Origin of the sequence: Pseudomonas sp. REB1044 (assembly GCF_038813925.1) — a bacterium.
In the GTDB taxonomy this organism is placed as follows: Bacteria; Pseudomonadota; Gammaproteobacteria; order Pseudomonadales; family Pseudomonadaceae; genus Aquipseudomonas; species Aquipseudomonas boreofloridensis.
This window is the reverse complement of the sequence record NZ_CP046139.1, coordinates 1,433,081-1,490,151: the sequence shown is the minus strand read 5'-3', so window position 1 is coordinate 1,490,151 and position 57,071 is coordinate 1,433,081. Positions and strand designations below refer to the sequence as shown.

At 62.4% G+C, this 57,071-nt stretch carries 49 protein-coding genes, 2 tRNA genes and 2 pseudogenes (2 of these 53 running past the window's edge); 31 read left to right on the top strand and 22 right to left on the bottom strand.

Annotation, left to right across the window (positions count from 1 at the left end; translation table 11 throughout):
- Window positions 1–707: the 3' portion of a VacJ family lipoprotein gene (locus GKC70_RS06975; protein ID WP_029611966.1), read on the top strand. Its footprint begins 109 nt before the window's first position; the window shows 707 of its 816 coding nt (coding positions 110–816); the start codon falls outside the window, past its left edge; it ends in the stop codon at window positions 705–707.
- Between the two features lie 79 nt (window positions 708–786).
- Here GKC70_RS06975 and GKC70_RS06970 read toward each other — a convergent pair whose 3' ends face one another.
- Entirely contained in the window at window positions 787–1,941 is a 1,155-nt protein-coding gene (locus tag GKC70_RS06970) for a patatin-like phospholipase family protein (RefSeq protein ID WP_029611967.1), read from the bottom strand.
- Window positions 1,942–1,965: 24 nt separating this feature from the next.
- A complete protein-coding gene (locus GKC70_RS06965) occupies window positions 1,966–2,901 on the bottom strand; it encodes a lipid A biosynthesis lauroyl acyltransferase (protein ID WP_342650863.1) in 936 nt (311 codons plus the stop codon).
- A 111-nt stretch (window positions 2,902–3,012) separates the two neighbouring features.
- Between GKC70_RS06965 and minC the strand changes: the two genes are divergently transcribed.
- From minC to GKC70_RS06930, 7 genes and pseudogenes are all read left to right on the top strand, one after another.
- Window positions 3,013–3,768 (top strand): septum site-determining protein MinC, encoded by a 756-nt coding sequence (gene minC, locus GKC70_RS06960; protein ID WP_342650862.1) that lies wholly within the window; start codon window positions 3,013–3,015, stop codon window positions 3,766–3,768.
- Between the two features lie 93 nt (window positions 3,769–3,861).
- Window positions 3,862–4,673: pseudogene (minD, locus tag GKC70_RS06955) on the top strand (septum site-determining protein MinD).
- 3 nt (window positions 4,674–4,676) lie between these two features.
- Window positions 4,677–4,931 (top strand): cell division topological specificity factor MinE, encoded by a 255-nt coding sequence (gene minE, locus GKC70_RS06950; RefSeq protein WP_021782476.1) that lies wholly within the window; start codon window positions 4,677–4,679, stop codon window positions 4,929–4,931.
- Window positions 4,932–5,067: 136 nt separating this feature from the next.
- Entirely contained in the window at window positions 5,068–5,703 is a 636-nt protein-coding gene (locus GKC70_RS06945; RefSeq protein ID WP_342650861.1) for an RluA family pseudouridine synthase, read from the top strand.
- A 125-nt stretch (window positions 5,704–5,828) separates the two neighbouring features.
- Window positions 5,829–7,117, top strand: a pseudogene (locus GKC70_RS06940) (M18 family aminopeptidase).
- Window positions 7,118–7,234: 117 nt separating this feature from the next.
- On the top strand, window positions 7,235–7,402 hold the full coding sequence (locus tag GKC70_RS06935) for a hypothetical protein (protein WP_342650860.1): 168 nt from the start codon (window positions 7,235–7,237) through the stop codon (window positions 7,400–7,402).
- A 44-nt stretch (window positions 7,403–7,446) separates the two neighbouring features.
- Window positions 7,447–9,606: a mechanosensitive ion channel family protein gene (locus GKC70_RS06930; RefSeq protein WP_342650859.1), complete on the top strand. Its 2,160-nt coding sequence runs from the start codon at window positions 7,447–7,449 to the stop codon at window positions 9,604–9,606.
- A gap of 17 nt (window positions 9,607–9,623) precedes the next feature.
- Here the strand turns inward: GKC70_RS06930 and GKC70_RS06925 are convergent, their stop codons facing one another.
- Entirely contained in the window at window positions 9,624–10,337 is a 714-nt protein-coding gene (locus tag GKC70_RS06925; RefSeq protein WP_116888732.1) for a UTRA domain-containing protein, read from the bottom strand.
- Between the two features lie 348 nt (window positions 10,338–10,685).
- On the opposite strand from GKC70_RS06925, the gene GKC70_RS06920 reads away from it, so the two are divergent.
- From GKC70_RS06920 to GKC70_RS06895, 6 genes are read left to right on the top strand one after another with little or no spacing between them, the layout of a single operon-like run.
- Complete coding sequence (locus GKC70_RS06920; protein WP_342650858.1) at window positions 10,686–11,750, top strand: extracellular solute-binding protein; 1,065 nt, start codon at window positions 10,686–10,688, stop codon at window positions 11,748–11,750.
- Window positions 11,751–11,805: 55 nt separating this feature from the next.
- Entirely contained in the window at window positions 11,806–12,612 is an 807-nt protein-coding gene (locus GKC70_RS06915; protein WP_342650857.1) for an alkaline phosphatase family protein, read from the top strand.
- Window positions 12,609–13,448, top strand: coding sequence for an ABC transporter permease subunit (locus tag GKC70_RS06910; protein WP_342650856.1), 840 nt, complete (start codon window positions 12,609–12,611; stop codon window positions 13,446–13,448). The genes GKC70_RS06915 and GKC70_RS06910 overlap by 4 nt, the downstream gene beginning before the upstream one ends.
- Window positions 13,438–14,235 (top strand): ABC transporter permease, encoded by a 798-nt coding sequence (locus GKC70_RS06905; RefSeq protein ID WP_317872237.1) that lies wholly within the window; start codon window positions 13,438–13,440, stop codon window positions 14,233–14,235. Before GKC70_RS06910 ends, GKC70_RS06905 begins: the two co-directional genes overlap by 11 nt.
- The gene (locus GKC70_RS06900) at window positions 14,232–15,221 is read left to right on the top strand and encodes an ABC transporter ATP-binding protein (RefSeq protein ID WP_342650855.1); all 990 of its coding nucleotides are present in this window, start codon (window positions 14,232–14,234) and stop codon (window positions 15,219–15,221) included. The genes GKC70_RS06905 and GKC70_RS06900 overlap by 4 nt, the downstream gene beginning before the upstream one ends.
- 12 nt (window positions 15,222–15,233) lie before the next feature.
- Window positions 15,234–15,887: an HAD family hydrolase gene (locus tag GKC70_RS06895; RefSeq protein ID WP_342650854.1), complete on the top strand. Its 654-nt coding sequence runs from the start codon at window positions 15,234–15,236 to the stop codon at window positions 15,885–15,887.
- A gap of 56 nt (window positions 15,888–15,943) precedes the next feature.
- On the opposite strand, the gene GKC70_RS06890 is transcribed toward GKC70_RS06895, so the two are convergent.
- A complete protein-coding gene (locus GKC70_RS06890) occupies window positions 15,944–16,912 on the bottom strand; it encodes an NAD(P)H-quinone oxidoreductase (RefSeq protein WP_317872235.1) in 969 nt (322 codons plus the stop codon).
- Between the two features lie 141 nt (window positions 16,913–17,053).
- Between GKC70_RS06890 and GKC70_RS06885 the strand changes: the two genes are divergently transcribed.
- Both GKC70_RS06885 and GKC70_RS06880 read left to right on the top strand, forming a co-directional pair.
- Entirely contained in the window at window positions 17,054–19,135 is a 2,082-nt protein-coding gene (locus tag GKC70_RS06885; protein ID WP_295481089.1) for a carboxy terminal-processing peptidase, read from the top strand.
- A 117-nt stretch (window positions 19,136–19,252) separates the two neighbouring features.
- Window positions 19,253–21,004 (top strand): bifunctional diguanylate cyclase/phosphodiesterase, encoded by a 1,752-nt coding sequence (locus tag GKC70_RS06880; RefSeq protein WP_342650853.1) that lies wholly within the window; start codon window positions 19,253–19,255, stop codon window positions 21,002–21,004.
- Between the two features lie 18 nt (window positions 21,005–21,022).
- Here the strand turns inward: GKC70_RS06880 and GKC70_RS06875 are convergent, their stop codons facing one another.
- The 5 genes from GKC70_RS06875 to pcaQ form a co-directional block, all read right to left on the bottom strand.
- Entirely contained in the window at window positions 21,023–21,406 is a 384-nt protein-coding gene (locus GKC70_RS06875; RefSeq protein ID WP_342650852.1) for a hypothetical protein, read from the bottom strand.
- On the bottom strand, window positions 21,403–21,756 hold the full coding sequence (locus GKC70_RS06870; protein WP_342650851.1) for a helix-turn-helix transcriptional regulator: 354 nt from the start codon (window positions 21,754–21,756) through the stop codon (window positions 21,403–21,405). The genes GKC70_RS06875 and GKC70_RS06870 overlap by 4 nt, the downstream gene beginning before the upstream one ends.
- 96 nt (window positions 21,757–21,852) lie before the next feature.
- A complete protein-coding gene (locus tag GKC70_RS06865) occupies window positions 21,853–22,293 on the bottom strand; it encodes a DUF1232 domain-containing protein (protein WP_342650850.1) in 441 nt (146 codons plus the stop codon).
- A 284-nt stretch (window positions 22,294–22,577) separates the two neighbouring features.
- The gene (locus GKC70_RS06860; protein ID WP_029611980.1) at window positions 22,578–23,321 is read right to left on the bottom strand and encodes an FKBP-type peptidyl-prolyl cis-trans isomerase; all 744 of its coding nucleotides are present in this window, start codon (window positions 23,319–23,321) and stop codon (window positions 22,578–22,580) included.
- Window positions 23,322–23,499: 178 nt separating this feature from the next.
- On the bottom strand, window positions 23,500–24,432 hold the full coding sequence (gene pcaQ, locus GKC70_RS06855) for a pca operon transcription factor PcaQ (RefSeq protein ID WP_342651477.1): 933 nt from the start codon (window positions 24,430–24,432) through the stop codon (window positions 23,500–23,502).
- Between the two features lie 374 nt (window positions 24,433–24,806).
- Between pcaQ and GKC70_RS06850 the strand changes: the two genes are divergently transcribed.
- From GKC70_RS06850 to GKC70_RS06825, 6 genes are all read left to right on the top strand, one after another.
- Window positions 24,807–25,295, top strand: a complete 489-nt coding sequence (locus GKC70_RS06850; RefSeq protein WP_342650849.1) for a hypothetical protein — start codon at window positions 24,807–24,809, stop codon at window positions 25,293–25,295.
- A 171-nt stretch (window positions 25,296–25,466) separates the two neighbouring features.
- The gene (locus GKC70_RS06845; RefSeq protein WP_342650848.1) at window positions 25,467–25,907 is read left to right on the top strand and encodes a hypothetical protein; all 441 of its coding nucleotides are present in this window, start codon (window positions 25,467–25,469) and stop codon (window positions 25,905–25,907) included.
- 228 nt (window positions 25,908–26,135) lie between these two features.
- Window positions 26,136–26,339, top strand: a complete 204-nt coding sequence (locus tag GKC70_RS06840) for a ParD-like family protein (protein ID WP_029611984.1) — start codon at window positions 26,136–26,138, stop codon at window positions 26,337–26,339.
- Entirely contained in the window at window positions 26,336–27,112 is a 777-nt protein-coding gene (map, locus tag GKC70_RS06835; RefSeq protein ID WP_342650847.1) for a type I methionyl aminopeptidase, read from the top strand. Before GKC70_RS06840 ends, map begins: the two co-directional genes overlap by 4 nt.
- 73 nt (window positions 27,113–27,185) lie before the next feature.
- Complete coding sequence (locus GKC70_RS06830; protein ID WP_029611986.1) at window positions 27,186–27,878, top strand: DUF1266 domain-containing protein; 693 nt, start codon at window positions 27,186–27,188, stop codon at window positions 27,876–27,878.
- Window positions 27,875–30,541: a molecular chaperone DnaJ gene (locus GKC70_RS06825; protein ID WP_342650846.1), complete on the top strand. Its 2,667-nt coding sequence runs from the start codon at window positions 27,875–27,877 to the stop codon at window positions 30,539–30,541. Before GKC70_RS06830 ends, GKC70_RS06825 begins: the two co-directional genes overlap by 4 nt.
- On the opposite strand, the gene GKC70_RS06820 is transcribed toward GKC70_RS06825, so the two are convergent.
- The 3 genes from GKC70_RS06820 to GKC70_RS06810 form a co-directional block, all read right to left on the bottom strand.
- Window positions 30,535–32,205 (bottom strand): molecular chaperone HscC, encoded by a 1,671-nt coding sequence (locus GKC70_RS06820; RefSeq protein ID WP_342651476.1) that lies wholly within the window; start codon window positions 32,203–32,205, stop codon window positions 30,535–30,537. The two genes, GKC70_RS06825 and GKC70_RS06820, sit on opposite strands and share 7 nt — an antisense overlap.
- A 284-nt stretch (window positions 32,206–32,489) precedes the next feature.
- Window positions 32,490–32,566 (bottom strand) — tRNA-Asp (locus GKC70_RS06815).
- Window positions 32,567–32,579: 13 nt separating this feature from the next.
- Window positions 32,580–32,655, bottom strand: a tRNA-Val gene (locus tag GKC70_RS06810).
- Between the two features lie 185 nt (window positions 32,656–32,840).
- On the opposite strand from GKC70_RS06810, the gene rdgC reads away from it, so the two are divergent.
- The 3 genes from rdgC (at window position 32,841) to sugE (ending at window position 35,284) form a co-directional block, all read left to right on the top strand.
- The gene (gene rdgC, locus GKC70_RS06805; protein WP_200138536.1) at window positions 32,841–33,761 is read left to right on the top strand and encodes a recombination-associated protein RdgC; all 921 of its coding nucleotides are present in this window, start codon (window positions 32,841–32,843) and stop codon (window positions 33,759–33,761) included.
- A gap of 129 nt (window positions 33,762–33,890) precedes the next feature.
- Window positions 33,891–34,841 carry a bile acid:sodium symporter family protein gene (locus GKC70_RS06800; protein WP_342650845.1) on the top strand — a complete coding sequence of 317 codons (951 nt, stop codon included), beginning with the start codon at window positions 33,891–33,893 and terminating at the stop codon, window positions 34,839–34,841.
- A 125-nt stretch (window positions 34,842–34,966) separates the two neighbouring features.
- On the top strand, window positions 34,967–35,284 hold the full coding sequence (gene sugE / locus GKC70_RS06795) for a quaternary ammonium compound efflux SMR transporter SugE (protein WP_342650844.1): 318 nt from the start codon (window positions 34,967–34,969) through the stop codon (window positions 35,282–35,284).
- A 15-nt stretch (window positions 35,285–35,299) separates the two neighbouring features.
- Here sugE and GKC70_RS06790 read toward each other — a convergent pair whose 3' ends face one another.
- Window positions 35,300–37,174: an MFS transporter gene (locus tag GKC70_RS06790; protein ID WP_342650843.1), complete on the bottom strand. Its 1,875-nt coding sequence runs from the start codon at window positions 37,172–37,174 to the stop codon at window positions 35,300–35,302.
- Window positions 37,175–37,441: 267 nt separating this feature from the next.
- Here GKC70_RS06790 and GKC70_RS06785 point away from each other — a divergent pair, with 267 nt between their 5' ends.
- A complete protein-coding gene (locus GKC70_RS06785) occupies window positions 37,442–39,361 on the top strand; it encodes a methyl-accepting chemotaxis protein (RefSeq protein ID WP_342650842.1) in 1,920 nt (639 codons plus the stop codon).
- A 46-nt stretch (window positions 39,362–39,407) separates the two neighbouring features.
- On the opposite strand, the gene GKC70_RS06780 is transcribed toward GKC70_RS06785, so the two are convergent.
- The 4 genes from GKC70_RS06780 to GKC70_RS06765 all read right to left on the bottom strand — a co-directional run bounded on the left by GKC70_RS06780 (window position 39,408) and on the right by GKC70_RS06765 (window position 43,638).
- Window positions 39,408–40,241 carry an amidohydrolase family protein gene (locus GKC70_RS06780; protein ID WP_295487517.1) on the bottom strand — a complete coding sequence of 278 codons (834 nt, stop codon included), beginning with the start codon at window positions 40,239–40,241 and terminating at the stop codon, window positions 39,408–39,410.
- A 34-nt stretch (window positions 40,242–40,275) separates the two neighbouring features.
- Window positions 40,276–41,550, bottom strand: a complete 1,275-nt coding sequence (locus GKC70_RS06775) for an MFS transporter (RefSeq protein WP_342650841.1) — start codon at window positions 41,548–41,550, stop codon at window positions 40,276–40,278.
- Between the two features lie 117 nt (window positions 41,551–41,667).
- Complete coding sequence (locus GKC70_RS06770; RefSeq protein WP_029611991.1) at window positions 41,668–42,399, bottom strand: UTRA domain-containing protein; 732 nt, start codon at window positions 42,397–42,399, stop codon at window positions 41,668–41,670.
- 87 nt (window positions 42,400–42,486) lie between these two features.
- The gene (locus GKC70_RS06765; RefSeq protein WP_342650840.1) at window positions 42,487–43,638 is read right to left on the bottom strand and encodes a TDT family transporter; all 1,152 of its coding nucleotides are present in this window, start codon (window positions 43,636–43,638) and stop codon (window positions 42,487–42,489) included.
- 211 nt (window positions 43,639–43,849) lie between these two features.
- Here GKC70_RS06765 and GKC70_RS06760 point away from each other — a divergent pair, with 211 nt between their 5' ends.
- A complete protein-coding gene (locus GKC70_RS06760; protein WP_342650839.1) occupies window positions 43,850–47,326 on the top strand; it encodes a NahK/ErcS family hybrid sensor histidine kinase/response regulator in 3,477 nt (1,158 codons plus the stop codon).
- Here the strand turns inward: GKC70_RS06760 and rmuC are convergent.
- Together rmuC and GKC70_RS06750 are read right to left on the bottom strand one after the other, a co-directional pair.
- Window positions 47,298–48,770, bottom strand: a complete 1,473-nt coding sequence (rmuC, locus tag GKC70_RS06755) for a DNA recombination protein RmuC (RefSeq protein WP_342650838.1) — start codon at window positions 48,768–48,770, stop codon at window positions 47,298–47,300. The genes GKC70_RS06760 and rmuC overlap by 29 nt on opposite strands.
- Before the next feature lie 62 nt (window positions 48,771–48,832).
- Entirely contained in the window at window positions 48,833–49,249 is a 417-nt protein-coding gene (locus GKC70_RS06750; protein WP_080754750.1) for an SEL1-like repeat protein, read from the bottom strand.
- Window positions 49,250–50,199: 950 nt separating this feature from the next.
- On the opposite strand from GKC70_RS06750, the gene GKC70_RS06745 reads away from it, so the two are divergent.
- From GKC70_RS06745 to GKC70_RS06730, 4 genes are all read left to right on the top strand, one after another.
- On the top strand, window positions 50,200–50,424 hold the full coding sequence (locus GKC70_RS06745) for a hypothetical protein (protein ID WP_039579408.1): 225 nt from the start codon (window positions 50,200–50,202) through the stop codon (window positions 50,422–50,424).
- A gap of 247 nt (window positions 50,425–50,671) precedes the next feature.
- A complete protein-coding gene (locus tag GKC70_RS06740) occupies window positions 50,672–51,154 on the top strand; it encodes a hypothetical protein (protein WP_342650837.1) in 483 nt (160 codons plus the stop codon).
- A 145-nt stretch (window positions 51,155–51,299) separates the two neighbouring features.
- Window positions 51,300–52,562, top strand: coding sequence for an outer membrane protein transport protein (locus GKC70_RS06735; protein ID WP_342650836.1), 1,263 nt, complete (start codon window positions 51,300–51,302; stop codon window positions 52,560–52,562).
- A 529-nt stretch (window positions 52,563–53,091) separates the two neighbouring features.
- Complete coding sequence (locus tag GKC70_RS06730; protein WP_342650835.1) at window positions 53,092–54,339, top strand: IS256 family transposase; 1,248 nt, start codon at window positions 53,092–53,094, stop codon at window positions 54,337–54,339.
- Between the two features lie 111 nt (window positions 54,340–54,450).
- Here GKC70_RS06730 and GKC70_RS06725 read toward each other — a convergent pair whose 3' ends face one another.
- From GKC70_RS06725 to GKC70_RS06715, 3 genes are all read right to left on the bottom strand, one after another.
- Entirely contained in the window at window positions 54,451–54,999 is a 549-nt protein-coding gene (locus GKC70_RS06725) for a glutathione peroxidase (protein WP_342650834.1), read from the bottom strand.
- Between the two features lie 166 nt (window positions 55,000–55,165).
- Complete coding sequence (locus tag GKC70_RS06720; protein WP_342650833.1) at window positions 55,166–56,368, bottom strand: MFS transporter; 1,203 nt, start codon at window positions 56,366–56,368, stop codon at window positions 55,166–55,168.
- 159 nt (window positions 56,369–56,527) lie between these two features.
- Window positions 56,528–57,071 carry the 3' end of a cellulase family glycosylhydrolase gene (locus tag GKC70_RS06715; protein ID WP_342650832.1) on the bottom strand. It continues 644 nt past the right edge of the window, so the window shows 544 of its 1,188 coding nt (coding positions 645–1,188); its start codon lies off the right edge, out of view; the stop codon is at window positions 56,528–56,530.

Here is a 57,071-nt window from a genome sequence, read left to right as displayed (position 1 = left end):
CGACCGTGGAGTCGGACGGCTTCCTCGACCCGATGCGCGAGCTGAAATTCAACCCTGGCCTCGACCAGCGCGAATTCGAGCGCTCCACCTTGGCCGCGCTCAACGTCTACGACCCACTGGAGTCGATGAACCGGCGCATCTATCACTTCAACTACCGCTTCGACCAATGGGTGTTCATTCCAGCCGTCGACGGCTACCGCTACGTGACGCCGCAGTTCGTACGTACCGGCGTAAGCAACTTCTTCAACAACCTGGGCGATGTACCGAACCTGTTCAACAGCCTGCTGCAACTCAAGGGCAAGCGCTCGGCGGAAATCACTGCGCGGCTGATGTTCAACACCTTGATCGGTGTGGGCGGGCTGTGGGATCCGGCGACCAAGATGGGGCTGCCGCGCCAGAGCGAGGACTTCGGCCAGACCCTGGGCTTCTACGGCGTCCCGGAAGGACCGTACCTCATGCTGCCGATCTTCGGGCCTTCGAACCTGCGCGATACCACGGGCCTGGTGGTGGATTACGTGGGAGAGCGTGAGGCGAATTTCCTCGACGTGGCCGAAACCAGCAGCGATCACCCGGAAATCACTTTGCTCAAAGCGATCGACCGACGCTACTCCACCAACTTCCGCTATGGGCAGACCAACTCGCCGTTCGAGTACGAGAAGGTCCGCTACGTCTATACCCAGGCACGCAAGCTGCAAATTGCCGAGTAGATCGGCTGCCGCCTCCCAGCGACCCACCCCCGCTCACCACAGGGGTGGGTCGCTCTCTAAGATTCGACCCGCTACCCCCTCAGCCCGGCAAACCCAGAAACTGCGACAGCTCGCGCCGCTTGGCCAAGGCATCGCTGCGTCCAAGCTCGATCAATTCACTGCAATAGCTGGCCTCGAACAACAGGTAGCTGAGCACCCCGGCGCCACTGGTTTTGGTCGCCCCAGGTCCGCGTAGGAACAGGCGCAATGCGGCAGGCAGTTCCCGGCGGTGACGCGCGGCTATCTCGTCCAGCGGCTGGCTGGGCGCCACCACCAATACCTCGATGGGCGCCAACCCCAGACGCCGGCCCTCCACATGGCTCGGTATCAGATGACTCAGGTGATTGAGTCGCTGCAGCAGCTCGATGTCGTCTTCCAGACTATCGATGAAGGTGCTGTTGAGCAGGTGCGCGCCAATTTGCGCCAGGCTCGGCTGTCGACCACTGAACACCCGCGCGCGCTGCACGGGCGACACCGGGCGCTGAGGGTTACCGCTGACGCCCACCACCAGGACGCGGCTGGCCCCCAGATGCAGCGCCGGGCTGATCGGCGCCGACTGACGCACAGCGCCATCCCCGTAGTACTCATCGCCCAGGCGCACCGGCGCGAACAGTAACGGGATCGCCGAACTGGCCAGCAGGTGCTCGACGCTCAGGGCCGTGGGCACGCCAATGCGCCGATGCCGCAGCCACGGCTCGATGGCGCCACGACCCTGGTAGAAGGTCACCGCCTGGCCCGACTGGTAACCGAAGGCGGTAATCGCTACTGCACGCAATTGCTCGCTGTCGAGGGCGCGACCGATACCGTCCAGATCCAGATGTGCGCGCAGCAGCGTACGCAGGGGACTGCTGTCGAGCAGCGCCACGGGGCTTTGCCGGCCCAGGCCGAGCAGGCCGTGACCAATGAAGCGACTGGCCTGGCGGATGACCCCGGGCCAGTCGCTGCGCAGCACCAAATGACTGCGAAAGTGTTGCCAGAAACGGGTCAGGCGCTGCACCGAATCGCCGAAATGCGTGGCCCCGCTGGCCAAGGTCACGGCGTTGATAGCCCCGGCCGAGGTGCCGACGATGACCGGGAAGGGATTGGCCGCACCCACCGGCAGCAGTTCGGCGATACCTGCCAGTACACCGACCTGATAAGCGGCGCGGGCGCCGCCGCCTGAAAGGATCAGCCCGGTGACGGGAGGTGCGGCCATGGATACCTTCCTGGTTATCGGGAGTCAGCGCTTCTTTTTCTCGTACAAGCGCGGGGCGCCTTCGGGACGCGACTTGAAGCGCCGATGGGCCCACAAGTACTGCTGCGGGCATTCACGTAGCACGGACTCGACCCACTGGTTGATGCGCAGGCAGTCGGCCTCCTCGGTCTCGCCTGGGAAGTCCTCCAGCGGCGGATGCACCACCAACCGATAGCCGCTGCCATCTTCCAGGCGTTTCTGAGTGAAGGGGATCACCCGTGCCTTGCCCAGCCGGGCGAACTTGGTGGTGGCGGTAACGGTGGCAGCGGGGATGCCGAACAGCGGCACGAACAGGCTTTGCTTGGTGCCGTAGTCCTGGTCCGGCGCATACCAGATCGCCCGCCCACTGCGCAGCAGCTTGAGCATGCTGCGTACGTCTTCGCGCTCGACCGCCAGGGAATCGAGGTTGTGCCGCTCGCGACCGCTGCGCTGGATGAAGTCGAACACCGGGTTGCCGTGCTCGCGGTACATGCCATCGATGGTATGGGCCTGGCCCAGCAGCGCCGCGCCGATCTCCAGCGTGGTGAAGTGCACCGCCATGAGGATGGCGCCCTGCCCGTCCTGCTGGGCCGCCTGCAGATGCTCGAGCCCTTCGATATGGGCCAGCCGCGCCAGTCTTTCTTTGGGCCACCACCAGCTCATGGCCATCTCGAAGAAGGCGATGCCCGTGGAAGCGAAATTGTCTTTCAAAAGCTGTCGCCGTTCGTCGCTGGACAGCTCTGGAAAGCACAGCTCCAAATTGCGCGCCGCGATGCGCCGGCGCTCGCCGGCCACGCGATACATCACCGCGCCCAACAGGCTGCCCAGCCCCAGCAGGGCTCGATACGGCAACTGCACCACCAGCCACAGCAGGCCAAGGCCCAGCCACAGGGCCCAGAAACGTGGGTGAAGGAAATAGGGACGAAACCGCGGACGATCCATTGAAGCTTCCGGTAAGACAAAGGCCCGGCATTCTACAACCTTTGGCCGCAGGTTGCGGCCAATCGGTCTTATCGCTATAAGTCAGGGCACTTTTTCCGTTACAAGTCGTCTATGCAGACCATGAGCCTCAACCAGACACCCGACTCCGCCAACGTGTTCCAGCTCAAGGGCAGCATGCTCGCCATCACAGTGCTGGAACTGGCGCGCAACGACCTCCAGGCCCTCGACCGCCAATTGGCGGCGAAGGTCGCGCAGGCCCCCAATTTCTTCAGCAACACACCGCTGGTCCTGGCGCTGGACAAGCTGCCAGCCGACGAAGGCGCGATCGATCTGCCCGGACTGATGCGCACCTGCCGTCACCACGGCCTGCGCACCTTGGCCATTCGTGCCAGCCGCATCGAGGATATCGCCGCCGCGATTGCCATCGACCTGCCGGTGCTGCCGCCCTCCGGGGCCCGTGAACGGCCATTGGAGCCGGAACCGGAAGTGAAGAAGCCAGAGCCCGCTCCCGCGCCGCCGCCTGCCGAACCAGAGGTGCGCCCCACGCGCATCATCACCAGCCCCGTGCGCGGTGGACAGCAGATCTACGCACAAGGCGGCGATCTGGTGGTGACCGCTTCGGTCAGCCCGGGTGCGGAACTTCTCGCCGATGGCAACATCCATGTCTACGGCGCCATGCGTGGCCGCGCATTGGCCGGTATCAAAGGTAATACCCGCGCCAGGATCTTCTGCCAGCAGATGACCGCCGAAATGGTCTCCATCGCCGGTCAGTACAAGGTCTGCGAGGACCTGCGCCGCGATCCGCTGTGGGGTTCGGGCGTACAGGTGAGCCTGGTCGGCGACGTGTTGAACATCACCCGTCTTTAACGGATACTGCCGCCATTTTAAGCGCAACTTTTCCCGTTGCCTTTTTTGCATTTGCTGGGACTTAGGGTCCCATTTATTTAGGGGTGAAACACCTTGGCCAAGATTCTCGTGGTTACTTCCGGCAAAGGGGGGTGGGCAAGACCACCACCAGCGCCGCCATCGGTACCGGCCTCGCACTGCGTGGCCACAAGACGGTGATCGTCGACTTCGACGTCGGTCTGCGTAACCTCGACCTGATCATGGGCTGTGAGCGCCGCGTGGTGTATGACTTCGTCAACGTGGTCAACGGCGAAGCCAACCTGCAGCAGGCCCTGATCAAGGACAAACGCCTGGAGAACCTGTACGTGCTGGCCGCCAGCCAGACCCGTGACAAGGACGCGCTCACCCAGGAAGGCGTGGAAAAAGTCCTGATGGAGCTCAAGGAGCAGTTCGAGTACGTGATCTGCGACTCCCCGGCCGGTATCGAGAAAGGCGCACACCTGGCGATGTACTTCGCCGACGAGGCCATCGTCGTGACCAACCCCGAGGTTTCCTCGGTCCGTGACTCGGACCGCATGCTGGGCATCCTGTCGAGCAAGTCGCGCCGTTCCGAGAACGGTAAGGAGCCGATCAAGGAACACCTGCTGATCACCCGCTACCACCCCGAGCGCGTGGTCAAGGGCGAGATGCTGAGCGTGGCCGACGTCGAAGAGATCCTGTCGATCAAGCTCAAGGGCGTGATTCCCGAATCCCAGGCGGTGCTCAAGGCTTCCAACCAGGGCATCCCGGTCATCCTCGACGACCAGAGCGATGCCGGTCAGGCCTACAGCGACGCCGTCGACCGCCTGCTGGGCAAAGAGAAGCCGATGCGCTTCATCGACGTACAGAAGAAGGGATTCTTCGAGCGCATTTTCGGGAGCAAATAAACCATGAACCTTTTTGACTTCTTTCGTGGCAGACAGAAACAGAGCAGCGCGTCGGTAGCGAAAGAGCGTCTACAGATCATCGTGGCGCATGAGCGCGGCCAACGCAGTGAACCGGACTACCTGCCGGCGCTGCAGAAGGAACTGCTGGAAGTGATCCGCAAGTATGTGAACATCGGCAATGACGACGTGCACATCGAGTTGGAGAACCAGGGCAGTTGCTCGATCCTCGAGCTGAACATCACCCTGCCGGATCGCTGATCCGGTCTAGCACATCGGGGCTGCGTTGCAGCCCATCGCGGGAGGGGTCCGCGCCTTTGGCCAGAGCATCGGCAGGGGCGAAGGCATTGCGCGATGGGCTGCACGCAGCCCCGCTGCTTTGTACAGAGACCCCGCAATGCCGCTGTCGAACATCCACATCCTGCATCAGGATGCTTCCATTCTGGTGATCAACAAACCGACCCTGCTGCTGTCGGTGCCAGGTCGCGCCGAAGACAACAAGGACTGCCTGATCACCCGCCTCCAGGAAAACGGCTATCCCGAGGCGCTGATCGTCCATCGCCTGGACTGGGAAACCTCCGGCATCATCCTGCTGGCCCGTGATGCGGACAGCCACCGCGAGCTGTCGCGCCAGTTCCATGACCGCGAAACCGAAAAAGCCTACACCGCACTGTGCTGGGGTCAGCCGGTCTTGGACAGCGGCAGCATCGACCTGCCGCTGCGTTACGATCCGCCGACCAAGCCACGTCACGTGGTCGATCATGAACAGGGCAAGCATGCCCTGACGTTCTGGCGCGTGCTGGAACGCCACGCCGACCACTGCCGCGTGGAGCTGACACCGATCACGGGCCGCTCGCACCAATTGCGGGTGCACATGCTTTCCATCGGCCACCCGTTGCTGGGCGATCGGCTGTACGCCAATCCCGAGGCCCTGGCCGCTCACGACCGCCTGTGCTTGCACGCCTCGATGCTCAGCTTCACCCATCCGGTGTCCGGCCAGCGGTTGAAGTTCGAGTGCCCCGCGCCGTTCTGAGCGGCCAGTGGCGGGCGGCAAGCGTCAAGAAAAAATGCCGGCACCTCGGCAGACCGCTTGCCCCGCCGACCGTCTTTGCTTGAAGCTTGCAGCTTGCCGCTTGAAGCTCGAATTTGGAGTGAGTTATGCGTGAAGCACTGAACACCGGCCTGATCGACTTTCTCAAGGCCTCCCCTACGCCCTTCCACGCCACCGCCAGCCTGGCCAAGCGCCTTGACGCAGCGGGCTATCAGCGCCTGGACGAGCGTGACAGTTGGGACACGGTGCCGGGCGGGCGCTATTACGTGACCCGCAACGACTCCTCGATCATCGCCGTGCGCCGGGGCAAGCACTCACCGCTGATCGGCGGCATGCGCCTGGTCGGCGCGCACACCGACAGCCCGTGCCTGCGGGTCAAGCCGCAGCCGGAGCTGCAGCGCCACGGATTCCTGCAATTGGGCGTGGAAGTCTATGGCGGCGCCCTGCTCGCGCCCTGGTTCGACCGCGACCTGTCGCTGGCCGGCCGGGTCACCTTCCGCCGCGACGGCAGGGTGGAGAGCCAACTGGTGGACTTCAAGCTGCCGATCGCCATCATTCCCAACCTGGCCATCCACCTCAACCGGGGGCCAATGACGGCTGGGCGATCAATGCGCAGAACGAACTCCCGCCGATCCTGGCCCAGGTGGCCGGCGACGAGCGCGTCGATTTCCGCGCACTGCTCACCGAACAACTGGCCCGTGAGCATGGCCTGATCGCCGATGTGGTGCTCGATTACGAGCTGAGCTTCTACGACACCCAAGACGCGGCGGTCATCGGGCTGCACGGCGACTTCATCGCCGGCGCCCGCCTGGATAACCTGCTGTCGTGCTACGCCGGCCTGCAGGCGCTGCTCGAAGCCGACAGCGACGAAACCTGCGTGCTGGTGTGCACCGACCACGAGGAAATCGGTTCCTGCTCGGCCTGCGGTGCCGACGGACCGATGCTCGAGCAGACCCTGCAGCGCCTGCTGCCGGACGGCGACGAGTATGTGCGCAGCATCCAGCGCTCGCTGCTGGTGTCGGCCGACAACGCCCATGGCGTGCACCCGAACTACGCCGACAAGCACGACGGCAACCATGGCCCCAAGCTCAACGCCGGCCCGGTGATCAAGGTCAACAGCAACCAGCGCTACGCCACCAACAGCGAGACCGCCGGTTTCTTCCGCCACCTGTGCATGGCCGAGGAAGTGCCAGTACAAAGCTTTGTGGTGCGCAGCGACATGGGCTGCGGCTCGACCATCGGTCCCATCACCGCCAGCCATTTGGGCGTGCGCACCGTCGACATCGGCCTGCCGACCTTCGCCATGCATTCGATCCGCGAACTGTGCGGTAGCCAGGACCTGGCGCATCTGGTCAAAGTGCTGACGGCGTTCTACTGCACCCGGGAACTGCCCTGATCGCCGACACGCGGCCAGGCAGGGTGTAGTATCGGGCTCTGGGAGCGGGCATGCCGGTGAAGGCAAACGCCGCTCCCGGCTCGATTACCGACACTTCCAGACAGAAGGATTCTGTTCATGTCGCCTTTCCTTTCTTTGTTCCTGCCCGTCTTCCTGTTCCTGTTGCTGCTGACCGTGGGTTTCAGCCTGCGCCAGCGCACTATCGGCGTGGTGATGATGTGGATCGGCACGCTAGGCATCTTTGCCGTCACCTGCTGGACGATCCTGGAGAAACTCCCGGCATAAACCTCTACACTCGGCCCATCGTTTGACCTGAGGTAGATTTCCCGGTGCCAGCCTTTCTGCGTTGCCTTGCCCTGCTGCTGTTGATCGTCGTCGTCCCGGTACAGGCCGCAGGCCTGCCCGGCCTGCTGAGCTCCAGCACGCCCGCGCAGCCCCAAGCCACCGAGCCGTTGAGCAAGTCGCTCGACGAGGTGATCAAGAACCTCGAAAACGACCAGCAGCGCACCAAGCTGCTGGCCGATCTGAAAAAGCTGCGCGACGCCAGCAAACAGACGCAACCGAGCGTCGAGCAGGGCGTGCTGGGCCTGATCGGCGGGGCGCTGCACGACTTCGAGCAGCAGTTCAGCGGCGACGCCAGTCCCTTCGTGCGCTGGTCGCAGGAACTGGAGCAAGCCAAGGTCGAATTGGCCGATCTGGTGGTGCCGGTGCACCAGTGGCCCGCCATTCTCTTCGGCTTCGCGGCGGTCATCGCCGTGTGGAGCCTGCTGGCCTATGCGTTCAACTGGATCGGCCACCGCGTGCGCATCCGTTTCGGCCTGACCGAAGAACTGCCCCAGCATCCGCGCACCTGGGACCTGGTGCGCTTTGCCCTGCGCAAACTCGGCCCCTGGCTGGTGGCGCTGATCTTCACGGTGTACCTGAGCTTCGCCCTGCCGCCTTCGCTGGGCAAATCCCTGGCCATGGTACTGGCCTACGCGCTGGTGATCGGCACCTGTTTCTCGGCCATCTGTGTGATCGCCTTCTCGCTGCTCGACGGCCCGCATCGCCACCGCGCCCTGCATATCCTACGTCACCAGGCGTTCCGCCCACTGTGGCTGATCGGCAGCTTCGCCGCCTTCGGCGAGGCCATGAGCGATCCGCGCCTGACCGCCGCCCTGGGCACTCACCTGGCTCACGCCATTGCCACGGTGACCAACGTCCTGGCCGCGCTGTGCACCGGGTTGTTCATCCTGCGCTTCCGCCGCCCCATCGCCCACCTGATCCGCAACCAGCCGCTATCGCGGCGCCTGACCCGCCGTACCCTGAGCGACACCATCGAGCTGCTGGGCAGTTTCTGGTTCGTTCCGGCGCTGATTCTGGTGGCCATTTCGTTGTTCGCCACCTTCGTCTCCGCCGGCGACACCAGCACCGCCCTGCGCCAGTCGCTGATGTGCACGGTGCTGGTGGTGGTGTGCATGGTGCTCAACGGCCTGGTGCGCCGCCATGCCGCCAAACCGCAGAACGTCCACAAGCGCCAGGCGGTGTATGCCGAGCGCCTGAAGAACTTCGGCTACGCGTTGGTGCACCTGTTCATCTGGCTGCTGTTCATCGAGCTGGGCTTGCGCGTGTGGGGCTTGTCGATGATCAGCTTCGCCGAGGGTGACGGCCATGACGTCAGCGTGCGCCTGATGGGCCTGGCCGGTACCTTGATCGCCGCCTGGCTGGTATGGATCCTGGCCGATACCGCGGTGCACCACGCCCTCATCCGCTCGCGCCGCGGCTTGGCCAACGCCCGCGCGCAAACCATGATGCCGCTGATTCGCAACGTGCTGTTCGTGGCCATTTTCATCATCGCGCTGATCGTCGCGCTGGCCAACATGGGCATGAACGTCACGCCACTGCTGGCCGGTGCCGGTGTCATCGGCCTGGCCATCGGTTTCGGTGCCCAGTCGCTGGTGGCGGACTTGATCACCGGCTTGTTCATCATCATCGAAGACAGCCTGGCCATCGACGACTACGTGGATGTCGGGGGTCACCTGGGCACCGTCGAAGGCCTGACCATCCGCACCGTGCGCCTGCGCGACATCGACGGCATTGTGCACACCATCCCGTTCAGTGAAATCAAGAGCATCAAGAACTACTCGCGCGAGTTCGGCTACGCGATCTTCCGCGTGGCCATTCCGCACAGCATGAACATCGACCAGGCCATCACCCTGATCCGCGAAGTCGGCCAGAAGCTGCGCAGCGATCCGCTGATGCGCCGCAACATCTGGTCGCCGCTGGAGCTGCAAGGCGTGGAGAGCTTCGAGTCCGGCTCGGCGATCCTGCGTGCACGCTTCAAGACCGCGCCGATCAAACAGTGGGAGGTGTCGCGGGCGTTCAACCTGGCGCTCAAGCGCCAACTCGACGAGGCCGGACTGGACCTGGCAACGCCGCGGCTGTCGGTGCAGGTGGTGACGGCGGGCGGCGGGGCGATGGCTGAGGTGGGTGCCGGGGCCTCCAGCTAGGCTGGCGTGAGACCGGATCAGCCGGCCTCGGCGCGAATACGGATCGCGTCATGCCGCCAGTACTCCAGGTCACAGTCGATCAGGTGCCCATGCTGATCGCTGTTGACCCGGGTGATGTGCAAACCAGGACTTCCCGTGGATACCCGCAGCGCCGTGGCGGCCTCCGGCGGCAGTGCGGTCGGCAGTATTTCGAAGCACACCTGGCCGTAACGAATGCCGTAGTCGCGGGCGTAGATCTCGGTGAGCGACTGCCCCAGGTCACGTTCGAGTATTCCGGGGAAGTGATGCGGATTCAGGTAGTGCTCGGCGTAGAGCACGCCCCGACCGTCGATGCGCCGCAAGCGACAGATGCGCACCACGCTTGACAGCGCTGGCAGACGCAAGCGCGCGCAGATGCTGGCCGACGCCGGCTGCAGACGCGCCGAGAGCAGCTCGGTGCCCGGAGCCCGTCCCTGCTGCAACACCATGGCATGGAAATGGCTGCGCTCGATCAGGTCGTAGGTCAGGCGCTCGGGGGCGACGAACCAGCCGCGGCGCTCCTCGCGATAAATCAATCCCTGGGCTTCGAGTTGCACCAGCGCCTCGCGCAAGGTGATGCGGGTGGTGGCGAATACATCGCTGAGCTTGCGCTCGGCCGGCAGCTTGCCACCCGGCACAAGCAGGCCATGCTCGATTTGCTCCTGCAAGGCATGGCAGATAGCTGTTACCGCCCGCGCGGGGGTCGACTGCATCGAAAGTTACCTATCTGGACTAGACCAGCCCCAACAAAGGGCAGGTGGGCGTTGGCTGTCAGCGTAGGCAGCGCGCGTGAACATCCTGTGACAAGCCCGTCGCCCAGCGCCTCCTGAACCTGTCAGGGGCCCGTCAATCCAGGGCCGGGTTGTGGTCTACGCTTGGCATTCAGGCCTTGTTACCCAGGGAAAGCCGATCCCGCCTACATCAAACTGTCATGCACGCCGCCTACCTTGGCGCAAGGTTTGCTGACCTAGACCAACCCTGTGCAGCAAGGCCTGCATCAACCGCAGACACAACAAGGTCCATCACCACGATTGCAAGGCACCCCACCCTAGGAGCTTCGGATGAAAAAGTTCTTCATGGCGTCACTGCTGGGCTCGGCCATCGCCCTGTGCACCACGGCCATGGCCGCCGATACCGACCTCAACAGCCTGGAAGAGGCCGCCCGCAAGGAAGGCACGGTCAACAGCGTGGGCATGCCCGATGCGTGGGCCAACTGGAAAGGCACCTGGGATGATCTAGCCAGCAAGTACGGCCTCAAGCACAGCGACACCGACATGAGCTCAGCGCAGGAAATCGCCAAGTTCGACGCCGAAAAAGACAACGCCAGCGCCGATATCGGCGACGTCGGCGCCGCCTTCGGCCCCATCGCGGCGGCCAAGGGCGTGACCCAACCCTATAAACCGAGCACGTGGGATCAGGTGCCAGAATGGGCCAAGGACAAAGACGGTCACTGGGCCCTGGCCTATACCGGCACCATCGCCTTCATCATCAACAAGAATCTGGTCAAGGAAGAGGAACGGCCCAAGACCTGGAAAGATCTTGAGAAGGGCGAGTACAAGGTCGCCATCGGTGACGTTGGCACGGCTGCACAGGCCGCCAATGGCGTGCTGGCGGCGGCCATCGCCTTCAAAGGTAACGAATCCAACATCGAGCCAGGCTTGCAACTGTTCACCAAGCTCGCCCAGCAAGGGCGCCTGTCGCTGGCCAACCCGACCATCCAGACCCTGGAGAAGGGCGAAGTCGAAGTCGGTGTGGTGTGGGACTTCAACGGCCTGAGCTACCGCGAGCAGATCGACCCCAAGCGCTTCGAGGTGCTGATTCCGCAGGACGGCTCGGTGATCTCCGGCTACACCACGATCATCAACAAGTACGCCAAGCACCCCAACGCCGCCAAATTGGCGCGTGAGTACATCTTCAGCGACGCCGGCCAGATCAACCTCGCCAAGGGCAATGCCCGCCCGATCCGTGCCGAGCATTTGAAGCTCCCGGAGGACGTGCAGGCCAAGCTGCTGCCCAACGAGCAGTACAAGGCTGCCAAACCCATCGAGAACGCCGAAGTCTGGGAGAAGACCTCCAAGGCCCTGCCGCAGAAGTGGCAGGAGCAGGTCATCATCGAGATGAAGTGAGGCTGAGCCCGACAGGGAGGGCATCGCCCTCCCCGTTCCTGTGCGGAGTACTGAAGTGAGCCACAACGTCATCCTGGTCCTGCTCGACGGCCTCAATTACCACGTCGCGCACCATGCCATGGGCCATCTGCATGCCTACGTCGAAGCCGACCGGGCCGCGCTGTATCGCTTGAAATGCGAGCTGCCATCACTGTCCCGACCACTGTACGAGTGCATTCTCACCGGTGTCGCGCCGATCGACAGCGGTATCGTGCACAACCAGGTGAGCCGTCTGTCCAACCAGCTCAGCGTGTTTCATTATGCGCGCCAAGCGGGTCTCAGGACCGCGGCGGCCGCCTACCACTGGGTCAGCGAACTGTACAACCGCTCTCCCTTCGAGCCCGTGCGTGACCGTCACACCGAGGCGCCGGAACTGCCGATCCAGCATGGGCTGTTCTATTACGCCGACCATTACCCCGACTCTCATCTGCTGGCCGATGCCGAATACCTGCGCCGCCGGCACGCACCGAATTTCCTGCTGGTGCATCCGATGAACATCGACGACGCCGGTCACCGACATGGTCTGGACAGCAGCCCCTACCGCAATGCGGCGAGAAGCGCCGATGTGCTGCTGGCCGACTACCTGCCGCAATGGCTCGCCGAGGGCTACCAGGTGCTGGTCACCGCCGATCACGGCATGAACAACGACCGCTCGCACAATGGCCTGCTGCCCGAGGAGCGCGAGGTGCCGCTTTTCGTCTTCGGTGACGCCTTCAGCCTCGATCCCGCCGCCCAGCCTCTGCAGACCGAACTGTGTGGCACGCTCTGCGAGCTGCTCGGCGCGGCCCATGACAAACCGCTGTGTCGGGAGTTGCTCAAGTGAATGCCAACCACCGCGGCCGCTACCTGGCCCTGCTCTGCCTGTTACCCTTCGCCGTGTTCTTCATCGTCTTCCAGATCGCCCCGCTGGTCTGGGTGGCGATTGCCAGCCTGCAAGGCGAAGGCGGATGGGGCCTGGAGAATTTCAGCAAGATCTTCACTTCCAAGTTCTACCTCCAGGCCATCGAACGCAGCCTGCAGATCAGCTTCTGGTCGAGCCTGTTCGGTATCGTCATCGCCACCCTCGGCGCCTACTCCCTGCGCCAGGTCGATTCGCGCCTGCGCGATTTCGTCAGCGCCTTCGCCAACATGACCAGCAACTTTGCCGGCGTGCCCCTGGCCTTCGCCTTCATCATCCTGCTCGGCTTCAACGGCGCCTTGACCCTGGCGCTCAAGGAGATCGGCCTGCTGGACGACTTCAGCATCTACTCCAGCACCGGCCTGATCATCGTCTACACCTACTTCCAGATCCCGCTGGGGGTGCTGCTGCTCTACCCAGCCTTCGACGCCTTGCGTGAAGACTGGCGCGAGTCGGCCGCCCTGCTGGGTGCCAGCCACTGGCAGTTCTGGCGGCACATCGGCCTGCCGGTTCTCACCCCGGCGCTGCTGGGCACGTTCGTGATCCTGCTGGCCAATGCGCTGGGCGCCTACGCCACGGTCTACGCCTTGACCACCGGCAACTTCAATGTGCTGCCGATTCGTATCGCCGCGCTGGTCGCTGGCGACATCACCCTCGATCCCAACTTGGGCAGCGCCCTGGCCATGGTGCTGGTGGGGCTCATGACCCTGGTCACGATGGTCCATCAATGGCTGCTGAAAAGGAGCTACCATGCGCGTTGATACCCCCCATGGCGGCTGGTACCACCGCACGGTGGTCTACCTGCTGTTCCTGATCCTGCTGCTGCCGCTGGCCGGCACCCTGCTCTACTCGCTGGCCACCAGTTGGTCGGCCACGCTACTGCCCAGCGGGCTGACCTTGAAGTGGTATGTGCAGCTGTGGAGTGAGCCGCGCTTTCTCGCCGCGTTCGGCCAATCGCTGCTGGTCTGTATCGGTGCGCTGGTGCTGTCGGTCGTGCTGATCCTGCCCCTGCTGTTCGTGGTGCATTACCACTTTCCCAGGCTCGACGCGCTGATGAACATCCTGATCCTGCTACCCTTCGCAGTTCCGCCGGTGGTGTCTTCGGTCGGGCTGCTGCAACTGTACGGCAGCGGGCCGATGGCCATGGTCGGCACCCCGTGGATTCTCATCGGTTGCTATTTCACCATCGCGCTGCCCTTCATGTACCGGGCCATCACCAACAACCTGCAGGCGATCAACCTGCGCGACTTGATGGACGCCGCACAACTGCTCGGTGCCAGCCCACTGCGCGCGGCCCTGACGGTGGTGCTGCCAAACCTGCGCAAAGGCCTGTTGGTAGCCCTGCTGCTGTCGTTCTCCTTCCTGTTCGGTGAGTTCGTGTTCGCCAACCTGCTGGTCGGCACTCGCTACGAAACCCTGCAGGTGTACCTGAACAACATGCGCAACAGCAGCGGTCACTACAACAGCGCCCTGGTGATCTCCTACTTTGCCTTCGTCCTGGTCCTGACCTGGGTCGCCAACCGTTTGAACAAGGATAAAGCCCGATGAGCTTCGTCAGCGTCCAGCAACTGCACAAGCGCTATGCCGGCAGCACAGTGTTCGAGAACATCGATTGCACGGTCGAGCGTGGCGAGTTCGTCACCCTGCTCGGTCCTTCGGGCTGTGGTAAATCCACCCTGCTGCGCTGCATCGCCGGGCTGACCCCGGTCGATGGCGGACGCATCCTGCTCGACGGCCAGGACATCGTGCCGCTGAGTCCGCAGAAGCGTGGCATCGGCATGGTGTTTCAGAGCTACGCGCTGTTCCCCAACATGACCGTCGAACAGAACGTGGCCTTCGGGCTACGCATGCAGAAGGTCAAGGCCGAAGAGCGCCAGGTGCGTGTGCGCGAGGCCCTCGAGCTGGTGGAACTGACCACCTTCGCCGGTCGTTATCCGCACCAGCTCTCCGGCGGCCAGTGCCAACGCGTGGCGCTGGCCCGCTCACTGGTCACCCGTCCACGTCTGTTGCTGCTCGACGAGCCGTTGTCGGCGCTGGACGCACGCATCCGCAAGCACCTGCGTGAGCAGATCCGGGCCATCCAGCGCGAGCTGGGCCTGACCACGCTGTTCGTCACCCACGACCAGGAAGAAGCGCTGACCTTGTCGGATCGCATCGTCCTGATGAACCAGGGGCGCATCGTCCAGAGCGGCGACGCCGAAACCCTGTACACGGCCCCGGTGGACCTGTTCGCGGCCGGCTTCATCGGCAACTACAACCTGCTCGATGCCGACAGCGCCAGCCGTCTGCTGCGACGTCCGATCGGCTCGCGCCTGGCCATTCGCCCGGAATCGATCAGCCTGGGGCTGGAGGGCGAACTGGACGGCCAGATCCGCAGTCACAGCTTATTGGGCAACGTGATCCGTTATCGTGTCGAGGCACGCGGCGTGGAGGTCGTGGTGGACGTACTCAATCGCTCATCCGCCGACCTCTATGCCGACGGCCAGCGGGTGACGCTGTCGTTCGATCCCGCCGCACTACGTGAAGTGGCTTAAGGAGATTCAGGCATGGCATTGGCAATTTTCGATCTGGACGAGACCCTGATCCATGGCGATTGCGCGTCGTTATGGAGCGCGCAGATGGCCAGGCTGGGCTGGGTCGACGGCGAGGCCTTCCTGCGCCGCGACCGTGAGTTGATGGACGCCTATGGCAAGGGTCAGTTGCAGATGGAGGACTACATGGCGTTCAGCCTGGAGCCGATCGCCGGGCGCACACTGGAGGAAGTCGAACACTTGGTGGCGCCGTGGGTCGAGGACGTGATCGAACCGATCATTTATGGCGACGCCTGCCGCTGCATCGCCGAACACCGCCACAATGGCGATCGCATCCTGATCATTTCTGCGTCTGGCACCCATCTGGTTGGGCCGATCGCCGCGCGATTGGGCGTCGATGAGTTTCTGGCCATCGAGCTGGAGGCCGTCAACGGCGTGTATACCGGGCGCACCCATGGGGTGCTGACCTACCGTGAAGGCAAGATCACACGCTTGCTGGAGTGGCTGGACCAGGAACAGGAGAATCTGGAAGGCGCCAGCTTCTATTCCGACTCCAGGAACGATCTACCGCTGCTGCTGAAAGTCGATCACCCGTATGCGGTGAATCCCGATACGGAACTGCGCAAGCAGGCCGAGGCCAAGGGCTGGCCGGTGCTGAACTGGGCATGAGCGGGTGCCTGGACTTGGGGCTGCGGTGCAGACCCAAGCCTAGGCCAGCGTAAGTCTCAGACCAGCGTCGGATCGATCACCATCACCAATTTGCCCGACACCTGATTGCCTTCAAGCGCCTGGTAGGCCGCCTCGGCGAACTCGACCGGATAGGTATCGACCAATTGCGGCGACAGTCGCCCTTCGCTGAACAGTGGCCAGACCTGCTGACGCAACTCGCGCAACAACTCGCCCTTGAACGCATCGTCGCGATTGCGCAGGGTCGAACCGGTGATCTGCAGGCGTTTGCCCAGCACCTGCGCCAGGTCCATTTCTACTTGACGTCCGCCCATCAGGCCGATGATCACCCAGCGCCCGTCGCGCGCCAACACCTTGAGATTGAGCGTGCCGTAGCTGGCACCGACCGGATCGAGCACCACATCGAAAGGCCCCAGGGCTTCGAGCGCATCAAGGTTCTGGTTACGCACCACACCGCCCGCAGCACCCAGCGCCTGGCAGTAATCCAGACGGTCCTGCGACCCTACGCTAACCCACACGGGGCTGCCGAACGCCTTGCACAATTGGATCGCCGCCGAGCCGACGCCGCTGGCGCCAGCATGCACCAGCACTTTCTCGCCCGCCTTCAACGCGCCGAGCTGGAAGATGTTCAGCCAGGCCGTGGCATACACTTCGGGGATTGCCGCCGCTTCGTGCAGGCTCAGGCCCTCGGGCACCGGCAGGACATGGCGTGCGTCGACCACCACTTCCTCGGCCATGGCGCCACTGGCAAGCAGCGCACACACGCGGTCGCCCACGCGCCAGTCAGCGCCAGCACCGGCACCGATCTCCTCGATCACCCCAGCGCACTCAAGCCCCATATACGGACTCGCACCTGGGGGCGGCGGGTAGTGCCCGGCCTTTTGCAGCACATCGGCGCGGTTCAACCCTGCCGCCGCAACACGAATGCGTACCTGCCCCGCATCACACACGGGACGCTGCGCCTGGACCCAGGCTACATGCCCGTCAACGCCTTGCAATGCCTTCACAGTGCCTCCATAGTTGAGTCATGACTGAACCCGGGCTCATCGCGTCCCGGGTTTTTTGCAGTATCGAGCCGGTTTAATGGAACCGGTGAAAGGAAAAGACGGCCTACTATGCGTGATCAATTGCCCCCACGTCGAATCAGCATGAAGCATTTCCTCCCCAGCTCCGCACTCGCCCTGGTCATCGGCCTGGGCAGCCTCACGCTCGGTGGCAATGCGGCCGCCGCCAACAAATGGGACAGCCTGCAGCCGGACCGTGACGAAGTCGTCGCCAGTCTCAACGTGGTCGAGCTGCTCAAGCGCCACCACTACAGCAAGCCACCGCTGGACGATGCTCGTTCGGTCATCATCTACGACAGTTACATCAAGCTGCTCGATCCCTCGCGCAGCTACTTCATGGCCAGTGACATCGCCGAGTTCGACAAGTGGAAGACGCAGTTCGACGACTTCCTCAAGAACGGCAACCTGGACCCTGGCTTCACCATCTACAAGCGCTACCTTGACCGAGTGAAGGCGCGACTGGACTACGCCCTGGCCATGCTGGACAAGGGCGTCGACAAGATCGACTTCACCGTCAAGGAAGACCTGCTGGTCGACCGCAAGGACGCCCCGTGGCCCAAGTCCGAGGCCGAGCTGGACGACCTGTGGCGCAAACGCGTCAAAGACGAAGTGCTGCGTCAGAAACTGGCGGGCAAGGACCTGAAGCAGATCCAGGAAACCCTGATCAAGCGCTACAAGAATCAGCTCGCGCGTCTGGACCAGACCCGCGCCGAGGATATCTTCCAGGCCTACATCAACACCTTCGCCCAGTCCTACGACCCGCACACCAATTACCTGTCGCCCGACAGCGCCGAGAACTTCGACATCAACATGAGCCTGTCGCTCGAAGGCATCGGCGCGGTGCTGCAGAGCGACAACGACCAGGTCAAGATCGTGCGCCTGGTGCCGGCCGGCCCCGCTGCCAAGACCAAGCAGGTTGCCCCTGCCGACAAGATCATCGGTGTGGCCCAGGGCAACAAGGAAATGGTCGATGTGGTCGGCTGGCGCCTGGACGAAGTGGTCAAGCTGATCCGTGGACCGAAAGGCTCGGTGGTGCGCCTGGAGATCATTCCGGCGAGCAACGCGCCGAACGACCAGACCACCAAGATCGTCTCGATCACCCGCGAAGCGGTCAAGCTCGAAGAGCAGGCCGCGAAGAAGTCGGTGCTCAAGCTCAAGCAGGATGGCCGCGACTACAAGCTTGGCATCATCGAGATCCCGGCGTTCTACCTCGACTTCAAGGCCTATCGTGCCGGTGATCCGAACTACAAGAGCACCACGCGCGACGTGAAGAAGCTGTTGACCGAATTGCAGAAGGAAAAGGTCGACGGTGTGGTCATCGACCTGCGCAACAACGGCGGCGGCTCGTTGCAGGAGGCCACCGAACTGACCAGTCTGTTCATCGACAAGGGTCCGACCGTGCTGGTGCGCAATAGCGATGGCCGAGTCGACGTTCTCGAGGACGAAAATCCCGGTGCCTTCTACAAAGGCCCGCTGGCGCTGCTGGTCAACCGTCTCTCGGCCTCGGCTTCGGAGATTTTCGCCGGTGCCATGCAGGACTACCACCGGGCGCTGATCATCGGTGGTCAGACCTTCGGCAAGGGCACCGTGCAGACTATCCAGCCGCTCAATCATGGCGAGCTCAAGCTGACCCTGGCCAAGTTCTATCGGGTTTCCGGCCAGAGCACCCAACACCAGGGCGTCTTGCCGGACATCGATTACCCGTCGATCATCGACACCAAGGAAATCGGCGAGAGCGCCCTGCCCGAGGCCATGCCGTGGGACACCATCCGCCCTGTGGTCAAGCCGGCGGCCGATCCGTTCAAACCGTTCCTGGCCCAGCTCAAGGCGCAGCATGACGCGCGTAGCATCAAGGACGCCGAGTTCACCTACATCCGCGATCGCTTGGCGCTGACACAGCAGTTGATGAACGAGAAGACCGTCAGCCTCAATGAGCAGGACCGCCGTGCTCAGCACGATGCCATCGAAGCCAAGCAACTGGCGTTGGAAAACGCCCGGCGCAAGGCCAAGGGCGAAGAGCCGCTCAAGGAACTGAAAAAGGTCGATGAAGACGCCCTTCCAGAGGAGAAGGACGACTCCAAGCCAGAAGACGACGCCTACCTGGCAGAAACCGGACGCATCCTGCTCGACTATCTGCGGCTGAGCGCTCAAGTGGCGAAAAAATGAATGATGGCACTGATGGCAGATTGACCTGATCTGTCATCAAACAGTCATCGCGCTGTCGTGAAATGGTAGGGCCGGACGTCACAGACGTCCGGCCCTACCATTTTCAGGAAGCCCTCCATGACCGTCACCGAACAGCTCAGTGCCTTGAGCGCCATCCTGGCTCAACGCAGTATTCACAGCCTGTTCCAGCCGATCATCTGCCTCTCGGAGCGACGCGTGCTCGGCTATGAGGCGCTCAGTCGCGGCCCGTCCAACAGCCCGCTGCACTCGCCCCTGAATCTATTCGCCATCGCCCGCCAGGCCGGGCGCCTGAGCGAGCTGGAGGTGTTGTGCCGGAAGAACGCCTGCCGCCGGTTCAGCGAGCTGGGCCTGGAAGGCAAGCTGTTTCTGAACGTCTCTCCCGAATCGCTGCTCGAACCGCATCACCCCTCCGGGCGCACCTTGGAAATGCTCGAACAGGTTGGCCTGCATCCGAGCCAAGTGGTGATCGAATTGACCGAGCAAACGCCCACTGAAGACTTCCAACTGCTGTTCAACGCCCTGCACCACTATCGCGACATGGGCTTTTTCATCGCCTTGGACGATCTGGGTGCTGGCTATTCCAGCCTGCGTCTGTGGTCGGAATTGCGACCGGACTACGTGAAGATCGACCGTCACTTCATCGATGGCATCCACCAGGACCCGCTCAAGCGCGAGTTCGTCGGCTCCATTCTGCAGATTGCCCGGGCGTCGCGCGCCCAGGTGATCGCCGAGGGCATCGAGTTGGCAGAAGAGCTGACGGTACTCGCCGAAATGGGCGTCGATCTGCTGCAAGGTTACCTGCTGGGCCGTCCACAGGAATTTCCTCCTCGCGATGCGCAGGGCCTGTTGCCGCAACGTCAGCAAGACGCGCTGGTGGTAGGTGAGGAAAGCACCGACCTGGTGGCATTGCTGATCGCCCAGCCCGCTGTGGCGCTCGATACACCGACCCAACAGGTGCTTGAAGCGTTCCGCCGTCAGGCCAACCTCAACTCCCTGGCAGTGCTGGATGCTCACGGTCAGCCACGCGGGATCGTGCACCGCCACTCGCTGGCCGATGTACTGCTCAAGCCTTTCGCGACCGACTTGTTCGCGCGCAAGCCGATCAGCCGTTTGATGAGCGAGGACTTCCTCGCCGTCGAGCGCAGCCAATCGTTACAACAGGTCAGTCGCCTGCTGACCAGCCGCGCCCGCCAGCGCATCGAAGAAGACTTCATCATTACCCAGGGCGGTCGGTATCAGGGCCTGGGCCGGGTCATTGATGTGCTCAAGTTGATCACTGAACAGAAAATCCAGCAGGCGCGTTATGCCAATCCACTGACCCTACTACCGGGCAACGTGCCGATCCAGCAGTGCCTTGCACGCTTGCTGGAGCAACAACGAGCGGCGGCGGTGTGCTACGTGGACATCGACAGCTTCAAGCCCTTCAACGACATCTATGGTTACGCACGCGGGGATGAGGTGCTGTTGTGCCTGGCACAGTGCCTGAGCGACTGCGTCGACCCAAATCAGGATTTCGTCGGCCATATTGGCGGCGACGATTTCATGCTGGTGCTCGGCACCCCCGATTGGCGCCCCCGCCTGGAGCACCTGATCGAGCGTTTTCTAGGCGAATGCAAGCGCTTCTACCGCAATGAGCATCTGCAGGCGGGCTGCTTCATCGCCCACAACCGCCAGGGGCAACGTGAGACCTTCGCCTTGCTGTCGCTGTCGATCGGCGTGGTGTGGCTGCGCCCGGAGCGTTGCGAGGGGCTGGATGCGGCGCAGCTGGCTGATCTTGCCTCTCAGGCCAAGCGGCAAGCCAAGGATACGGCTGGCCCCAGCCTCAGCTTGATCGACACCGGCGGATAGCAGCAGTCCGCAGGACGATCAACCCCGCTGCGTGGCGGTTGCTTCGGGATAGCTGAACTCGAACACTCGCACCACTTCAGAAGCATGCCAGGACGCGGCTTCCATGCCGTCGACCGGTCCGGAAAACCGTCCCAGACGCTCTACACATTCGAAGAAACCGGTGCGCGGTAGGCGACTGGCCCCCTGACTGATGACCAACGAGCTGCGCAGCGGTTGCTCGGCACGAGCATCGAGCAGCGCCAGGTACTCAAGCGCGGCGGTCAGGGTCTGCATGGCTGGGCTGGGCAACTGCAAGCGTTCGAGCAGCGCCCGGTAGGTGAGCAGGTGACGTTGTCGTCGGGCCAGGTCGAGCTCGGCCAGCAGGTTCTGCCACTGCTGGCGGCTGATCCTGACCTGACTCATGACGGCTCGCTCCAGCCAGCGATGCCCAGGTGCCAGGCCAGGCTGCGCTGAATCGCCGCGTCCGGCACGCGCTCACCCGATTCGATCATGGCCAGGTAAGACGGACTGATACCGACACTGCGCGCCAATTGTTCAGGCGCAAGGTCCTTGGCCTGACGCAACTGCGCCAGCTCACCCAGGCTGGGCAGGCTGGCGCTTTGCGCTGTATCAGGAGGTGGGCCGGCTACACGGGCGGGCTCATCGACTGCAATGGGGGCCTGGCCAGCCGCCTCGCGCAGCGCTTGATAGTCAGCCCAGGGAATGACCGCATACTCGGGCTGACCGTCTCGACTGATGACCTGAATACCCATACAACCCCCTTAGGCATGTAATTGCTCGGCATAACCCTTATGCCAATCTGTCAATTATATGACTTAAGCGCTGAGATCTGTGCATTTCGCACCGATTCAGTTGCGCGTACGCTCCAGGCGCAGGGCTTCAGGGGTATCAGGCAGGCGCTCCACCACACGCAGACGCTCAGGTGACTGGCTGTCGCGCCAGGCCTTGAAGCGGGCGAGTTCATCGGCCACCGTCTTCATCACCCAGCCCAGCACGGCGATGTCATCGAGAAACCCCACCCCCACGATCCAATCGGGAATCGCATCCAGCGGGCTGACGAAATACAGCAGGCCAGCGACGATGGTCACCAGTGCCTTGGGGCTCACCGCACGGTACTCGCCCCGCCACCACGCCAGACACAGCCCTTGCATCAGCCGCAGATCCTCGCGCAAATGGCCCAGCTTCGGTCCTTTGCACGCCACGGCAAACAACAATGCGGGCAGACGGCCGCGGCTGAGCAGGCGCTCGGCCAGTGGCATGAACCGGGCGAAATTCCAAGGTGCGCGCATGAAGCCTCCAATGCTGGGGCAGAAAGGTTATCCACATTTATTGTGGATAACCTTGTGAACAGGGCGCCTCTCAAGCGCGTCGCACGCCCATGGGGCAAGGGTCGCGCTTGGATCGGGCGTTTTTTACACAACTGTTTCAGGTGAGTGGCGTTTTCACGTCAGCCTGCCATGGCAAGGCACATGCTAGCTCAGACAGTGTCTCCGCCAGGGTGTTCGCTTCGGGCAGGCGCCGAAAACGGAGACGCCCCGTCGAAACGGGGCGTCCAGAGACAACCGGTGCCAGTTTACTTGGCAGGTGCCTCGGCCGGTGCAGCCGGCTCGGCGTCGAGTTTGCTCGGGTCCTTGATACCCAGCAGTTCGAGGTCGAAGACCAGTACCGAGTTCGCCGGGATCAGCGGGCTTGGGCTCTGCGCGCCGTAGGCTAGGTCAGCCGGAATGTACAGCTTGTACTTCTCGCCGACATGCATCAGTTGCAAGCCTTCGACCCAGCCAGGAATGACGCCGCTGACCGGCAGATCGATAGGGCTGCCACGCTCGACGGAGCTGTCGAAGACCTTGCCGTCGATCAGCTTGCCTTCGTAGTGGACTGTGACCACATCGGTCGGCTTGGGTTGAGGGCCATCGGCCTTCTTGATCACTTCGTACTGCAAGCCCGAGGCGGTAGTGACCACGCCTGGCTTCTTGGCATTTTCCTCAAGGAACTTCTTGCCATTGGCAACCGCTTCCTCGCTGGCCTTGGCCAGGCGATCTTCAGCGCGCTTCTGCAGGGCAGTGAAGGCTTCGACCAATTCCTCATCCTTCAGGCGAGGGTCTTTCTTGGCAACCGCATCTTCGATACCCAGGGCCACGGCTTTGGAGTCCAGGTCATCCATGCCTTCCTGCGCCAGGCTCTTGCCCATGTTCAGGCCGATGCCGTAAGAGGCTTTCTGCGCTGGGGTCTTCAGCTCGACGTTGCTGGTCTGAGCGTCGCAGCCAGCCAGGACCAGGCCTACCAGGGCAACCGCAGCCGCCAAACGATGCTGTTTCATGCTATTTCCTTGTTCATGCGCCATAAGGGCAATCGGGGTAAAGGCCGCGAGCTTAGCAGGCGGCCATGACCAATGGCTACCGGCATAGGAGCGGGTTTGCGGCGGGAAGTTCCTGGATGTCAGGATCTTCATCTGCATCGGCCAGATGCAGCCTCGAGCAGGTTGGGAAACCGACGTTTCAGGGATACCGACCCTCGCGATACTCACCCGCTACTTCACGCAACGCTTCGCATAATGATTGCGCCAGCGAGCTCTGCGTCATGGCGGCGTTGCGGCAGATACCCACCGAGCCGCCCGGTTCGCGCAGGCCCAGGTCGAGCTCCACCAGTTCGCCACGGCGCAGATCGATCAGTACCGCATCGCGCGGCGCCACCCAGACCGCATCGCTGCCCAGCACGTAGCGTCGGCTCAAGGCCAGCGACAGGGTTTCCAGACGCTGCGCCGGCAGGTCGATGGCGCACTGTACGAACAGGCTGTCGGCATGCTGGCGAATCGTCGTGCCGGTGGGCGGCAGCACCAGCGGACAATTGCCCACCCCTGCCCTGTCCAGCATCTGGCGCGCCAGCAAGGGGTGGCCGGGACGCACCACCAGACTCATGGACTCGCTGTACAGGTGCTCGAACGACAGCCCCTGGATCTGCGGGCTGTCCGTCATGCGCCCCACCACCAGTTCCAGTTCGCCCAGGTGCAATTGACCCAGCAACTGGGCACTGGCACCGGTGACCACATCAATCACCAGCGCCTCGTGTCGCCGGTGCAGACGGCACAACACCTCCGGCATCAACAACCCCTCGACCGTCGACAGCACACCGATGCGCAACCGAGAGGGCATGCGTGCCTGGCCACGGACGCTGCCGATGCCTTCGCGCAGCGCCTGCACACTCGGCCCGGCGTGACGCATGAAGCGTACCCCGGCCGCTGTCAGCTCCACACCCTGGCGATTGCGCTCGAACAGTCGCGCCTCGAGCAGATCCTCGAGCTCCTTGAGGGTCTTGGACGTTGCCGGCTGACTGATCGCCAGCACATCGGCAGCACGGGCCAGGCTGCCCTGACGGGCGATTTCGAGGAAGCACAGCAGGTGGCGATATTTGATGCGGGTATCGAGGTTCATGCACGGCAGTTTAACCACGCGGTGCTCGGCTGCAAGCTACCGCCCGCGCTCATCGATCCGATCGCATTTTCGGACACTTCGACTTGCTGCGAAGGGGGTAGCTTTGTAGGGTGCTGTTTCCATCGGCAACCTGCACGCTGTCCGCAAGGATGACCGGATACTGCATCCCCCCTGATGGCAGAGCTCACCAGCGCCCTGACCGAGGCGGCGAAGATCGTCGGCATCACTGTTTCACCACGTTCAACGGGCTAGCAGTGGATCAGCTACGCAAGACTAACGGTTAGCTACCTGAAGGTACTCTCGGCAGTAAAAGAGCCGTACAGGAATACCCAATCAATCAGGGCCTCTGGGCTATCTGGATGCGAACTTTAGCTATGAAGATAATCAAACTCCGTGAAACCCGCTCTGGTTATAGCTTAGACAGTAGCGCCTATGGCGCGTACGTCGAAAGCGTGAAGCAACTGCTTCCTCCTGCCCTATACGAGTTCATGAGTGAGCCGTGGCATTATGACCCTTCTGATCGCAGATGCCTGCATGATGCACGGTTACATACTCTCACTGTGGAAGAGTATGAAAAAGAGGAGCGCACCCTCAACAATATTACTATTATTCTCGCCGGCGCCTACGGAAACACCCTTAAGCTTCACTACTACAACACTTCTCGTTACTCAATTGAGAAGAACACCACAGCATGGCCGGCCAATCATTCCACGCACGGAGATCTCATAATTGATGAAGTCATTGTTCTAGAACCCACCAACACATTTCAACACGAAATAAGATTCGAGCACACCACAATTAAAATAGTGTTTGAGGATTTTCTATACCTCACTGAAACAACAAATGACCAAGCAAACTCGTAGTGATTCAAAAAAATTCTTGATATGGATTTTTCTTTTTACTAACACGTATTACGAACTATTGCCGAGGGCTTTAAGAGTTAAAAACTTTAAACCCGCAGACTTGACCTGCGACAAGGAAGGCGTAGGAATCGTTACACGCCCTTTGTCTGCGAATAAAATAGCGCCTACAAAATGATAAAGCTTACCCCTGAGAAAGTAGAATTCACTATCGATACGACCTTTTTAACAGCCGCCTACAATGAAGCGGGCGATGTACGACTGGAAATCGAAGCCCAGCGTCTCGATCACCATAAAAATGGAACACATTCAATTACTACTTTAGCGTTCGAAAATGTCGCTGAGCTACGCTGCATCACCCTCAACTTTTACGAGTCAAATCATTTAAAATATCAAATACTAGGCATCAAAGATGACGAGTTAGAATACTGGAAAAAAACAGGCACACATCCTGACCCAAAATTTTACCAAGTCACCCACTCAGATTGGCTCCTGGAAAAACGTGCAATCTATGATCCAGCAAATTTCCTTGAGCTCAAGCACTATTTGGTGGCGGGATATGATAGCTACGTAGAACTACTTGCCAGCCGCTATCGCTATTCCTTTTCGACGTAAATACACCACCTCTCGAGTTTATCGATAGGCCGCGACAGGTATTCAAGCAAAAGCTCGAAGCCAGGCTCAGACCCGTACTTTTAAATTTTTAAAACTTCGCGAAGCCGCAGGTCTCTAAAAATGAGTTTCAGAGCCTATCGTCAAGGTATAGGGCTGTGGACAAGGAAGCGTGACACACCCCCACCCCTCGCCATATGATCCATATACGTTTCATACCGAGCACTCCCCATGGGCATCGTCAAGATCTGCGACCACCTCCACGAAGACCTGCGCATTGCCAGCGGCGCGATGTCACGTTCGATCAACGCCCAGGCCGAGCACTGGATTCGCATCGGCATGCTGGCCGAGCTGCATCCCGAGGCGACCTACCCCGAACTCGTGCGCCAATTGCTGCGCCAGGAACACGCCACGCTCAAGGAGCTGTTGCAATGAGCAAACCGATCCTCAAGAACGCCGACCAGTTGGCCCTGATGCGCCGTGCAGGCGAGTTGCTGGCACGCGTCTTCGCTGACCTCGACGGCTTTATCCGCGCGGGCGTCACCACCCTGCAGATCAACGATCGCGCCGAAGCCTTCATCGTCGACACCCTCAAGGCGCGCCCGGCCAGCAAAGGCCAGTATGGCTTTCCCTATGCGCTGAACACCTCGGTCGACCAGGTGGTCTGCCATGGCATGCCGAACAAGGATGAAGTGCTGCAGGAAGGCTCGATCATCAACGTCGACATCACCCTCGAACAGGGTGGCTACATCGCCGACTCCTCGAAGATGTACTGCATCGGCGCGATCAGCGACGAGGCCCGGCGTCTGGTCGACACCACGTATCAGGCGCTGTGGAAGGGTATCGAGCAAGTCAAACCCGGCGCCACCTTGGGCGATGTCGGCCATGCCATCCAACAGTTCGCCGAAGCCGCCGGCTACAGCGTGGTACGCGAGTACTGCGGCCACGGCATCGGCACACAGATGCATGAAGCGCCGCAAGTGCTGCATTACGGTCAGCGCGGTATGGGCATGAGATTGCAACCGGGGATGGTGTTCACCATCGAGCCGATGATCAACCAGGGCGCACGCGGCACTCGAACCCTCAAGGATGGCTGGACAGTGATCACCCGCGATGGCGGATTATCGGCGCAGTGGGAACATACCGTGGCCGTGACGGACCAAGGCTACGAGGTGCTGACACTGCGCACCGAGGAAGCGGGGCGCTGAGACGCCCGGCGCATTGCTCAGCTGGACTCAACCTCCCTACAATTCCCGCAACACTTCAGCTTCGGACCCGCTCATGGACGAATCCGCCCAGCACTGGCTGCACGCCCTCTCCGCTCCCATGGCCGCGCTCAACGGCGCCAGCTTCACCGCCCCCGACTATTTCGAGGGCGACGATCAGACCGACCTGGAAAGCGGCTGGGGTATCACTACCCGTGCCCAGTTGCTGGACGTACTCAGCATGGCCGACAACGGCCATGCCTGTGAACTGAGCAATGCCTACTGGCAGTTCCAGCGGTGCCTGCCCAGCCAGTGGCAGGCGCTGCTGGAGACACTGCCGGCTCGCGACCGGGTCAAGTACGAATATGCGGCACGCACCTTCCCCGACTGCGGCCCTGGCGGTACGCGGGCCTGGGACCTCGGACGCATGAGCTTTCTGCTGCGCGCCGGGGTCAAGAAGGGGCATATCAGCCGCGAAGAAAGCCTCTACCTGCACTATCGCCTGGCTCTGCGCGCCCGCCACTACTACAACCGCTGGAACACCTACATCGCCGGTTATCTGTTCGGCAAAGCGTTATGGAACGCGTCCGACAGCAGCGATGCCACCTTTGCCGCCGACCTGGAGCGCCAGGGCAGCGAGCACTGGAACCGCTGCATCGTCCTGAACCTGCGCATCGGCGCCCACGAATTGCTCGCCGACTTGCCTTGGGAATTGCCAATCGACGAGCCTGAACGCCCCACGACCCTGGAAGAGGATTGCTGGTCATGAGCTGCTGGATTCGCCTGGGTATCGAACCGACCCAGGACCTGGACACCATCCGTCTGGCCTACCGCAGCCGCCTGCCCACGCACCATCCGGAGACCGACCCGGATGGCTTCCAGGCCCTGCGCGCGGCCTATGAAGAGGCCCAGCGTCTAGCGCGCGAGCACGTCGAAAACGCGCAAGCCGCGCAGTCCAATGACGAGGTCGCGCCGGCCAACGAGGCCCTCGACGCCTTCCAGGCGCTGCTCGAAGACTCGACCCGTCGCTACGAACCGCAAGCCTGGCTGGACTACATCGGCCAGCTCGACGAACTGCCGCTGGAGCAACTCGACGACCTGAACTGGCAGTTGCTGCACCGGCTGCGCCATTGCGGCCCGATCGCCTACCAGTGCGTACGTCTGCTGGCCACGCGGCTGGGCTGGGCCGAGCAACTGTTGCGCCTGCCGCCGGAAGAGGCCCAGGACGTCGCCGCCTTCTTGCAGCGTATCGAGGAGCCCGACCCCTTCGACACTCGGCTGATCCGCGACTGGTCGCCCGCCGCGCAATTGGAAACGCTCTGGTATTTCCGCAGCCTTGGCTACTACCACCAGGAACGCCCGCTGTTCGAGTACACCCAGTTCGCCGACTGCCATACCTGCGTCGGTTTCCCGGCCGACGAAGACCTGGTGAGTCGCCTGACCCTGCAGTTCAGTCAGGCCGGGATTGGCAGCCGAACGCTGCATGCGCGCTTGCAGCAGCAGCACGAAATGGCGCCGGACGACGTCGACGTGCTGTACCTGCTCGCTCGCCAAGCCAGCGCCTTGGGCGCCGAGGAACAGGCACTCAATGGCTGGCTGCGGCTGTGGCGTGAACACCGGCATCCAGAGGCCGAGCGGTGGTTGCTCGACCTGTGCGCGGGCTATCAACCGCAACGCCTGCCGTTGCTGATCCAGGCGCTGGATCAGCAGAGCCTGCCGCACAGCTGGCCCGAGGATCTGACCGATCCCGCACAGGCCTGCGGCTGTCCCGCGCAATCACCACAAACCCTGGCGCGCTGGTCCGAGGCCTCGCGCCTGAAGCTGGAGGGTTTCGCCGCCACGTTCATCGATTGGCGCCTGGACGGTGACGATGAATTGCCGCCACTGGCCTGGCTGCTGGCCGACCAGGAAGATCGCCTGTTGCAGCGCCGCTACTGGCAGGCCTGGACACTGCAACGTGGCGAAGCCGGGCTGCTGCGCAGCCTGCTCGATGAGCCCGCCAGCGGCGATCCGCTCGATGACCTCATCCTCGAAGGCTTTCAGCGCCAGGCCGCACAGCAATTGCACTGGCTCGAGCATTCCCCGGTGGTACGTGCACTGGTAGCGTTTTGCGCATCAGCACACCACGGGGCGGTCTTCCCAGAGGCGCTCAAGCAGCAAGCACTGCACCCGGTCTGCCGTGAATGGCTGCGACGCATGCGGGTGTATTCGCCGCAAGCGCTGGAGCGCTTGAACGAGGCGTTCGACATGCGCCGCATGTTCACGGTGCCATTCGGCATGCGGGTAATGAACGACATGGCGCGCCACGGCATCGAACTGCCGCCGATGGCCGAGGGCGCTGCACAGTGGGACTGGCATCGCCAGCAGTTGTTCATGCTGGCCACCATCGCTCAGCCCCAGCGCTGGCTGGACATGATCACGCCCAAGTTGCCAGGCCAACTGCAGTACGCGACCGAGCATCCGTTCTACCGCACCCATCGCCTGCTGCTGTCCACCGCGGCGCTGTTCCAGGAAAACAACGCCTTGCTGCGCTGCCTGGACGAGCGCGATCCCGTGCAGGCGCTGATGGCCACCCCCCTGCATTACCTGGCCTACGCGTTCGCCAGCACTCGATTGCCGGGCGCGATCAATCTGTTCGAGTGCTACCAAGGCAGTACCGACGTACTGGAAGAACACCCGGTGGGGGAGCTGCTGCTGTGCGCAACCCTCTATCACAGCTCCGCGCTGGACAGCGAGCAACGGGCGTGGTTACGTGCACGCCTGGACACGCTGGGCGGCAGCGCTGCCTGGGTCGGCACACTGCGCACAGGCCTGATCGCCGGCAACGTCCCGCGCCTGCCCTATAAGATGATCGAGCGTGAGGAAAAACTGGACGGCAAACTGCTCAAGACATTGGTGAGTGCCTTCAACACCTTGGTGAAATCCGCCAAACCGCCGCGCACCGTCGATTTGATGCGGCTGCAAAAAGCCAAGGACGATGCCGATCAGGACACCGGTCTGCGCTGCGCCGCCATGGCGTTGCTGGCGCGTACCGAAGGCCACCTTGCCGCGGCGGCGCGCGAGCCTCAGGCACCCTCCTGGGCCTTCTGGCGACTGAACAGCCGTATCAGCCGCAGCGACTTCGTCGCGCACTGTTTCGTCGCCTTGATGGGCGGTGCGGTGCTGACCGCGGTGGCCAAACTGCCAGAGCTTTGGGTCGTCGCGGTCTTGTTGATTCTGACTTCAGTGCTACGGCGCCTGCGTGACCTGGGCCAAGGCGTGCCGATGTTGATCGGTGTCCTGGCGATCTGCCGATTCGCGCCCTTCGCGCCTGCCGCACTGATGGTGGTGCCCGGCGACAAGCTGGCCAACCGCTACGGCCCGCCGCCGGACGATCCCGCGCAGCTCAGCGAAGGGCTGCAAGTCGCCCTTCGCCATCTCAACGCTCAGTAACGCAACTCGTCCAGCGCCTGGCTCAACTGCAGGCGTTGACGACTGATCTCTGCCGCCTGCTGGCCGGCCAGCACCGCATTGAATGCGTCCAGCCAACTGCCGATCAGGTCGCGCTCATCGCCCAGGCTCTGCATCCAGGCCCGCTCCAGCCGCGCGAGCAAGGTGCGATTGGGCAAGGCATCGCGCGGGTGGATCTTCAGGCGTGCCAGGCGCTCGTGGCTGGCCTGGCGCGCCTCGCTGTCCAGGCCCGTGGGACTGCGGTCGATGCTGTGGCTGTGCTTGTGCCCGGTTTCGAGGAAGGTCACGTCGACTTCGAGCAGGCCGTTGATGTCGTAGCTGAAGCGCACGTCCAGCGACTGCACCTGTCCGGTGGGCTGCAGCGGAATTTCGAAACTGTCGACCAGGATGTTGTCACGCACCCAGGGACGCTCGCCCTGATACACCGCGATGCGCACCACCTTTTGCTCCGGATGGGTACTGTAGAAGCGCTGCACGCGCGAGGTGGGGATCACGGTATTGCGTTCGATGATCGGGGTGAAGGCGCCGGACACTTCTTCGCCACGGGACGAGGCGACACCCAGGGTATAGGGGCACACGTCGGTCAGGATCAGTTCGTCGATCGCCGCGTCGCGGGCCTTGCAGGCCGCTTGGCTGGCAGCGCCCAGGGCGACGATGGTGTCGGGGTCGAGGTGGCGATAAGGCAGCCGACCGAACAGCTTGGCCACCAGTTGCTGGATCTGCGGCATGCGCGTGGCGCCCCCCACCAGCACCAGGCTGTCCAGCTCGCGCGGGCTGAGCCGCGCGTCACGCAGCGCCTGTTCGATGGGGGTGCGCACCCGCGCCAGCAACGGCGCCCAGATCGACTGCAAGCGCGTCTGGTCGAGCAGCCACTCGCGGGCTTGGCCGTCGCCATTCCAGGTCAGGGTCAGGCTACTCTCGCCAATGTCACGCTTCAGTTGCTCGATAGCATCGTGCAGGCTCGCCAGCGCTTGAGGCTCCAGGCTCTCCAGGGTCAGTTGCCAATCGCTCAGGCACGCCTTGAGCAGCGCATCGGTAAAATCTTCACCACCCAAATAGTTGTCGCCAGTGGAGGCATGCACTTCGATCAACGGCAAGGCGTACTCCAGCACCGTGACATCGAAGGTGCCGCCCCCCAGGTCGAACACCAGCGTGCGCTCGAACTTCTGTTCGTGCAGACCATAGGCCATGGCGGCAGCCGTCGGCTCGTTGATCAGGCGCTGCACCTTCAGCCCCGCCAGCTCGGCCGCGAACACAGTGCGCTTGCGCTGCTCGTCGCTAAAGTAGGCCGGCACGGAAATCACGGCCTCGCTCACCGGGCAGCCGAGATAGGCCTCGGCATCCTGCTTGAGCGAGCCGAGCACCAGGGCCGACAACTCTTCCGGCGTGAAGCGGTGCTCGCCCAGTTCGAAACGCTTGTCACTGCCCATGAACCGCTTGAACGCTGCGGCGGTGCGATGGGGATGGGTGGTGAGGCGGGCACGGGCGGCACTGCCCACCAAGATGCTGCCGTCTTCATCGACACTGACCACCGAGGGCGTCAGCACCTCGCCCACGGCGTTGGCGATGAGCTGTGCTTTACCGTCCTGCCAGACGGCAATGAGGCTGTTGGTGGTACCCAGGTCGATACCCAGCAAGGGGCGGATTCGACGGGCGTTGGAGAGGAGCTGGCATCCTGCATGGTCGGTCTCTGCTGGCAAAGGAGAGCCGGGCGCGCGGCCTGCTGGCGGCATCCGGCGTAGCGGGAGATTCTGACCTAATGGGACCGCGAGTTGAAGGCGAAGATGCAATCGGACTTCAGGCAAGGGCGCGCGCCGGGCTGAAACTCGCATGAAACCGACTTGGATAAACGACGGGCACAAAAAAAGCGACCCTAAGGTCGCTTTCTTTGCTGCTTCCGGGTGTTCAGTGGGCCCTGGAAGCTGGAATATGGCGCAGCGGACGGGACTCGAACCCGCGACCCCCGGCGTGACAGGCCGGTATTCTAACCGACTGAACTACCGCTGCGCTATACATCGAGTGGTGGGTGATGACGGGATCGAACCGCCGACCCTCTGCTTGTAAGGCAGATGCTCTCCCGGCTGAGCTAATCACCCTTCGTCTCGGTGTGGCGCGCATTCTACGGACGACCTTTCACCCTGGCAAGCACTTTTTTCAAATTTTTTTTCTGATCTTTCAATGACCTAGGAATAAGTGACTACTGGCCCTGTGACAGGGTTGGCCTGCGAGCACCGCTCGGAGAATAATGCCCGCCTTATGCATTAAGGAGAGCTTTCCCCCCATGTGGTTCAAGAACCTGCTGACCTACCGCCTCACCCAGGATGTTCCCTTCGAGGCCGAGGCACTGGAAGCGGCACTGTCCAGCAAACCGGCCCGCCCATGCGCCAGCCAGGAGCTGACCACCTACGGCTTCGTGGCCCCCTTCGGCAAAGGCGAAGACGCGCCCCTGGTGCATGTCAGCGGTGAGTTCCTGCTGATCGCCGCGCGCAAGGAAGAACGCATCCTGCCCAGCAGCGTGGTCAACGATGCCGTGAAGGAAAAGGTCGAGGAAATCGAGACCGAGCAGATGCGCAAGGTCTACAAGAAGGAACGCGACCAGATAAAGGACGAGATCATCCAGGCCTTCCTGCCGCGTGCCTTCATCCGCCGCTCGATGATCTTCGCTGCCATCGCCCCGCGCCAGGGCCTGATTCTGGTCAACTCGGCCAGCGCCAAGCGCGCCGAAGACCTGCTGTCGACCCTGCGCGAAGTGATGGGCTCGCTGCCTGTGCGCCCGGCCACGGTGAAGATCGCCCCAAGCGCGACCATGACCGACTGGGTCAAGTCGCAGCAACCGGCCGAAGGCTTCTATCCGCTGGACGAATGCGAGCTGCGCGACACCGCCGAAGACGGCGGCATCGTGCGCTGCAAGCGCCAGGACCTGGCCAGCGAGGAAATCCAGTTGCACCTGAGCACCGGCAAGCTGGTGACGCAACTGGCTCTGGCCTGGCAGGACAAGCTATCGTTCGTGCTCGACGACAAGCTGGTGATCAAGCGCCTGAAGTTCGAGGAGTTGCTGCAGGAGCAGGCCGAACAGGACGGCGGCGACGAAGCCCAACAGCAGTTCGATGCCAGCTTCCTGCTGATGATGATGACCCTCAACGAATTCCTCCCGCTGCTGTTCGAAGCCCTCGGCGGCGAAGAGATTCCCCAGGGAGTCTAAAAGCAGCTGCAAGCTTCGAGCTACAAGCTGCAAGAAAGATCAAAAGCGATACGGCGGTGCTCATACGGGCACCGCTTTTACTTGCAGCTTGTAGCTCGAAGCTTGCAACTGAACCGGAGGTTCCCCCCCATGCGTGCGCTCGCCGCCCTCAGCCGCTTCGTCGGCAACACTTTTGCGCTGTGGGTGCTGTTGTTCGCCTGCTTGGCGTTCCTGCAGCCGCAGTGGTTCATCGCACTCAAGGTGGCCATCGTGCCGCTGTTGGGGCTGGTGATGTTCGGCATGGGGCTGACGCTCAAGCTGGACGACTTCGCCGCCCTCGCCCGCCAGCCCTGGCGGGTGGCGCTCGGGGTGGTGGCGCATTTCGTGATCATGCCGGGCATGGCCTGGTTGCTGTGCCAGCTGTTCCATTTGCCAGCGGAGATCGCGGTGGGCGTGATTCTGGTGGGCTGCTGCCCGAGCGGGACTGCATCGAACGTGATGGTCTGGCTGTCCAAGGGCGATCTGGTGCTGGCGGTCGCGATCGCGGCGGTCACCACCCTGCTCGCCCCGCTGCTGACGCCAGCGTTGATCTGGCTGCTGGCCTCGGTGTGGTTGCCGGTCTCGTTCATGGACATGTTCTGGTCGATTCTGCAATTGGTGATGCTGCCCATCGTGCTCGGGGTACTGGCGCAGAAACTGCTCGGCGCGCGGGTCCAACTGGCCGTGCAGGTGCTGCCGCTGGTATCGGTGGTGAGCATCGTGATGATCGTCTGCGCAGTGGTGGCCGCCAGCCAGGCGAAGATCGCCGAGTCCGGCCTGCTGATCATGGCGGTGGTGATCCTGCACAACAGCTTCGGCTTCCTGCTCGGTTACCTGACCGGCAAGTTGTGCAAACTGCCGTTAGCCCAGCGCAAATCACTGGCGCTGGAGGTGGGCATGCAGAATTCGGGGCTGGGCGCAGCACTGGCGGCTGCACACTTCTCGCCCCTGGCGGCGGTGCCCAGCGCACTGTTCAGCGTGTGGCACAACATTTCCGGGGCGTTGCTTTCGACCTGGTTCAGGCGCATGGAAGCGCCCGATCAAACCTCTGTCCAGCGGTGACCGGGCGCGCCTCTTGCCCGGCAACGGCCAGATGTGCACCATAGTGCGCACGGTGAGGACGACCTCACGACGCACTGCGTGACCATTCCGGGGACGGCCCCATCTCGCAACGATGGAGACCCATCATGTCCTGGATCATTCTGTTCTTCGCCGGCCTGTTCGAGGTCGGCTGGGCCGTCGGCCTGAAGTACACCGACGGCTTCACCCGCCCCCTGCCCACTGCCCTGACCGTTGCGGCCATGGCGGCCAGCCTTGGCCTGCTAGGACTGGCCATGAAAGAACTACCGCTGGGCACTGCTTACGCCATCTGGACCGGCGTCGGCGCAGTGGGCACGGTCATCGCTGGCATCATCCTGTTCGGCGAATCCATGGCGCTGGTGCGCTTGGTCAGCGTCGCGCTGATCGTCGCCGGCCTGATCGGCCTGAAGGTCAGCGCTAGCTGACCCTCAGCGCACCCTTCAACGGCGCGCGCCGCGCAGGGCGCTGACCTGTTCGCGCAGCGCCTCGGGCTGGGCCGCCTCCACGGGGATGGCGGCCCCAGCCACCAGCGTCACCCGTGACCACAAGCGGCGTAGGAAGCCCTTGGCCGGATCGCGACTGAAGAAGCTGCCCCACAAGCCCTGCAACGCCAGCGGAATCACCGGCACCGGGGTTTCCTGCAGAATCCGCTTGACCCCGCCCTTGAACACGTCGATCTCGCCATCGGCAGTCAGCTTGCCCTCCGGGAAAATACACACCAACTCGCCTGCCTGCAGATACTCGGCGATGCGCGCGAACGCGCGCTCGTACGTCGCCGCGTCTTCGCTGTGCCCAGCGATGGGGATCGCACCCGCCGTGCGAAACACGAAATTCAGCACCGGCAGGTTGTAGATCTTGTAGTACATGACGAAACGTATAGGCCGACGGATCGCACCGCCAATCAGTAGAGCGTCGACGAACGAGACATGGTTGCACACCAGCAATGCCGCGCCTTCGTCGGGAATGCGGTCCAGGTCGCGGTGCTCGACGCGGTACATGGAGTGACTGAGCAGCCAGATCAGGAAGCGCATGGTGAATTCGGGCACGATGCTGAAAATGTAGGCATTGACCGCGATGTTGAGCAGCGACACCACCAGGAACAACTGCGGGATGCTCAGCTTCGCCACGCTCAGCAAGCCGATGGTGACCAGCGCCGACACCACCATGAACAGGGCATTGAGGATGTTGTTGGCGGCGATCACCCGCGCGCGCTCCTGCTCAGGGGTGCGTGCCTGGATCAGCGCATACAGCGGCACGATATAGAAACCGCCGAACACGCCCAGGCCGATGATCGACGCCATGATCCACCAGGCCTGGTGCAGCCCCAGCAGACTCAACCAGTCGTGAGGTGCGTCAGCCACCGGAACATCACCCGAATGCCACCACCAGAGCAGACCGAACAGGGTCAGGCCGAACGAGCCGAAGGGCACCAGACCGATTTCAACCTTGCGTCCGCTCAAGCGCTCGCACAGCAGCGAGCCGACAGCAATACCGACCGAGAACAGGGTCAACACCAAGGTGACCACCGTCTCGTCGCCGTGCAGCCAGTCCTTGGCGTAGGCCGGAATCTGCGTCAGGTAGATCGCACCGACGAACCAGAACCATGAGTTGCCGACGATCGAACGCGATACCGCAGGCGTCTGCCCCAGGCCCAGGCGCAAGGTGGCCCAGGACTGTTTGAAGATGTTCCAGTCCAGCGGCATCTGCGGCGCCACCGCCGCCGCCCGAGGGATCCAGCGGCTGGCCAGATAACCCAGCACAGCGGTGCCGACGATGCCGCCCGCCACCACGCTGGCGTAGTCGGTAGACGACATCATCACCCCGGCGCCGATGGTGCCGGCCAGGATCGCCAGGAAGGTGCCCATCTCCACCAGCCCGTTGCCGCCGACCAACTCCTGCTCGTGCAGCGCCTGCGGCAGGATCGAATACTTCACCGGACCGAACAGCGCTGAATGCGTGCCCATGGCGAACAGGGTGAGCAGCATCAGCTCAAGGTGACCGCTGAGAAAGCCCACGGCACCGATCGCCATGATCGCCACCTCGGCCAGTTTGATCGCCCGAATCAGCGCGTCCTTGGCGAACTTCTCACCGAACTGCCCCGCCAGCGCCGAGAACAGGAAGAACGGCAGGATGAACAGCAGCGCGCACAAATTGACCCAGATCGAGCGATCACCTTCCAGGCTGAGTTTGTAGAGGATGGCCAGGATCAGCGATTGTTTGAACAGGTTGTCGTTGAAGGCGCCCAGCGATTGGGTGATGAAGAACGGCAGGAAGCGACGCTTGCCGAGCAAGGTGAATTGCGAGGAATGACTCATCGTCCTTGTTCCTGAGAGGGCTTTGTCATTTAAAGGGTGCTCATCGTGAGAGGCGACAAATCTGCACGTGAATACGCACCTCTGGCAACCGCCCCAGGGCGAATCCGTTAACCACGCAGTAAGCTGCTGGCACTACGCCATTAATTTGTCGTCAAATAATTTTCAGATTGTTACAGTTCTGCCGATATTCATATACATGACCGGGATCCAGCAACGGCCATTCCCCCTCGCCCTTCTTCGATGCATCACTATGGAGCACCACCGCAGATGTTTACCTGGTTCGGCGACCTGAAAATCGCCCATAAACTGGCGCTCGGCTTCGGCCTCGTCCTGACGTTGACCCTGATCCAGTCGCTGATCAGCTGGGACGCCCTTGGCAAGATGGTTCGTCGCAGCGAAGTGGTGCGCGATGTGTCGATCCTCAACGATGCCCTGGGCGATCTGCGCGAAGCGCGTCTGCGCCATACGCTAGCAAACGGCGACGACGAGCAGACCCAGGCCTTGCTCACCGCCAGCGATGCATTGCAGCCACCGCTCAAGCGCCTGCGTGAAGTGATCCGCACCCCGCGCAATGTCGAACTGCTGGGCAAAGCCGAACAGTCCCTGACCAGCTACGTGCAAACACAGAGCCTCAGCCTGCAGTCATACCAGACCATGCGCTCGGCGCAAAAAGACATGGGCACCCTCGCCAATCAGTCGTTCGCGGCCCTCAAGAGCATTCGCCAGCAAGTGCGCGCCCTGACCGATGCCGAGCAACGCGACGCGCGCAGCGAGGCGGTCAATCAGATTCGCGAGAACCTGATCCTGCTGCGTTACCAGGTGCGCGGCTACACCAGCAACACCAATGCCGACAGCGAAAAGACCATGAACGATCAGATCGCTACCACGGTGAACACCCTGCCCGGGCTGATCGCGGCCTTGAACGGCCAGGCCGCCGACGCCACCGCACAGTTGAGCGAACAGGTCCGCGCCTATGCCGGCAAGGTCGAAACCTATCGCAGCGAGATCGGCAAACTGGCCGACTACCGCGTCAGCATGGCCAAGGACATCGCCAAGCTGACCGAAGCTATCGGCCTGCTGCTCGACGGCCAAGGCACATTGGTGAATTCGGATAGCCAGTTCGCCAAGAACCTGCAGTTGGTCACGACCCTGCTGGCGCTGGTACTGGGCATCGTGCTGGCCGTGCTGATCGCTCGCCAGATCAGTCCGCCACTGCGCCGGGCACTGTTGGCCATGGAACAAGTAGCCGCCGGTGACCTGAGCGAACAGCCGAGCAGCCGTCGCCGCGACGAACTGGGTCAGTTGCAGAACAGCCTGCAAGGCATGACCGCCAACCTGCGCCAACTGATCGGCGGCGTGCGCGATGGCATCTCGCAGATCGCCAGCGCCACCGAGGAACTCTCGGCCATCACCGCACAGACCAGCGCCGGTGCCAGCAGCCAGCGCCAGGAGACCGACCAGGTCGCCACCGCCATGCAGGAAATGGCCGCCACGGTGCAGGAAGTGGCGCGCAATGCCGGCGACGCCTCGGTGGCCGCCAGCGCCACCGATCTGGAAGCCCGCGAGGGCGAAAGCGTGGTCGCCCGTGCGGTAGCGCAGATCGACCGGCTGGCCAGCCAGGTGGACGCCACCAATGAAGCGATGGACGCGCTGCGCAATGAAAGCCAGCGCATCGGCAAGGTAATGGACGTGATCAAGGCCGTGGCCGAGCAGACCAACCTGCTGGCGCTCAACGCGGCCATCGAAGCGGCGCGAGCCGGTGAAGCCGGCCGTGGGTTTGCCGTGGTGGCCGATGAAGTGCGCAGCCTGGCGCAACGCACCCAGGCCTCGACGGCAGAAATCGAGTCGGCGATCAACAGCCTGGAACAGGGCACCCGTTCGGTCAGCGACTTGATGGAAGAGAGCCAGAGCCTGACCGAAAGCAGCGTGGCCCTGGTGCGCGAAGCGGGCGCGGCGCTGGAAGGCATCACTCAGCAGGTCTCCGGCATCCAACTGATGAACCAGCAGATTGCCGCCGCCTCCGAACAGCAGAGCGCAGTGGCCGAAGAAATCAGCCGCAGCGTGGTGACGGTCAGGGACATCTCGGAAAAGACGGCAGGGGCCAGTGAGCAGACCTCGGTGTCCAGCGTCGAGCTGGCGCGTCTGGGCGGGCAGTTGCAGCAGATGATCAGCCGCTTCCGCGTCTAAAGTGCAGGGGCGGCCCGCCCGCCCCGACACCGTCAAGCAAGGCGGATTACTGGAAGTCGAACAGGGCCCGCGCGGTATCCACCAACAGCGCTTGGCGCAGGGCCATCGAGCAGCCCAGCGCCTCGAACTGTTCGACCACGCCCGTAAAGTTCACCACCGATTCATGCTGGGTGTGTGGCCAGTCGCTGCCCCACAGAAGGCGGTCGGCGCCATAGTGCGCCTCCAGCATTCCCAGCGCCTGGCGAGCGAACAGCAGGTTCTGCGTCGCCGAGCCGCCCAGGCGATAGATCCCCGACACCTTGACCCACACCCTCCCCTGTCCCCCCAGCGTCAGCATCTCGGCGAAGCCTGGCTGACCCAGACCCAGGCGCGCATCGGGCCGACCGAAATGATCGATGACGATCTTCACGCCATAGGGGTGCAAGGCGTTCACCAACGCCGGGATGTCGGCCACCTGACGATGCAGCTCGACATGCCAGCCCAGTGCAGCGATGTGCTCCAGCAGCGGTCGCCAGGCGGCATCGCGTAAATCGGGCAGCGCTTGCCCCATCAGATTCAGCCGCACGCCGCGCACGCCCGCCTGGTGCATCTGTTCCAGGCTGGCGCGGTCCGCATCGCGCTCAAGCATCACCACCCCGCGTAATTGCCGGGGCGCGCTGTTCAGGGCAGCGAGCAGGTAGCGGTTGTCGGTGCCGAGAAAGCTCGGCTGAACCAGTACGCCGTGGCTGAAACCATGCCCAGCGAGCATGGCCAGGTAATCGTCCAACGGGGCGTCGTAGGTGGGTGCATAGCGACGCTCGGCCGCCAGGCTCAGCCCACGGTTGAACACGTGGGCATGGCTGTCGATGGCCGTGAAAGGTGAAACGGTAGCGTGGGGCATGGCGCTCATCGAAAAGGTTGAAGAATGTGGATCGTTACTTGGCCATGGCCGGAGCGGTCGAGGCAGCCGCCTCGGGCTCCAGTGTGCGCCCGCGGGTTTCTGGCAGGCACAGCGCGGCGATCACCGCCACACCGTAGGCGATACCGGCATCTATGCCGATCGCCGCGCCCAGCGACATGGACTCGCTCATGTGACCGACCAGGAATGGGAACACCGCCGACAGCACGCGGCCGAAGTTGTAGCAGAAGCCCACCCCGGCGCCGCGCACATCGGCTGGATAGAGCTCATTGAAGAACGCCCCGAGGCTGGCCGGAATGCCAGCGGCGAAGAAGCCCAATGGGAAACCGAGGAACAGCATCTGCGTGTTGCTGAGGGGGAAGAACACATACGCCTGGACGGTCAGAACGCAGCACAGGGCGAACAGCAGGATGTTCTTGCGGCGGCCGATGCGGTCGATCAACAGACCGCTGACCACACAGCCGCACCAGAAGGCGAAAATGATCACCGCCAGGTAACCGCCAGAGTTGAGCACCGACAGGTTGCGCTCGGTCTTGAGGAAGGTCGGCAACCAGGTCATCACCGCGTGATAGCCACCGTGGGCACCCAGGCCAAGCAGTCCGCCCAGCAAGGTGACGCGCAGCAGTTCCGGGCGGAAGATCCCGGCCATGGACTTGACGAAGCTGCGCGGCGCGACTTGGTCTTTCTGCAGGCGCTGGAAGCTGTCTGGCTCCTGCACGTTACGGCGCACCCAAATGATCAGCAGAGACGGCAACAAGCCGACGAAGAACATGACCCGCCAGGCGAACTCCTGCGGCACCAGCGAATAGATCAGCGCGAACAGCGTCACTGCCAGGCCCCAGCCCACTGCCCAAGCACTTTGCACCGTGCCCATGACCTTGCCGCGGTACTTTGGATTGATGGTTTCGGCCATCAACACCGCGCCGGCCGCCCATTCGCCACCGATGCCGAAACCTTGCATGGCCTTGACGAACAGCAGCGGATAGAAGCCGGTGACGAAGGCCGACAGGAAGGTGAAGAAGGAGAACCAGAGAATCATCCACTGCAAGGTGCGCACACGGCCATAGCGGTCGGACAGGGTACCGCCGAGCCAGCCGCCGATGGCCGAGGTGACCAGGGTCAGGCCACTGATCAGACCGGCATCGCCTTTGCTCAGGGAAAATGCGGCGATCAGCGCCGGAATGGCCAGGCCGAACATCTGCACTTCCAGGGCGTCGAGCGACCAGCCGCCGAAGCAGGCCCAGAATGTCTTGCGCTCGCGCGAGGTGATTTCGCGGTACCAACTGAACATGTTTCTTATCCTTCTAGGTCGTGTAAGGGTGGCCGGACTCGCACCGGCCAGGCAGGCAACACCCCGGCACCGTGCGAGCACGGCGCAGCAGGCGGGGCTATGGGCGGCAGCGGCGGTTCAGCGAATGTCGATGCGGTAGCGGAAGTGCTGGGCATGGCCGCGCGAGCGGCGCCACTCCAGTGGCTTGCCGGCGTAGTCACGGGCCAGACGCTCGATCACCACCACCGGACTCCCCTCCGGCAGTTGCAACAAACGCCCCTGAACCGCATCGACCGACTCGGCGGTAAGGGTTTCCTCCGCGTAGGCCACCACTTGGCCACACAGCGTTTCGTAGATTGGGTAGAGCAACGGCCCTTTGCGGTCCAGCTCGACTTCCAGCAAGGGCTGGAAGGTCTGGCGCGCCAGCCAGATTTCCTCGGCCAGCACCGGCTGGGCGCCCAGCAAACGCAGACGCACGATGCGGATGACCTCGGCCTGCGCCGTCAGCCCCAACGCTGCCGCCACCGCCGAGGGCGCCGGCAGTGGCTCTATGGAGAGGATGCGGCTCTCGGGTACGACCCGCGCGCCATTGGCTGATTCGAAACGGAAAAAGCGGAACAGCGAGGACTGGAACTGCGGCCGACGAATGAAGGTGCCACGGCCCTGTTGACGCTCCAGAACGCCTTCGGCGACCAGTACGTCGACAGCCTTGCGCACGGTGCCGACCGACATCTGGAACTCGCTGGCCAGCGCCGCTTCGGTGGGAATGGCCTCACCTGGGCGCCAGCGGTTGTTGGCGATCTGCTCGACCATGTGGTCGCGCAACTGTTGGTATCGGGGCAGACGCGCATCACCGGGCAGCGTGTTCATGGGCTCTGTCTCTCGTGTTGTTATATAGACATATATATGAATTGCCCGAGAGTATTCCTCCTGCCCCGAACGCTGTCAATCCTCCGCCTATCGGACGGCGCTGGCCGCAACGATGCACGGCGACACGAACAACTCACCCCGCCAAGCGCCTGTGAGCGTTTTGCCTGCCACCACTAGCCATAACATTGCCAGCATGCCCACCAACACCTGCCCGGCGACCATGAAAAAGCCCAGTCCCAACCACTCAGCCAATTTCAACGTGGCCAGGCTGTAGACACCCAACGGAAAGGTGAACCCCCACCAGCCCAAGTTGAACGGCATTCCGTGGCGCAGGTAACGCACGGTGATCAGCACGGCCGTCAGCAACCACCACAGGCCTGTCCCCCACAGCACCATTCCGGCCACCAGCCCCAGACCCCGCGCCACCTCGCCCATTGCCCCAAGGCCATTGGCGGCGAATACACCCGGCGCATCGCCGCCAAGCAGCAGCATGCCCAACGCACCGGTACCGATGGGGCCCAAGGCCAGCCAACTGGACGCCGCCATGTTGGCCGGCGGCAACTTGTGCAGCGCCATGCGCAACATCAGGATGGTCAGGATGCTAAATGCCACCGGCAGCGACACCGCCCACATGACGTAACTGGTGACCAGCACCAGAAGCTGCGCCTGAGGGTCGGCCAGGTGCGGCACCAGCAGGCCGCCGCTGGCTGCGGCCACCTCGGCCGCCACCACCGGCAGCAGCCAGACGGCGGTCATTTGGCCGATGCTGTGTTCCTGGCGGGTGAACATCAGGTAGGGAATGGCCACGCCACACAGCAGCGCGAGGGCCACATCCAGCCACCATAGCGCCTCGATCCACGGCAGCAGGCCTTCGCCCCAGCGCGCCAGGCCGAACACCAGGCCGCCGTTGAGGATGGTCGCCAGCCCCATGGGGATGGTGCCGAAGAACATCGAGACCGTGGAATGGCCGAATATCCGCCGCGCTTCGTCGAAGAACAGCAGCCAGCGGGCGCTGTACAGCACGCAGAACACGATGAACAGCGCGACCGTCAACCACCACAGCGCCTCGGCAAGCCCCAGCAACGCCGATACCTGCACCTGCCGCAGGGCCAGGGCCAGCACGCCGGTGCCCATGGTCGCGGAAAACCAGTTGGGGGTGAACTGGCGAATCACTTCCAGGGGGTGGGCCAGGCGCTGGAAAGGTCGCATGGACCGAGCACGGGTGTGAGGGCAAGACATGAGCGATTCCTCGGATAAGGTGAAATCAGCTTATGCTCGCCATGAATATCTATATAACGGGTATTTTCTCTATCTGTTATCTGTTTTAAAGATATAAAACCCGAAGGAGCGTGCGACTCCTTGCCACTGCGACCATCGTCTGCGCTGACGAAACCGCCCTGCTCGTGCCAGACTGCTCGGGACCGCGTTTCCCTCTTGCTGCGGAGTTTGCATGTCGTTGTCCAGTGGGCTGATCGCCGTGGTCGCCCTGGCCTATATGGCCATCATGTTCGCCATCGCCTTCTACGGCGACCGTCGCAGCACCCCGCTGCCGCCGCGCCTGCGCGCCTGGGTATACAGCCTGTCCCTGGCGGTGTACTGCACCAGCTGGACCTTCTTCGGCGCGGTCGGCCAGGCCGCCGAGCAGCTCTGGGCCTTCCTGCCCATCTACCTGGGCCCGGTGCTGCTGCTGATTTTCGCGCCCTGGGTGCTGCAGAAGATGGTGCTGATCAGCAAACAGCAGAACATCACCTCCATCGCCGACTTCATTGCCGCGCGCTACGGCAAGTCGCAGACCCTTGCTGTGGTGGTTGCCCTGATCTGCCTGGTTGGCGTGCTGCCCTACATCGCCCTGCAGCTCAAGGGCATCGTGCTGGGCGTCAACTTGTTGATCGGCGCCAGTGCCGATGCCACCGGCACACGCGTTCAGGACACTGCACTGGTGGTGTCACTGGTGCTGGCGCTGTTCGCGATCGTCTTCGGCACGCGCAGCCTGGACGTCACCGAACACCACCGCGGCATGGTGCTGGCCATCGCCTTCGAGTCGATGATCAAGCTGCTCGCCTTCCTCGCCGTCGGCGCTTTCGTAGTGTTCAACCTGTACGACGGTGTCGACGACCTGTTCAGCCAGGCGCGACAGTCAATGCACCTGGAGCGCTACTGGCAGGAAACCATCAACTGGCCGTCGATGGTGGTGCAGACCGCCGTGGCGATGATGGCGATCATCTGCCTGCCGAGACAGTTTCACGTCACCGTGGTGGAGAACATCGAGCCGCAGGACATGCGCTTGGCGCGCTGGGTGTTTCCGCTGTATCTGGTGCTGGCCGCGCTGTTCGTGGTGCCGATCGCCTTGGCCGGACAAATGCTGTTGCCGGGCACGGTGATGTCCGACTCCTTCGTCATCAGCCTGCCGCTGGCCGAAGCCCATCCCAGCCTGGCATTGCTGGCGTTCATCGGCGGCGCCTCGGCCGCCACCGGCATGGTCATCGTCGAGGCCGTGGCGCTGTCGACCATGGTCTCCAACGACATGCTGCTGCCCTGGCTGCTGCGCCGCAACAACGCCGAGCGGCCGTTCGAAGCGTTCCGCCACTGGATGCTCTCGGTACGCCGGGTCACCATCGTGGTCATCCTGCTGCTGGCGTATGTCAGTTACCGACTGCTGGGTTCCACCGCAAGCCTGGCGACCATCGGCCAGATCGCCTTCGCCGCCGTTACCCAACTGACCCCAGCGATGCTCGGCGCCTTGTACTGGAAGCAGGCCAACCGGCGCGGCGTGTTCGCAGGACTGGCCGCCGGGATTTTCCTGTGGTTCTACACCTTGGTACTGCCCATCGCCGCGCACAGCCTGGACTGGTCGCTGCAGCTGTTTCCGGGCCTGGCGTGGTTGCACGGCAACCCGCTGAACCTGCCCATCAGCCCGCTGACGCAAGGCGTGGTGCTGTCGCTGGCGGGCAACTTCACCCTGTTCGCCTGGGTGTCGATCCTCTCGCGCACACGGGTGTCCGAGCACTGGCAGGCCGGTCGCTTCATCGGTCAGCAGACCAGCGCTCGCCCCAGTGGGCGCACACTGCTGGCGGTGCAGATCGACGACCTGCTCAACCTCGCCGCACGCTTCGTGGGCGAGGAGCGCGCACGCCAGAGCTTCATTCGCTTCGCCTACCGCCAGGGCAAGGGCTTCAACCCCAACCAGAACGCCGATGGCGACTGGATCGAGCACACCGAGCGGCTGCTGGCCGGGGTGCTGGGCAGTTCTTCGACAAGAGCGGTGGTCAAGGCGGCCATCGAGGGCCGCGACATGCAGCTCGAGGACGTGGTACGCATCGCCGACGAAGCCAGCGAGGTGCTGCAGTTCAACCGCGCACTGCTGCAGGGGGCGATCGAGAACATCAACCAAGGCATCAGCGTGGTCGACCAGAACCTGCATTTGGTCGCCTGGAACCGCCGCTACCTGGAGCTGTTCAACTACCCGGACGGGTTGATCGCCGTCGGCCGGCCGATCGCCGACATCATTCGCTACAACGCCGAGCGGGGTCTGTGCGGTCCCGGCGAAGCGCAGGTCCATGTGGCGCGGCGCCTGCACTGGATGCGCCAGGGACGGGCGCATACCTCCGAGCGCCTGTTCCCCAACGGTCGGGTCATCGAGTTGATCGGCAATCCGATGCCCGGTGGCGGCTTCGTCATGAGCTTCACCGACATCACGCCGTTCCGCGAAGCCGAGCAGGCGCTCAAGGATGCCAACGAGGGCCTGGAGCAACGGGTAGCCGAGCGGACCCACGAACTCTCGCAATTGAACCAGGCACTGTCCGACGCCAAGAGCCACGCCGAAGCGGTCAGCCAGTCCAAGACGCGCTTCCTCGCGGCGGTCAGCCACGACCTGATGCAGCCGCTGAACGCCGCACGGCTGTTCTCCGCTGCACTGTCGCAACAGGCCGAGAGCTTGAACGACGAAGCCCGGCAACTGGTGCGGCACCTGGACAGCTCGCTGCGCTCGGCCGAAGAATTGATCAGCGATCTGCTGGACATCTCACGCCTGGAGAACGGCAAGATCACCCCAGACATCAAACCCTTCGCACTCAATACGCTGTTTGACACCCTCGGTGCCGAGTTCAAGGTGCTGGCTGCCGAAAAAGACCTGGCGTTCCGCCTGCGCGGCAGTCGCCTGCAGGTCAGCAGCGACATCAAGCTGCTGCGCCGGGTGCTGCAGAATTTCCTGACCAACGCGCTGCGCTACGGCAGCAGTCCGATCCTGCTGGGCACGCGGCGTGAGGGTGAGCGGCTATGGCTGGAGGTGTGGGATCGAGGCCCTGGCATTGCCGACGACAAGTTGCAGGTGATCTTCCAGGAGTTCAAGCGCCTGGACAGCCACCAGACGCGCGCTGAAAAAGGCCTGGGCTTGGGCCTGGCGATCGCCGATGGCTTGTGCCGGGTGCTGGGTCACACCTTGCAGGTGCGCTCATGGCCCGGTAAAGGCAGCGTATTCAGGGTGAGCGTGCCGATCGCCCGCCAGCCGCTGGCCACCCCGGCAGCCCCTGCCGAGCAGATGGGACAACCGCTGGCGGGACTGCAGGTGCTGTGCGTGGACAATGAAGACAGCATCCTGATCGGCATGAACAGTCTGCTCGGACGCTGGGGCTGCCAGGTCTGGACCGCACGCGATCAGGCCGAGTGCGAAGCGCTGCTGGTCAAGGGCATGCGCCCGCACCTGGCGCTGGTGGACTATCACCTGGACCACGGCGAGACCGGCACCGGCCTGATGGCGTGGCTACGCACGCAATTGGGCGAGCCGATTCCCGGCGTGGTGATCAGCGCCGACGGGCGCAACGAGACCATCGCCCAAGTGCATGCGGCGGGCCTGGACTACCTGGCCAAGCCGGTCAAGCCGGCAGCCCTGCGCGCCCTGCTCAATCGGCATCTGAGCCTGGTGCAGTAAGGCCTTCGTCGGCCATCGCGCGCTCAAGCAGGTCGGCCGGCAGGCTCTTGCTGGCGCGGGCGCCGAGCAGCTTGAGCTGTTCGCTACGGCTGATCAGATTACCGCGACCCTCGCACAGTTTATTGCGCGCCGCCGCGTAGGCTTTGTCGACCTGCTGCAGGCGCACACCCAACTCGTCCAGATCCTGGATGAACAAGACGAATTTGTCGTACAGCCAACCGGCGCGTTCGGCGATTTCTCGGGCGTTTTGCCCTTGGCGCTCCTGTTTCCACAGGCTGTCGATGACCCGCAGGGTGGCCAGCAAGGTGGTGGGGCTGACGATCACGATCTGCCGGTCGAACGCCTCTTGGAACAGCCCTGGCTCGGCTTGCAGCGCCGCAGAAAAGGCCGCTTCGATGGGCACGAACAGCAGCACGAAGTCCAGGCTGTGCAGGCCGTCCAGACGGCTGTAGTCCTTGCTCGACAACCCCTTCACATGGCTGCGCAGCGACTGCACGTGCTGCTTGAGCGCCGCCTCGTCGTTGCCGGCGACGAACTGCTGGTAGGCGGTGAGACTGACCTTGGCGTCGACCACCACCTGCTTGTCGCCGGGCAGCATGATCAGCACATCGGGCTGGAAGCGCTCGCCATCGGCGCTTCTGAGACTGACCTGGGTCTGGTACTCGCGGCCCTTCTCCAGGCCCGCGTGCTCCAGCACCCGCTCCAGAATCAGTTCGCCCCAATTGCCCTGGGTCTTCTGCCCTTTGAGGGCCTGGGTGAGGTTGGTGGCTTCATCGGACAAGCGCAAGTTGAGCTGCTGCAAACGCTCCAGTTCCTTGGCCAGCGAGAAGCGCTCGCGGGCTTCGTGCTGGTAGCTCTCCTCCACGCGTTTTTCGAACGCCTGGATGCGCTCTTTGAGCGGATCGAGCAATTGCCCTAAGTGCTGCTGGCTGGTCTGAGCGAAGCGCTGTTCACGCTCGTCGAAAATGCGCGTGGCCATTTCGGCGAACTGCGCACGCAGGGTGTCGCGGGCTTGCTGCAGGTCTTCCAGACGTTGGGCATGGCTGTCCTGCTGCTCGCGAAGCTCGGCATCCAGGCGTGCCGCCTGTGCCTCCAGGCGGCGCAGTTCGGTTTCGCGATTGGCGCGCTCCAGGCTCCAGGCATGAGCAGCGTCGCGGGCGTTGTCGCGCTCGATCTGCAGCAGTTCCAGCTCACGGTGTTGCGCCGCCAGCTGTGCCTGCTTATGGCTGTTGGCCTCGCTCAGATCGCTGATTTCGTCACGGCTGGCATCAAGCTGGGCTTGCAGACCGGCCTGCGCCAGTTGCGACGCGTTGAGGCGCTCCTGCCATAGACTGCCTTCGCCCTGACGGACGGCGAGTCGTCGCTGAAGCTGCAACGCCCAGCCCAGGCAAGGCACCGCAGCGGCGACGATGCCGATCAAAATACTGGCCAGATCCACTGCCATGCTCACCCCGATCGTTGTTCCAATGCAGGCTGCAGCTTACAGGGGTTTGCCCACTCATGACGCTAGGGATGCAGGCGCTCGAGCAATCGCTGCGCATCTTGCGAACCCTGCCCGGCCGCCAGTTCCAGCCAATGCCGCGCTTGCTCGGCATCCTGGGGCAGGCACAGACGGGCATATTCGAGTTGGGCAAGTCCATCCCCAGCCCGAGCCGCCTGACGCAACAGCTCGTGACCGATGCGTCGGTCGCGTGCATTGCCGCAATCGCGGCACAGCAACTGTCCCAAGCGACTCTGGGCCACCACCACGCCCCGCCGCGCCGGCTGTTTGAGCAGGCGTCCGGCCAAGTGCTTGACGCTGGGCTTGACGCCCAGGCGGGGGCTGTCGAGTAGCCAGAGCGCGACTTTCAGCGAAAAGCGTTTGGAAAAGACGCTCGGTCCCGTATTAGGGCAATCGGCTTGGGAGGAGACACGAAACTTCATGACAGACAGCGAAGGCAATTCGAAAAGCGCGCCACTCTACCGTTTTTTTTGCGTGATGGCTCGATACGCGCCTGACAGCGCGGAAAAAAATATTTCATGGTTCTTTTCTTGACGTTTTTCAATCCAGCACTCGAGTGCAAGAAGGTGTTGACTTAAACGTCAGATATTTCCCAGGACGACTTGACATGCCCGTCCTAGAGCAACCCTGCAACACAATCCACAGATACTGTGGATAACTCGGTGGACAACCCCCTTGCGTGCCCGCAAACCCTTATGGAATGGGGGCTTCAGTCAAACTGACGATTTTTTCACCAGCCAAAATAAGTGTTTTTTTTCATTGACTTAAGGTCGCAGTCAAGTCATTGGCGGCTTCCTGTGGGCGTGTTGCAATACGGTTACAAGTCGCGCCACGCGTGTGTACAACTGGGTACTGGCACTGGGCCGAGCGGGGATCGTTGCCACGCGTCACTCCACTATCCACCCGGTCGCCCACTTCACAGGAGCCCTTTCAGCAGCGATAATGGCCGGCTTCGCTGAACGATTTAAAAAAGCTTGCATCGCTGCCAATGCTTAGGTAGTGTGGCCACCGTTAGTACCAAGCTGAAATCAATTCTGGCCATTATGTCCTTGCGACTGCTCCCACCACGGGTAGCCTCGCTGAAACCAGGACGGCCTACGCGATGATTCACTGAATGGCATACGCCACTCCAGCACGAATCAGCCAACGAACGATTGATCGGGATCTTCACCCATGGCCTCGAACCTGGCCCGTGGGATGCTGCCCGCCTTCCTAAGTACCTACCAGTCAGCCCGGCGCTTACATTGTGCTTGCGCTTTCTCTGGCTGCTCTGTTCCGGTCAGGTTTTTCGCCTCCCTTAATAAAGGCGTCACCGGAACGTTTCTATTGTGCACGGATCGAACCCGTGTCTTGAGCAGGAAACTCTAAAAAAATGACCAATCATCATCACATTCAGCGCGCATTCGGCACGCTTTCTCAGGCCTTCGCTCCACTGCAGTGCCTGATCGTTGCTCCCCGCAAGGGCAGCTTCAGCTTCACCCTGGTAGACGAACACGGCGTGGCATGCCACACCGAACGTCTTTACCCAGAGCAGTACACTGGCGCAGAGCCGCTGCAGGCGGTGATCGACCGCACGCGCCAGTCGCTGGTCGCATGAACGAATGGGCGAAGATTCGCCCCGTGAATGTGCCACTCTGATTGCTGCTAGCGCTGCACCGGTGTAATTGCCACAAGGCATATAGCCTGATCGCAGCGGCAGCAATCGATTTAAAAAACAGCCCTTTACACCATGAATATCACACTAGACTTCAACTCGAGCGGTGCGAGCCGCTTCCGATGGGTGTGATCCTTCAGCCAGCTGCCAAGCTCCCCGCCCCATCGGTCCCTGACAGTTCGAGGGCACCATGGGTATCGCTGCGAACGAATTGAGCCGTTATGTCATTCGCCCCACGCTGGTCTATCTGGGGCGCCACAACGCGAGCGCAGAAGCCTTGCTCCTGGGCGTCGCTGCCAGCCAGTCTTGCCTTGGCCAGGCCTTGCACGACCGCCGTGGCCACGGGCTGTACCGCATCGGTGAGACGCGTCATCGGGCGCTGTGGGATTGTTACCTCGCCCGCGATCCGGAATTGGCCAGCCTGGTGCGTGGGCTGGCCAGTCAGCATGCCTTCCTTGGCGGTCCACATCTGGAACTAACCGTCAATCTGCGCTACGCCACCGCCATCGCCTGGATGCTCATCGAGGAACAGGCAACACCGCTCCCGGCCGCCGACGATGTGCTCGGCCTGGCCAGGATCTGGCGACAAATCTTTCATCCGCAAGGGCGCCTACGTGACTTCACCCAGGCGTGGGATTGCTGGGTAAACCCCAGGGTTGCGGAGCCATCATAGGAACCTTCTTACGAAAGATTCAGAATTGCGGTTATTTTGGTCGGATTGTCCTACAAAACCGCTCTATCTCCGCGTATACAGCCTATGGCGTACTTCGCGATTTGTTGGTAGCTTTTGGCCCCGGAGATCCCAAGGAGTTCTAATAATGAAAACAGTCATGCTCAAAACCTCCCTCGGCGTCGCAATCGCGGTCGCCTCTAGCCAACTCTTCGCCAGCGGTTTCGCGCTCAACGAGCAAAGCGTCAGTGGTATGGGGACAGGTTTCGCGGGTCGTTCTTCGGCTGCTGACGACGCCAGCACCATTTACGGTAACCCTGCCGGCATGTCGCGCCTCAAGCGCGAACAGGTCACCGTAGGGGGCGCGGCAGTCATCGCCAAATCCGATATTTCCGGCCGCGGCAGCAACCTGGGTGGGGAAACCGACGGTGACATGGTGCCGGTGGTCGGTGTGCCGATGGGTTACTACGTCAAGCCGCTCGACGATCACTGGAGCGTGGGCTTCGGCGTCTACGTGCCCTTCGGCCTGGTGACCGACTACGGCAGCGACGACGCTGCGCGCTATTGGGGCAAGAAGAGCCACGTCGAAGTGGTGACCTTCCAGCCGACCATCAGCTATGCCTTCAACGACAAGGTGTCCATCGGCTTCGGTCCGACCATCAACCGCATCAAGGGTGAATTGGGGTCCAACACCATCAACCCCTTCACGCCTGGCCGCAACGATGGCGAAGTCAAGATCAAGGGTGACGACACGGCGGTCGGCTACAACATCGGTGTGATGGTACAAGCCACTGACCGCACCCGCCTGGGCCTGACCTACCACTCGATGGTCGACTACAAGCTCGAAGGCAAGACCAAGGTCAACAACGCGTTAATCGGGCCATTCAGCGGAAGCAAGTTCGACGCCGAGCTCAAGATCAAAACGCCTGAGTCGGTGGACTTCTCGGTTACTCACGAGCTTGACGACCAGTGGACTCTCTACGCGGGCAGCACTTGGACCCGTTGGAGCCGTCTGAAAGACATCACCGTCAACAACGAAGTGCCTGCTCCACTGGCAGCTCAATTCGGCACCATCAGCGAAGAGCAGAACTGGCACGACACCTGGGCGCATGCTGTGGGTGCTTCCTACAAGGTCAACAAGGAATGGACCTTGCGTACTGGCTTTACCGTCGACCAGTCGCCGACCAACAATCAGGATCGTTCGCCGCGCATCCCTACCGGCGATCGCAAGATCTTCAGCCTGGGGGCGGGTTACAGCCCAACCGACGACGTGACCATCGATGTGGCGTATTCCTACCTGTGGGAGGAAGACACCAAGGTGAACCTGGCCAGCCGGACCAAAGGGAGCTATCAGGCCAAGTATGAGAACAGCGCTCACGGGATTGGTGCTTCGCTGACTTATCGGTTCTGATTGGGGTTTTGAGGTTGTGAGAAGACCGCCCTTGTGGCGGTTTTTTCTTTCGGGCATCCATCCCCGTCACCTCCCTGCGCAACGCCTCTGCTCGGCCTCCTGAGGTCGCGATGGGCGGTGGCTGAGCTACCGCGCACTAGGATCAAAAGCAACGGCAACGGCGGTTTGATCGCGCAGCGCTCCAGAACATCTGCCCCACCGCCCTGCTTCTAAGCGCGCAATCGTAAAGACGCCGCCCATCGCGACCTCAGGAGGCCGAGCAGAGGTGGCATGGAGGGGGTTGACGGGCATGGATGCCCGTCAAGCGCTTGGGGCCATGGATGCCCCCTAAGCGCGGTACCCCCGGAGTGCCACCGGCGCGAGGGAACCCCGAAGGGGCCGTATGCGGGAGCAAGCGGTTTTTGCCCCCCTTTTTTCCAAGAAAAAAAGGGGGTCGCCGTAAAGGCGAAAAGGTGACTAAGCCTCACCACCGCCAACGGGTATGTCAGAAATTTTGTGTTCGGGCATAACATGAGCAAGAGGTGCATGTATGCCAACCAAGAAGAAACCCCTGCGTGACCTACCAAAAATCCCCAAGGAGCTGCTTGAGCAGTTCGGTGAGGGCCTGATGACTGCGGAGGCTATCGAAGACGCCTCTGCGGCATTCAAGAAGGCGCTCATCGAACGAGCCTTGAACGCCGAGCTCAGTCACCATCTGGGCTATCCGCCGGGCGCGCAGCGCCCAGAGGATGAAACCAATCAGCGCAATGGCAGGACTGGCAAGACGGTTCTGACTGGAGAGGGGCCGCTGCGGCTGGATATCCCCCGTGATCGAGACGGTAGTTTTGCGCCCATCCTGATTCCCAAGCATGAACGCCGTTACACCGGCTTCGATGACAAGATCATCGCCATGTATGCCCGAGGCATGACCGTTCGGGAAATTCGCGCATTCCTCTCTGAACAGTACGGAACGGATGTTTCGCATGACTTCATCAGTTCGGTCACGGCCGAGGTGATGGAGGAAATCGGCGCGTGGCAACAGCGGCCGCTGGAGCCGATGTACCCGGTCATTTTCTTTGATGCACTGCGAGTCAAGATTCGCGAAGAAGGGCTTGTGCGCAACAAAGCGATTTACTTGGCGCTGGGCGTTCTACCCGATGGGACGCGCGATATTCTCGGGATCTGGATCGAAAATACCGAAGGTGCGAAGTTCTGGATGAAGGTCTTCAATGACCTTAAGACGCGCGGCGTTGAGGATGTGCTGATCGCCGTCACCGACGGCCTCAAAGGGATGCCAGAGGCGCTAAGCGCCGTGTTTCCGGCCACCACGCTGCAAACATGCATCGTCCACTTGATCCGCAACAGTCTCGATTATGCAGCGTGGGATAAGCGTCGTGATCTGGCCAAAGCGCTCAAGCCGATCTATCAGGCCATCAACGCCGAGGCGGCTGAGCAGGCACTGGATGCCTTTGAAAACGGCCCTTGGGGCAAACAGTACCCAACGGTAGTTGCGGCATGGAGAAGAGCCTGGGATCGAGTGATTCCATTCTTTGTCTTCCCGTCAGGCATTCGAAAAGTGATCTATACGACCAACGCGATCGAAAGCATCAACGCCCAGCTACGCAAGATCATCAAAACGCGTGGTCACTTCCCAACGGATGAGGCCGCCACCAAGCTGATCTGGCTGGGGCTGCGGAACATCACGGCAAACTGGGGCTCAGCGGCCCATGACTGGAAAAATGCGATGAATCAATTCGCGATGCTGTACGGAGATCGATTTATCAGGCCGACCTGGTAAAAGCATGGCCAGCCTGACGGCAGGCCGTTATCGGCCCGCACACAAAAAATCTGACACTCTCCCGCCAACGGATATTCACCCAAAACCAAAACCCAAAACCCAAAACCCAAACTAAGGCCTAGACCCAATCGCCTTCTCAATAGCCCCAACAAACGCCGGATCATCCGGTTTAGTCAGACTGGAAAACTGCCCAATCACCTTCCCCCGACGATCCACCACATACTTATAGAAATTCCACTTCGGCGCACTACTCTGCCTGGCCAACTCAGCAAATAGCGGAATGGCATCATCCCCACGCACCGCCTGAGTCTTGGTCATGGTAAAGGTCACGCCATAGTTGGCATAACACACCTTGGCCGTTTTCTCGCTATCAGCGTCTTCCTGTTTGAAATCATTGGAGGGCACTCCCAGCATTTCCAAACCCTGTTCATGATAGGCCTTATAGGTCGCCTCCAATCCTTCGAACTGCGGAGCAAACCCGCAATAGCTGGCCGTATTGATCACCACCAGCGGCTTGCCCGCGTAGCGCTGGCAAAGATCCACCTGTCCCTTGCCCCGCAATTCCGGCAGGCTACCCTGCAACAACGCTGGACAGTCGGCCGCCCAACTGGAGGCGACAGCCGCAAAAACCAGAGGCACTGTAAGCCAGCGAAGGCGCATAGTCTGTTACTCCTGCAAGACGTTTCGTTAACCTAGCAGGTTAGCGCCTAACAGACTCCCATGCCCAATTGCATGAGCGCCAGTCCCCCGCGCTGCCAGCCCCACCACGCCAACGCCAGTAACAACAGGGCTCCCGCTGCTAGCCAGCCACGCAAGCCACAACGCCTCACGCCGCAGCCTCCTGCAGACGCGCGACCGGCCGCTCGCGCACCGGCCAATTGAGCGCCGCCGCCAGCACACTGAGCAGGATGGAAATCTGCCAGACCAGGTCGTAGCTGCCCATGCGGTCGTACACCACACCCCCCATCCAGCCTCCCAGGAATGCCCCCAGTTGATGGAACAGGAACACGATGCCGCCGAGCATGGACAGGTTGCGGACCCCAAACACAGTCGCCACGGTGCCATTGGTCAGCGGCACCGTCGACAGCCACAGCAATCCCATGGCAATACCGAACAGGTAAGCGCTGAACGTAGTCACCGGCGCCAGCAGGAACAACCCGATGACCACGGCCCTGAGCAGATAAAGACTGGTCAGCAGACGCGGCTTGGACAGCCGCCCGCCGAGCCAACCGGCCGTGTAGGTGCCCACGATATTGAACAGCCCGACCAGCGCCAGCACCGTAGTCCCGGTACTTGCCGGCAGATGCTGGTCGACCAGATAGGCCGGCAGATGAACGCCGATGAACACCACCTGGAACCCGCAGACGAAGAAGCCCAGCGCCAGTAGCCAGAAGCCCGAATGCGAGCAGGCCTCGCGCAGTGCCTGACCCAAGGTCTGTTCGCCATCCAGACGAGGCAGCGGACGATCACGCAGCATACTGACCAAGGGCACGATCAACGCCACCAGCAAACCCAGCACCAGCAGCGCCGCCGACCAGCCCAACCATTGGATCAGGCCAAGAGTGCCGGGCAGCATGACGAACTGACCGAACGATCCCGCCGCGCTGGCGATGCCCATGGCCAGGCTGCGCTGCTGAGGGGCTACCGCGCGGCCCACCACGCCAAGGATCACCGAGAACGAGGTGCCCGAAAGACCGATACCGATCAGCAGCCCCGCGCTGAGCGACAACGACCACAGCGAGTCGGCCATACCCATCAGCACCAGCCCCAGGGCATAGAGAATGCCACCGATGATCACCACGCGCGTCGCGCCCAGGCGGTCGGCCAAGGCACCGGCGAAAGGCTGAGCCAAGCCCCAGATCAGGTTCTGCAAGGCAATGGCGAAGGCGAAGACTTCACGGCCCCAGCCGAAGTCGGTGCTCATCGGCGCCAGGAACAAACCGAAACCGTGGCGCACGCCAAGCGACAGTGCCAGGATCAACGCAGCGCCAAACAGCACCCAGCCACTGGTTCGCCAGAGGGAAGTCATTGTTGTTATCTCCAGGTATCACGAAAGGCGGGCGCCGAGGTCTAATGCCGATTCGTCGAGGTCGTCGTGCGCCGCGCTGTGCAGCCCAACGATACAACGTGAGCGCCCTGTATCAGCCTCAAGCGTTTATACCGACTGATCGGGGTGTGCAAGCGTTTTCTATTGAGGCCCTGGGCTCAGGCGCTGCAGGATCGGCTGGAACAATGGCCCCGGGTGTCGCGATAACGGGTCCGGCTTACCCTCCTCGACTGCCTGCCAGTAACGCCACGACACTTTGTCCGTGCCCAGCTCGTAGTCCATTCCATCCCAGGCATCTTCGCGAAAGGCATAAAACGCCCAATGCAGGCGATAGCGATCGAGCGCCGCCAGCACGTCCTCCAGGTAAGCGCCACAGCCCGCCAAGCGGCGCATGCAGCCAAACTCGCCCACCACCAGTCGTGATACCGGCAACTCATGCTGCTGCGCCCAGCGTACGGGCTGCTGAAGGTAGTCGGCTACGCGGTGCTTGTCCCAGCGCTCGGTCCCCGCAGCGAAGGGTACGGTGCCGGGATAGGCGTACGCACGGTCGCCTGTGATACTCGGCGCGTACGTGGCCACATAAGGTTCGTACATGTGCACGCTGTACAGCACCCGACTATCTGCCAACGGCGCGGGCCAGTAGCCAAAAGCGTCGGCCGCCGCGTACCAGCCAGCGTCGACCATC

What these genes read in the sequence shown, in the direction of transcription:
- GKC70_RS06745 (WP_039579408.1), top strand. Translation starts at nt 50,200, where the DNA reads ATGACCAATCATCATCACATTCAGCGCGCATTCGGCACGCTTTCTCAG.
- GKC70_RS06845 (WP_342650848.1), top strand. Translation starts at nt 25,467, where the DNA reads ATGATAAAGCTTACCCCTGAGAAAGTAGAATTCACTATCGATACGACC.
- GKC70_RS06920 (WP_342650858.1), top strand. Translation starts at nt 10,686, where the DNA reads ATGAAAAAGTTCTTCATGGCGTCACTGCTGGGCTCGGCCATCGCCCTG.
- GKC70_RS06870 (WP_342650851.1), bottom strand. Translation starts at nt 21,756, where the DNA reads ATGGGTATTCAGGTCATCAGTCGAGACGGTCAGCCCGAGTATGCGGTC.
- map (WP_342650847.1), top strand. Translation starts at nt 26,336, where the DNA reads ATGAGCAAACCGATCCTCAAGAACGCCGACCAGTTGGCCCTGATGCGC.
- sugE (WP_342650844.1), top strand. Translation starts at nt 34,967, where the DNA reads ATGTCCTGGATCATTCTGTTCTTCGCCGGCCTGTTCGAGGTCGGCTGG.
- GKC70_RS06790 (WP_342650843.1), bottom strand. Translation starts at nt 37,174, where the DNA reads ATGAGTCATTCCTCGCAATTCACCTTGCTCGGCAAGCGTCGCTTCCTG.
- GKC70_RS06900 (WP_342650855.1), top strand. Translation starts at nt 14,232, where the DNA reads ATGAGCTTCGTCAGCGTCCAGCAACTGCACAAGCGCTATGCCGGCAGC.
- GKC70_RS06825 (WP_342650846.1), top strand. Translation starts at nt 27,875, where the DNA reads ATGAGCTGCTGGATTCGCCTGGGTATCGAACCGACCCAGGACCTGGAC.
- GKC70_RS06785 (WP_342650842.1), top strand. Translation starts at nt 37,442, where the DNA reads ATGTTTACCTGGTTCGGCGACCTGAAAATCGCCCATAAACTGGCGCTC.
- GKC70_RS06730 (WP_342650835.1), top strand. Translation starts at nt 53,092, where the DNA reads ATGCCAACCAAGAAGAAACCCCTGCGTGACCTACCAAAAATCCCCAAG.
- GKC70_RS06720 (WP_342650833.1), bottom strand. Translation starts at nt 56,368, where the DNA reads ATGACTTCCCTCTGGCGAACCAGTGGCTGGGTGCTGTTTGGCGCTGCG.
- rdgC (WP_200138536.1), top strand. Translation starts at nt 32,841, where the DNA reads ATGTGGTTCAAGAACCTGCTGACCTACCGCCTCACCCAGGATGTTCCC.
- GKC70_RS06830 (WP_029611986.1), top strand. Translation starts at nt 27,186, where the DNA reads ATGGACGAATCCGCCCAGCACTGGCTGCACGCCCTCTCCGCTCCCATG.
- GKC70_RS06760 (WP_342650839.1), top strand. Translation starts at nt 43,850, where the DNA reads ATGTCGTTGTCCAGTGGGCTGATCGCCGTGGTCGCCCTGGCCTATATG.
- minC (WP_342650862.1), top strand. Translation starts at nt 3,013, where the DNA reads ATGCAGACCATGAGCCTCAACCAGACACCCGACTCCGCCAACGTGTTC.
- rmuC (WP_342650838.1), bottom strand. Translation starts at nt 48,770, where the DNA reads ATGGCAGTGGATCTGGCCAGTATTTTGATCGGCATCGTCGCCGCTGCG.
- GKC70_RS06935 (WP_342650860.1), top strand. Translation starts at nt 7,235, where the DNA reads ATGTCGCCTTTCCTTTCTTTGTTCCTGCCCGTCTTCCTGTTCCTGTTG.
- GKC70_RS06895 (WP_342650854.1), top strand. Translation starts at nt 15,234, where the DNA reads ATGGCATTGGCAATTTTCGATCTGGACGAGACCCTGATCCATGGCGAT.
- GKC70_RS06740 (WP_342650837.1), top strand. Translation starts at nt 50,672, where the DNA reads ATGGGTATCGCTGCGAACGAATTGAGCCGTTATGTCATTCGCCCCACG.
- GKC70_RS06880 (WP_342650853.1), top strand. Translation starts at nt 19,253, where the DNA reads ATGACCGTCACCGAACAGCTCAGTGCCTTGAGCGCCATCCTGGCTCAA.
- GKC70_RS06765 (WP_342650840.1), bottom strand. Translation starts at nt 43,638, where the DNA reads ATGTCTTGCCCTCACACCCGTGCTCGGTCCATGCGACCTTTCCAGCGC.
- GKC70_RS06840 (WP_029611984.1), top strand. Translation starts at nt 26,136, where the DNA reads ATGGGCATCGTCAAGATCTGCGACCACCTCCACGAAGACCTGCGCATT.
- GKC70_RS06750 (WP_080754750.1), bottom strand. Translation starts at nt 49,249, where the DNA reads ATGAAGTTTCGTGTCTCCTCCCAAGCCGATTGCCCTAATACGGGACCG.
- GKC70_RS06780 (WP_295487517.1), bottom strand. Translation starts at nt 40,241, where the DNA reads ATGCCCCACGCTACCGTTTCACCTTTCACGGCCATCGACAGCCATGCC.
- GKC70_RS06850 (WP_342650849.1), top strand. Translation starts at nt 24,807, where the DNA reads ATGAAGATAATCAAACTCCGTGAAACCCGCTCTGGTTATAGCTTAGAC.
- GKC70_RS06970 (WP_029611967.1), bottom strand. Translation starts at nt 1,941, where the DNA reads ATGGCCGCACCTCCCGTCACCGGGCTGATCCTTTCAGGCGGCGGCGCC.
- pcaQ (WP_342651477.1), bottom strand. Translation starts at nt 24,432, where the DNA reads ATGAACCTCGATACCCGCATCAAATATCGCCACCTGCTGTGCTTCCTC.
- GKC70_RS06725 (WP_342650834.1), bottom strand. Translation starts at nt 54,999, where the DNA reads ATGCGCCTTCGCTGGCTTACAGTGCCTCTGGTTTTTGCGGCTGTCGCC.
- GKC70_RS06885 (WP_295481089.1), top strand. Translation starts at nt 17,054, where the DNA reads ATGAAGCATTTCCTCCCCAGCTCCGCACTCGCCCTGGTCATCGGCCTG.
- GKC70_RS06965 (WP_342650863.1), bottom strand. Translation starts at nt 2,901, where the DNA reads ATGGATCGTCCGCGGTTTCGTCCCTATTTCCTTCACCCACGTTTCTGG.
- GKC70_RS06925 (WP_116888732.1), bottom strand. Translation starts at nt 10,337, where the DNA reads ATGCAGTCGACCCCCGCGCGGGCGGTAACAGCTATCTGCCATGCCTTG.
- GKC70_RS06770 (WP_029611991.1), bottom strand. Translation starts at nt 42,399, where the DNA reads ATGAACACGCTGCCCGGTGATGCGCGTCTGCCCCGATACCAACAGTTG.
- GKC70_RS06905 (WP_317872237.1), top strand. Translation starts at nt 13,438, where the DNA reads ATGCGCGTTGATACCCCCCATGGCGGCTGGTACCACCGCACGGTGGTC.
- GKC70_RS06800 (WP_342650845.1), top strand. Translation starts at nt 33,891, where the DNA reads ATGCGTGCGCTCGCCGCCCTCAGCCGCTTCGTCGGCAACACTTTTGCG.
- GKC70_RS06775 (WP_342650841.1), bottom strand. Translation starts at nt 41,550, where the DNA reads ATGTTCAGTTGGTACCGCGAAATCACCTCGCGCGAGCGCAAGACATTC.
- GKC70_RS06865 (WP_342650850.1), bottom strand. Translation starts at nt 22,293, where the DNA reads ATGCGCGCACCTTGGAATTTCGCCCGGTTCATGCCACTGGCCGAGCGC.
- GKC70_RS06875 (WP_342650852.1), bottom strand. Translation starts at nt 21,406, where the DNA reads ATGAGTCAGGTCAGGATCAGCCGCCAGCAGTGGCAGAACCTGCTGGCC.
- GKC70_RS06735 (WP_342650836.1), top strand. Translation starts at nt 51,300, where the DNA reads ATGAAAACAGTCATGCTCAAAACCTCCCTCGGCGTCGCAATCGCGGTC.
- GKC70_RS06945 (WP_342650861.1), top strand. Translation starts at nt 5,068, where the DNA reads ATGCCGCTGTCGAACATCCACATCCTGCATCAGGATGCTTCCATTCTG.
- minE (WP_021782476.1), top strand. Translation starts at nt 4,677, where the DNA reads ATGAACCTTTTTGACTTCTTTCGTGGCAGACAGAAACAGAGCAGCGCG.
- GKC70_RS06860 (WP_029611980.1), bottom strand. Translation starts at nt 23,321, where the DNA reads ATGAAACAGCATCGTTTGGCGGCTGCGGTTGCCCTGGTAGGCCTGGTC.